This window comes from Actinoplanes sp. NPDC049681 (genome assembly GCF_044465265.1).
GTDB lineage: Bacteria > Actinomycetota > Actinomycetes > Mycobacteriales > Micromonosporaceae > Actinoplanes.
Genome location: NZ_JBITLP010000008.1, coordinates 67,405 through 125,075, shown reverse-complemented (window position 1 = coordinate 125,075; position 57,671 = coordinate 67,405). Strand labels below are relative to the sequence as shown.

Here is a 57,671-nt window from a genome sequence, read left to right as displayed (position 1 = left end):
ATGACCGGGGTGCGGGGATGCGCGGCGCGACGGGCGCGGGCGGCCGGACCGCGACCGGAGGCCGGGCCGCGACCGGAGGCCGGGCGGCGTGGCGCGGCCGGGTCATGGCGCCGACCGCGAGCACGACCAGTCCGGCGGCGGCGCCGATCAGCGCACCGCCGGAGTTGTAGAGCCAGTCCGCCGCGGTGGCGACGCGTACGCCGCTGACGGCCTGCCACCCCTCGATGCCGAAGGACAAAGCCGCCCCCGCCAGCGCCGTCCACACCGGCCGCCGCGTGGCGAGCGCCCCGAAGAGCCCGAACGGCACGAACAGCAGCAGGTTGGCCATCTGCTCGTCCGGGGAGGTCGGCTGGTGCAGCTCGGCACGGAACGTGGCCACGTGCAGGAACGTGCGCACGTATCCGCCGACCCGGTACACCGCGCCGTCCTGCCAGCCCGGCGCCTCCAGCGGCGCGGTGAAGACGAGGATGGGTGCGAGGGACAGCAGCGCGAGCAGGGTCCATCCGGGCCGCCAGCCGAACAGGCGGGACACCGGGACGAACAGCACGGCGGCGGCCAGGGCGCAGCAGACGAGCAGCGGCACGGCGCCGGGGCGGTCCAGGGCCAGGTCGAGCTGATAGCGCATGGGGACGATCGTGCCCGCCGATGCGTAACGCGCGAATAAAGGCTCAGGGCTTGCGGCCCACGCCGCCGTAGAGGGCCGCCTGGGAGTCGGTGAAGGGCTCGGCACCGTCGGGCCGCCAGCGCAGGATCGGCACCACGCCCGGCTCGGCGAGCTCCAGGCCGGTGAAGAAGCGGGCCACCTCCGGCTGGTTGCGCAGCCGGGTGGTGATGCCCTGGCGCCGCATGATCTCGGTGAAGCGCGCCCAGGAGGCGGGGTCGTAGTCCGCAGTGATGTGCGAGACCACCAGGTAGCTGCCGCGGGGCAGGGCGCCCATGAGCTTGCCCACGATCGCGTACGGGTCGGCGTCGTCGTCGAGGAAGTGCAGGATCGCGAGCAGCAGCACCGCCACCGGCCGGTCCAGGTCCAGCGTCGCGGCCAGTTCCGGGGCGCCGAGGATCTCGTCGACGTTGCGCAGGTCGGCGTCGACGTACGCGGTCCGCCCCTGCGGCGAGCTGGTGAGCAGGGCCCGCGCATGAGTCAGCACGATCGGGTCGTTGTCCACGTACACGACGCGCGCGGAGGGGTCGGCCGCCTGTGCCACCTCGTGCACGTTGGGAGAGGTCGGCAGGCCCGTACCGATGTCGAGGAACTGCCGCACGCCCGCCTCGGCGGCCAGGAAGCGCACCGCCCGCCGCAGGAAGGCCCGGTTCTGCAGCGGCGCGGTGGCGGCGTCGGGGTTGACCTTGAGGCCCTGCTCGGCGGCGGCCCGGTCCGCGGCGAAGTTGTCCTTGCCGCCGAGCAGGTAGTCGTACACGCGCGCGGGGTGGGCTCGCCCGGTGTCCAGCGGCTCGGCCATGGTTCCTCCCGGGGTCGGCGAGCGTCCGCGTGCATCATAGATGCGAGCTGATCAGCGCGGCGAACCGAAGTCCTGGGTCCACCATGGTGCGCCGCTGCCGTCGCGGGCCACGCCCACGCCGACCTCGGTGTAGCCGCAGCGCAGGATGTTGGCGCGGTGCCCCTCGCTCTCCATGAAGCCGGTGAAGTCGGTCGTCGCGTCGTGCTTGCCGTACATGGCGATCTCGGGCGTCGCGAAGGCACCCGGGGCGACGTTCTCCGCGATGCCCGACCACCGGTAGCCGGCCGCCGTGATCCGGTCGCCGAGGCCGGCCTCCCCGGCCAGGCGATGGCTCATCTCCCCTTTCTGGGCCATCAACCGGGAATGGGTACGGGCGGCAGCCGTCAGCGTGCCGCTGCGCGTCACGGGACCGCAGCCGGCCCGCGCCCGCTCGATGTTGATCAGCTCGATCATCCGGTCCTCCACCTGGTCCTCGCCGGCCGGCGGCCCGTCCGGCGCCGGAGGCGTCGCCGGCTCGGAAGCGGGCACGGACGGGGGCGAGGACCGGGGAGTGGACGGCGGCGTGGCGGGATCCGAAGGCGGTGTCGTCCCGGGTACGCCGCCGAGCGCGGCACCGTAGGCACCCGCGTACCCGGCGGCGGTGGGATGGAACGTCTCCGTCAGCCGCCGCGGGTCAGCGGCCCGCAGCCACGGATCGGAGCTGCACGACTCGTGGCCCCGGAAGGCGTCACGCACGTCGGCGAAGCGGAAGCCCGCACGGCGCCCGGCCGCGGCGAGCGCCTCCGCGACCGCGTCCGCGTTGTCGTCGAGGCCGCGCAGCCCGGCCTCCTCGAGGTGCAGACCCGGGCAGATGCCGTCCGCCCCCACCGGACGCGGATAGCCGAGGACGGTCACCTCGGCGTGCGGCGCCCGGCGCCGGATCTCGGTGAAGAGCCCGGTCAGACGGCCGGCCAGCCGGTGCCGGGCGTACCACGTACCGATCTGGGTGGAGCGCCGGCACATCCGGTCGCTGCCGGCCAGGCAGGTCCGGACGGTCCCGGCGAAACCGGCGTCCTCGCCGCCGACCGTGACGGTCACCATGGCCGTCCGCTCGTCCAGCGCACCGAGCTGGGTGTCCTCGACGTCGGCGATCGTCGCGCCGCCGCACGACATGTCGGTGAGGGCGTACGCCGGGTGCGCCGCGGCCCACACCCGCGGATAGCCGAGCGGACTGCGCCGGCACTGCCCGCTCGCCGGGTCGTAGGGGTCCGCGCCGACTCCCGCGGCGTAGGAGTCGCCCAGGGCGACGTAGCGGGCCGGTTCCGCGCCCGGGGTTTGCGCCCCGGCATCGGCCGCGATGACGAATGCCGAGCCGGCCGCGAGCAGCATCGCCGCGGCGGTGACCGTACGTTTGAGCACCTGAACCTCCGGAAGGGATCGACGTCGTCGCCGCCCAGGCAACGGCCCGCCGGAGGTGCAGGTTCACGGGCGGCCGGGCGAATCCCGGTTCAGGAGCGAGTGGTGACGGCCGTAGAGCAGGTACACCAGCAGCCCCAGCGCGAACCAGATCACGAAGCGCAGCCAGGTGACCGGGCTCAGGAACGTGATCAGCCAGAGCGAGAAGAGCACGCCGACCGCCGGGATCACCGGCATCCCCGGCAGGCGGAAGGTGCGGGGCAGCTCGGGGCGGCGGTAGCGCAGCACGATCACGGCGACGCAGACGACGACGAAGGCGAGCAGGATGCCGATGTTGGTCAGCTCGGCCGCCTCGCGGATGGGCAGGAAGCCGGCGATGACGGCGGAGACCGCCCCGGCGATCCAGGTGACCCGGCTCGGCACCCGGCGCACCGGGTGCAGCTTGGCGAACCAGGCCGGGAGCAGGCCGTCGCGGCTCATCGCGTACCAGACCCGGGTCACGCCGAGCATGAAGGTGAACATCACGGTGAGGATGCCGATGATCGCGCCGACCGCGATGACGTCGGCGAGCCCGGAGAGGCCGACGGAGGCGAAGGCCGAGGAGAAGCCGCTCTCCGGGTCGATCTCGCGGTAGTTCTGCATGCCGGTGAGCACCAGCGTGGCCGCCACGTACAGCACCATCGAGAAGATCAGCGAGTAGACGATCGCGCGGGGCAGGTGCCGGCGGGCGTCGCGGGACTCCTCGGCGGCGGTGCTCATGGCGTCGTAGCCGAACACCGCGAAGAAGACCGTGGCCGCGCCGGTGATGGCCCCGCCCACCCCGAACGGGAAGAACGGCCGGTAGTTCGCCGTACGGATGTGGAAGACGCCGACCGCCACGACCAGCAGGACCACCAGGACCTTGATCCCGACCACGACGGTCTCGGTCCGGGCCGCCGCCCGGATGCCCAGGTTCAGCAGGTACGCGATCAGCAGGCACAGCAGCACGGCGAACAGGTCCACGACGTGCCCGTCACCGGTGCCCGGCGCGCCCAGCGTCCAGGCCGGCAGGTGGATGCCGAGCTCGCCCACGAGGAACGCGAAGTAGCCCGAGATGCCGATCGCCACCACGGACACGATCGCGGTGTACTCCAGCAGCAGGTCCCAGCCGATGAACCAGCCGACGATCTCGCCCAGCACCACGTAGCCGTACGTGTAGGCGGAGCCGGCCTTGGGGATCATCCCGGCGAACTCCGCATAGGACAGGGCGGCCGCGGCGCTGGCCACGCCGGCGATCAGGAACGAGATCAGCACGGCCGGGCCGGCGGTCTCGTGGGCCACCGCGCCGGCCAGGGCGAAGATGCCGGCGCCGATGATGCCGCCGACACCGATGGCGGTGAGCTGCCACAGCCCGAGCGTGCGGGACAGGTCCGCCTCCCGCTCGTCGGAGACGTCCTCCACCGGCTTGCGCCGGAAGATCCCCTTCCCGGATCCGAACCGCTCCGGTGTCGTGGTCATGACGTCCTCCCCTGTTCGTACGCACGCGCCTGTCAACGGCGTACCACGTCAAGCCCGAGGATGCATCTACAGGCGTGGATTGGTGCGCCGCCGCGACGGGTCGGCGACCGGGTGACACGCATGGAAAAGGGCCGCCGCACCCCTAAGATCGTGCAGGTGGCTCTGCATTGTCGAAGGAAGCTGCACGTTTGGATGCACGTGCATCAGGTTATGGAGTTCCCCGAGAGGACCGAGGGCTGATCGGGGTGAGCGGATTGATCGCGGCTCGTCAGGATGCCGGCACCGGGCCCGCCGCGCTGCGCATCCGGCTGGGCACCAAACTCCGCCGGCTGCGCAAGGACCGGGAGATCACCCGTGAGGCGGCCGGCTGGGAGATCCGCGCCTCCGAGTCGAAGATCAGCCGGATGGAGCTGGGCCGGGTCCCGTTCAAGGAGCGCGACGTCGCCGACCTGCTGGCCTTCTACGGTGTACCGGAGTCCGAACGCGACGACCTGCTGGCCCTGGCCCGCCAGGCCAACGCGCCCGGCTGGTGGCAGGAGTTCGCCGACATCGCGCCGCCCTGGTTCCTGTCCTATCTGGGCCTGGAGGAGGCGGCGTCGCTGGTCCGGGCGTACGAGGTCCACTTCGTCCCCGGCCTGCTGCAGACCGGCGACTACGCCCGCGCGGTGATCACGCACGGGCACGCCGACGCGCCGCCCGAGGAGATCGAGCGCCGGGTCGCGCTGCGGCTGGGCCGGCAGCGGGTGCTGCACCGGCCGGATCCGCCGCAGGTATGGGCGGTCCTCGACGAGGCGGTGCTGCGCCGGCAGTTCGGCGGCCCCGAGGTGATGCGGGGACAGATCGAGGCGCTCGTCGACGCGGCCGAGCTGCCGCACGTGCACATCCAGATCGTGCCTTTCCACGCGACGGCGCACGCGGCCGCCGGCCTGCCCTTCGCCATCCTGCGCTTCGCCGAGACCGAGCTGCCCGACGTGGTCTACGTCGAGCAGCTCACCACCGCCCTCTACCTCGACAAGCCGGGCGATGTGGACCTCTACGCCGAGACGATGGAGCGCGCCTGCCTCGAGGCGGAGCCGCCGGACCGGACCTCGGCGATCCTCCACAAGATCCTCGACGAGCTCGGCACCGCGGAGCTCTGATCAGTCGGTCGGGCTCCTCCGAACGGTGCACTTCAGACATCCGTTCCTGTTGTCTTGTGAGCCAATGTGCATATGCACGTGCAGGAGTACTTGCATCGTCGCTGGCATATGGCCATGCTTGGGCACGTGCGCCGCTCGCGCGCACCCGCCGGCGATCCCGGCGGCGTCCCGGCCCGGTCGCGGGCCCCGGCGGACCAGGAGTGGGTGGATGGACAGGAATCGCGGCCCCGCCGCTCCGGTGAGCCTCTTCCCGGAGGCGGACTACCGGTTCGGTGCCGGGCCGCTGCGGATGCGCGTCGAGCGGGTGGACTGGAACAGGCCGGTGCATTACGACAACGACAGCTGGTACGAGGTGGACGGCGTCGAGGTGACCGCGGACGGCCGCGAGATCGGCCGCCGGCAGGCCCTGGTCCGGGGACGCAGCCTCACCTCGCTGCCGCGCAACAGCCGTCCATGACCTGCTGACCCCGCTCCTCGAACACCACCTCCGTCGTCCCGGGTCGTTGTTCCCGATACGTCCGGATAACGGACGATCCAGTCGGACGGCAGGAGGGCGAGCGGTGGCCACGCGGGACACAACACCGGTGGGCGAGGTTCCCGTCTTCGTGGACGGCACCGGCCGGCGCAGGCGCCGGCTGGTGGTGGGCGGCCGGCTGGTCATCGCCGTCCTGGCCGCGATGACCGCGGTGACCGTCGCCGGCCTGGTCGGTGGGGCGCGCCTGCCCTTCCTGGCGCTGCCGGCTCCCCTGGCACCCCGCACCACGCACAAGGCGCAGCCTCCCTCGGCGGCCGGCGCGGTGCCGCCGGTCCAGCGGCTCCCCCGGCGCGAGGCAGCCACGGCGGCCCGGCCGGTCCTGGAGACCGCGGGAATCCGGGCGGCTGCGGTGATCGGCCCTACTGCCGTGGCCGGCCCGGCTACCGTGGCCGGCCCGGGTCCCGTCGCTGGCCCGGGTGCCGTCGCCGGCCCGGGTGCCGTCGCCGGCCCGGCTCCCGACGGCCGCCCGGCGGGAGCGCCGGCAACGGCCGTGACCGGCGCACCACCGCCTCTCCCCTCGCCGAGCGCCCGCGACGCGGCCACGCCCGGCACCACACCGTCGGCGTCGGCCACCACCGGGCACACGCCGAAGCCGTGCCGGACCACCGGCAGGAAGCCGCCGCGGTCCGACGCCGCCTGCCGCGCCCGTCCCGGGCACAAGAGGTGACCGGCGCCCGTCCCCTGTCCCGCTGGGTCGGCCTCGGCATCGCCCTGGTCCTGCTGCTGATCGCGCTCTGCGTCAACGGGTACGTCCGGCACGTCGGCGGGGAGGGCACCGGCGTGCCGCGGCACACCGGCCGGCCGATCGCGGCGGACCCGGCGATCCGTGCCGGCGGGCCGGTCCTGCGCGTGGCTCCCGGGCAGCCGATCCGCAGCCTGCGCCCGCCGTCGCGGGTCCTGGCGCTGACCTTCGACGACGGGCCGGATCCGGTCTGGACCCCGCGGATTCTCGACGTGCTGCGCCGCCACGGCGCCCACGCGACGTTCTTCGTCGTCGGCGCCAAGGTGGCCGAGCACCCCGAGCTGGCCCGCCGGATCGTCGCGGAGGGTCATGAGCTGGGCGTGCACACGTACACCCACGCCGAGCCGGCCGCGATCCCCGGCTGGCGGCAGCGCGCCGAGCTGGCCGCGACGCAGGCCGTCATCGCCTCGGCCACCGGCACCCGGACCCGGCTGCTGCGGCCGCCGTACGCTTCCACCCCCGCCGCGGTCACCCGGGCCGACGCCGAGGCGATGAACCGGGCCGGGGCGGCCGGCTACCTCACCGTGCTGGCCGATCGTGACAGCCAGGACTGGCGTCGCCCGGGCACCGCGGCGATCGTCCGCGCGGCGACGCCGCCCGCCGGGAACGGCGCGGTGGTGATGTTCCACGACAGCGGCGGCGACCGTGCCCAGACCGTCGCCGCCCTCGACCGGCTGCTCGGGGCCACGCGGGGCTATCGCTTCGCGACGGTGTCCCAGGCCGTACGGCTGGACCCGGCACCGCCCGCCCCCACCACCCTGCGCCTGCGCGGGTACGCGCTGACCGGGGTGCAGCGGGCCGGAGCCGTCGCGGCCTCGGCGATGTCGGTGCTGCTGGGTGCGGCGGTCCTGCTCGGCGTCGGGCGGCTGCTGACGCAGCTGTACTACTCGCGGCGCCACGTCCGGCGAACCCGGCGGCAGACGCACCGGCAGGCCCGCTTCGGTACGGTCAGCGTCATCGTGCCGGCGTACAACGAGGCCGCCAACATCGCCGCGACGGTACGGTCCCTCGCCGCCTCGGACTACCGGCCGCTCGAGATCGTCGTCGTGGACGACGGCTCCACCGACGACACCGCGGGCATCGTCACCCGGCTGGGGCTGCCCGGCGTCCGGGTCGTCCGGCAGGAGAACGCCGGCAAGCCCGCCGCCCTCAACACCGGCATCGCGGCGGCCACCGGCGACCTGCTGGTTCTCGTCGACGGCGACACGGTGTTCGCCCCGGACGCGATCAGCCGGCTCGTGCAGCCGTTCGCCGACGTCTCGGTGGGCGCGGTGTCGGGGAACACCAAGGTCGCCAACCGCGGCGGGCTGCTCGGCCGCTGGCAGCACCTCGAGTACGTGATCGGGTTCAATCTGGACCGCCGCATGTTCGACCTGGCGCGGTGCATGCCGACCGTGCCGGGCGCGATCGGAGGGTTCCGGCGAACGGCGCTGGCCGACGTGGGCGGGGTGTCGCAGGCCACCCTGGCGGAGGACACGGACCTCACCATGGCGGTCATCCGGGCCGGCTGGCGCGTCGTCTACGAGCCGCACGCCGTCGCCTGGACCGAGGTGCCGGCGAGCCTCGGGCAGCTGTGGCGTCAGCGGTACCGGTGGTGCTACGGCACGATGCAGGCGATGTGGAAGCACCGCCGGTCCCTGGCCGAGCGCGGCCCGGGCGGCAGGCTCGGCCGGCGCGGGCTGGCCTACCTGCTGCTGTTCCAGGTACTGCTGCCGCTGACCGCCCCGGCCGTGGACGTGGCGGCGGTCTACGGAATCTTCTTCCTGCCCTGGCCGCAGATCGTCGCGACCTGGGCGTCCTTCCAGGCGCTGCAGATGATCACGGCGGCGTACGCACTGCGCCTCGACGGCGAGCGGTTCGGGCCGCTGTGGAGCCTGCCGCTGCAGCAGCTCGTCTACCGGCAGCTGATGTACCTGGTGGTGGTGCACGCGACCGTGGCGGCGCTGCTGGGCGACCGCCAGCGCTGGCAGCGGATGCACCGTACGGGTCAGGCGGAGCTGGCTCTGGCCGCCCGCCGGACGTGAGCGGGCCCGCCCTGCGGCACAGGACGGGCCCGGAAGGCACGGCAGGGCTCAGGCGACGGAGGCGGGGAACCGCTCCCACACCCGGTGCGCCGCCAGCAGCTGCTGCACGGCGGTGAGGGCGTCCTCACCGGACTCGGCCGTCACGACGCCCGGCGTACCGGCCACGCCGGCCTCCTGGAGCACGGTGCGGCCGTTGCCCCAGGCGCCGATCGCCTTGGCGTGCCGCCACGCCTCGCCGACCAGCAGCAGCACCCGCGGGTCCACCGCGATCGAGCCGGCCGCGCCCGCCTTGGCGTCGCGGGCGGGCAGCGCGTCCGGGGCCGGGGCCGGGGCGCCGGCCACCAGGATCGCGTCGAACTCGACGGAACGCGCGGTGGCGAAGGTGCGCTGCACCGGCATGCCGTCCACCATGCCGCCGTACGGCGCGATCAGCAACGGCACCATGCCGGCGGCGAACACCGCCCGGCGCACCGAGCCCACGTCGTCGAGGTCCACGGCCGGGTCGACCACGATGCCGATCAGGCGGCCGTCGGTCGGCCAGGTGCGGCCGACCTGCGACAGCGCCGGGCTCGCCTGAACATCGGCGAGCGGCACGGTCGGCTCCGGCACGGGCAGCCCCAGGCCCTTGGCGACCTCCGCGCACAGCACCGGGTCGATGTTCGCCAGGCACTGCACCTGGCGCTCCTTGATCGCCTGCTCGTAGCACTTGCCGAGCTCGAAGGTGTACGCCCGGATGATGTGTTCCTTCTCCACCGGCGACATGCTCTGCCAGAAGAGCCGGACCTGGCTGTAGTGGTCGTCGAAGGTGGCCGGGTTAGCGCGGACCTTCGGCGCCTCGGCCACCACCACCGGCAGGTCCAGGAAGGCGTTCTCGTCGGTGGTGAACGGGTTGCCGCCGTCCAGCGAGTTCGGCCGGTACGGCGCCACCCCCGCGTGCACGGCGTGCTGGTGGAAGCCGTCGCGGAGCATGTCGTTGACCGGCGCGTGCGGACGGTTGATCGGGATCTGCGAGAAGTTCGGGCCGCCGAGCCGGGTGAGCTGCGTGTCCACGTACGAGAACAGCCGGCCCTGCAGCAGCGGGTCGTTGGTGACGTCGATGCCCGGCGGCAGGTGGCCCAGGTGGAACGCCACCTGCTCGACCTCGGCGAAGAAGTTGCGCGGGGTGCGGTCGAGCACCATCTTGCCGACCGGCTGCACCGGGGCGAGCTCCTCCGGGACGATCTTCGTCGGGTCGAGCAGGTCGATGCCGGCGAAGGTCTCCTCGGGGGTGTCGGGGAAGACCTGGATGCCGAGCTCCCACTCCGGGAAGGCGCCGGCCTCGATGGCGTCGTACAGGTCCCGCCGGTGGAAGTCGGGGTCCACGCCCGCGGCGATCTGCGCCTCCTCCCAGTCCAGGGAGTGCACGCCCAGCTTGGGCTTCCAGTGGAACTTGGCCAGCACCGTCTTGCCGGCGGCGTCGACCAGCCGGAAGGTGTGGACGCCGAAGCCCTCCATGGTCCGGTACGAGCGCGGAATGCCCCGGTCGGACATGTTCCACATGGTGTGGTGCTGAGCCTCGGTGTGCAGGGAGACGAAGTCCCAGAACGTGTCGTGCGCGCTCTGTGCCTGCGGGATCTCCCGGTCGGGGTGCGGCTTGCCGGCGTGGATCACGTCCGGGAACTTGATGGCGTCCTGGATGAAGAAGACCGGGATGTTGTTGCCGACGAGGTCGAACGTCCCCTCATCGGTGTAGAACTTCGTCGCGAAGCCGCGGGTGTCGCGCACCGTGTCCGCGGAGCCGCGGGAGCCGAGCACCGTGGAGAAGCGTACGAAGACCGGCGTCTCCTTACCCTTGGCCAGGAACCCCGCCTTGGTGACCTCCGCCGCGGTGCCGTACCCGGTGAACACGCCGTGGGCGCCGGCGCCGCGCGCATGCACGACCCGCTCCGGGATGCGCTCGTGGTCGAAGTGAGTGATCTTCTCGCGGAAGTGGTGGTCCTGCATCAGGATCGGGCCGCGCGGCCCGGCCTTCAGCGAGTGGTCGGTGTCCCGCAGGCGCGCGCCCTGCGAGGTGGTGAGGAAGGCGCCCTGCTGCCCCTTCGTCTCGGCCGGGGCGCCGGTCTCGGCACCGGTCGGCGTCCGGGTGTCCGGGGCGCCCTGCTCCTTCTTCGGCGGCAGCGGGCCCTTCGGGGTGGTCGGCTCCTCGACGGTGGCCGGGGCGCTGCCCGGCGCGCCGGGGACGTCGGACGTCAGGGCCTCCGTCACCTTGGCGGCGGCGGCCTCCACGACGTCCTTGACCGCCTTGACCGGCTTGCTCGAATCCATCTGACCCCGTCCTCCATGAGCGGTATGTTCCAGCGCTGCACGGCTACCCGGGGCTCGAGGGGCGAAACCTGCGCGGTCAGCGCCGTCCGTGGCGGCGGTCACCCGCCGTCCGCTCCGCCGTCTTGTACGTGACCAGCGGGACGGTCGTGACCACCGGCGTGGCGAGCCCGTGCGCGACCAGGTCGCCGACCACCTGCTCGATGCGCTTGTACGCCGTCGGAGCCTCCTCGAACAGCAGCTGCCGGTCCCCGCACACCACCAGCGATCCCACCGGCGTACGGCGCAACTCCTCCACCGTGTGCTTGGCCCGTCCCCGCTTCAGGGCGTCCGCCCGGGACATCTTGCGTCCCGCGCCGTGGGCGACGGAGAACCCGGCGTCCGGCCCGGCGTGGGCCGCGACGAGGTAGGAGTGGGTGCCCCGGGTGCCGGCGACGAGGACGTCGCGCCCGTCGCCGCGCGCGGCGCCCTTGCGGTGCAGGTAGAGCCCGTCGCGCACCTCGACGAGGTTGTGGCACTCGTCCACGATCGGCTCGGCGGGCCGAGCGCCCAGGGCCCGGGCCACCCGGTCGGCCATCAGCCGCCGGTTGAGCGATCCCCAGGCCACCGCGGCGTCGTGCGCCGCCAGGTAGGCCGCCGGGTCGGGCGCGGGCCCCGCGCCGTGCGCCTCGGTGTGCGCCCGCAGGATCCGCTCCCCCAGGCCCCGCGAGCCGCTGTGCACGATGAGCACGAGATCGCCGCCGGCGAGCCCGAGGCGGGCGGCGTGGCCCGGGTCGAGGACGGCGTCGATCCGCGCCAGCTCGACGAAGTGGTTGCCGCGGCCGACCGTACCCAGACTCTCGACGTGACCGGCGGGGATGTCGCCGTCCACGTCCGCCGGCTCCAGCGGGCGGTCGAGGTCGGGGAACCGGGCGGCGAGCCGCTCGGGCACCGGCCGCTTGAGCTTGATCGGGAACACGGCGATGCCACACCCGATGTCGGAGCCGACGAGGAACGGGTAGAGCACGGCGGAGAGCATCGCGGCGCCGATGGGCGCACCCTTGCCGGGGTGCAGGTCGGGCATGCCGGCGACGTGACGCATGCCGTCGAGGGCGGCCACCTGGTGGCACTGGGCGACGGCGTCGGACTCGATCCAGCTCGCCGGCGAGGCGAGCACGGTGACGGTGGACAAGAAACGTTCTCCCTGGACAGGGTCCGGACGGACTGCGATACAGCCGGACTGCGATACAGCCGGACTGCGACACAGCCGGACTGCGACACAGCCGGACAGCGACACAGCCGGACAGCGACACAGCCGGACAGCGGTGCGGCGGGGCGGGTGATCCGTCAGAACGTCATGCGCCCAGCTTCCCGGGGCGGCCCGGCGCCGGCAACGGATTTTCACCGGTTAGCGTGTCGGTAATGATCAAGGCGCTCTCCGGGTTCGCGCTGATCGGCGTGATCGTGCTGATCGGCTGGGTGGCCCGGCGCCGGGCCGGATTGCCGCCGGACGCGGAGGCGGTGCTGGGCCGGCTCGTCTACACCGTCATGACGCCGTGCCTGCTGTTCACCGGCGTGGCGGCGGCCGACCTCGGTGTGCTGCTCAGCGAGCCGCTGCTGGTCTCCGCCGCGGCCGCCGCCCTCTGCTTCGGCGCCCACGCGCTGGTCACCCGGCGCCGGGACCGCGGCACGCGGATCGTCGGCGCGCTGACCGCGGGCTACACGAACGCGAACTACATCGGCATTCCCGTCGCGACGTACGTGCTGGGCGACGCCGCGCTCGTGGTGCCGATCGTCGTCCTGCAGCTGCTGATCATCACGCCGGTCGCGCTGACCTTGCTGGAGGTCGCCACCACCGGGCACGCCTCACTGCGTACCACGGTGACCGCGCCGCTGCGCAACCCGCTGATCGTGGCGGTCCTCGCCGGGATCGTGTCGTCCCTGACCGGCGTGCGTCTGCCCGCGGTGCTGGCGCAGCCGGTCGCCACGGTCGGGTCCGCGGCCGTACCGGTGGTGCTGCTCGCCTTCGGCATGTCCCTGTCCGGACGCGCGGTCCTGGCGCCGGGCCCGGACCGCGTGGCGACGATCGCCGCCGTCGCCCTCAAGACCGTCGCCATGCCGGCGATCGCCTTCCTGCTCGCCGCCGCGCTCGACCTGCCCCGCGAGGCGGCCTATGCGGTCACAGTCCTGGCCGCCCTGCCCACGGCCCAGAACATCTTCCTGTACGCGCAGAGCTTCGGCACCGGCCTGATCGTGGCCCGCGACGCCATCTTCCTGTCGACCATCGCCTGCGTACCCGTGCTCCTGATGATCGCGGTGTTCTTCACCCACTGATCCACCCCCGGCATAGACTCGCCGGGGAGGTGCCATGCGCAACTGGCTCGCCGGGCTCGGCGTCGCGGTGCTGTGCCTGGTGCTGAGCTGGGGGCTGCTGCTGATCCTCGCGCGCCGCCTGCCACCGGGCATCCTGCGCGACCTCGCCGCGTTCATCCCGGACTGCGTGACCACGGTCCGCCGGCTGCGCAAGGATCCCCGCGTGCCCCGGCGCGCCCGGATCGCCATCATCGTGGCGGGCGTCTGGGTGGCCAGCCCCGTCGACCTCATCCCGGAGTTCATCCCGATCATCGGCCCGCTCGACGACATCGTCGTGGTGGCGCTCGCCCTTCGGTACGCCGGCCGCCAGGTCCCACGGGAGGTGCTGCTCGCGGCGTGGCCCGGCGAACCGCGGCTCATCGAGCGGCTCCTCGGCGACGTCCGCTGAGCCGTGCGGTTCCCGCCGCGCCCGGCGCTGGCCGCACCGTATACCGTCGGCGTCGGCATTCCTTTTTCAGCGGTCATTCCCGGGGCGAGGAACTCGGTTTCGGACCACGGCCATGAACCGAGTTCGACAATTTCGGCACCGAAAAGTATTGCGGGCCGGGAAACGGATTTGCCGCTCCGAGTCCCGGCCCGCGGCAGCCCGTCCGCTCACGGGCAGTTCAGCATCGAGTCCCCGGTGTCGCGGGTGCAGCTGTCGAAGCCCGTCCCACCGTCGAGAGAGTCGTTCGCCACGATGCCGTCAGCGGCGTTGAGGGTGTCGTTGCCCTGCTCCCCGATGAGCGTGTCGTTGCCGCTGCCGCCGGTGCTCGTGTCGTTACCCTCGTTGCCGTTCACCGTGTCGTTACCGCTGTCGCCGTTGAGGGTGTCGTTGCCGGCGCCGCCGCTGATGGTGTCGTTGCCGGCGAGGCCGGAGATGGTGTCGTTGCCCGGTCCACCGATGATCGTGTCGTTACCGGCCGTGGCCGCCATGCCCGTCTTCGCCGGGTCGTCACCGATGAGCCGGTCCGCCTGCGGGCCGCCCTCCAGCACGTCGTCCTCGTCGCCGCCGTAGACGGCCGCAGGAACGTCCACATTGGGCAGGATCCGGACCTGGTCGTCGAGGTCGCCGCTGTAGACCTCCACCGCGGTCACCGGCAGCGGGCACTGAGCCGTGTTGGCGCCCGCCTGCTGGCAGCCACGACCGGCGGACACCGGTGCGGCGCCGTCGGACACCGTGATGACGGAGCCCTGCCGCTGCACCCGCAGGTCGTTGGCCACGCCCGGCCCGGCGACGACCAGCACCACGTTGCCCGGAGTCTTGGTCACCGACGTGGGCTCGGCGAGGCGGTCCGCGCGGGCGCCGGCCGCCGCCGGCGAGCCTGCCACGAGCAATCCCATCGATGCGGCCGCCAGAGCCCTTCGTGCTCTCATCATCCGCCTCCTCGTCTCACGGGCAGCCGGCGACGTTGTCGCCGGGGTCTGCGCTACAGGTGTCCGTGCCGCTGCCACCGTCCACGTAGTCGTTGCCGAACACGCCGTCCTGCGCGTAGATCGCATCGTTGCCGGCGTCGCCGCCGACGTAGTCGTTGCCTGTGCCGGCGTACAGCTGGTCGTTGCCGGAGGCGCCGTTGATCACGTCGTTGCCCGCACCGCCGTCGGCCACGTCGTTCTGCGGTCCGCCGTCGATGGAGTCGTTGCCCGCGCCGCCGGACAGGCCGTTGGCCCCCGTGCCGCCGCTGAGGGTGTCGTTACCGTTGCCGCCGGAGAGGAAGTCCCCGCCGTCGTCACCCTCGAGCGTGTCGTTGGCGGAGCCGCCGAAGAGCGCGTCGTCACCCGCTCCCCCGATCAGGGTCACCCCGGGGGTCGCCAGGTAGGAGTGGACCTCGTCGTTCTGGTCGCCCGCGTACACGACGAACTCCGTGAGCCCGGCTGCCGGGCAGCTGATCTCGCCGGGCGAGACGGACGTGCATCCCCCGTACGGGACGAGGCCGTCCCCGGTGTCATCGATGTGGATGGTGGTCCCGGACTGCCAGGCGGAGATGGTGTTCGCACGCCCGACGCCCGCGGTGACCGTGATGACGGTTCCCGACTTGACGACCAGGGTGGAAGCCAGCCGCGCGGGCCCGGCGGCCGCGGCGGCACCGGATACGCCGAAGACCGTGACGAGCACCGTGCCCAGCGGCACGGCGACCCGTGGCAATACCTTTCCCATCGTGCGCTCCTCTCGATTGAGAGCTCACCGGCAAACTCGGATGCCGAATAGGGGAAAGATCCTGAGCGCGCGCGCCGCAAAGGACCGTGACGCGAGAAGTATGCCAACTCTTCCAAGACCCATATAAGGGCCCGGAACAGATCCAAAGTGAACTTTTGTTTTCGAAATTTGCCGCTCCGAAATAGGAACGCCCTCAGCCGTGTCCCGGTCCACAGTGACCCTCGCCATAAACAGGAGTCCCAGAGTCTTCTTTTCCGTAGGGTCGTCCACATGCGACTCAGCCGCGCCACGGATATCGGGCTGCGCATCCTGATGGTGAGTGCCACCCGCGACGACCGGCTGACCGTCGACGAGCTGGCCGAGTCCCTGGCCGTGCCTCGCCACCACCTCGCCAAGGTGGTGCAACGGCTGCAGCGGCTCGGCCTGCTCGACACCGTGCGCGGCCGCGCCGGCGGCGTCCGCCTGGCACCGGCCGCCCTGGCCGCTTCGGTCGGCCGCGTCGTCCGCGACCTCGAGGGCGACGCCGAGGTGGTCGACTGTGACGGCGAGCCCGGGTGCCCGCTCAGCGGCGGCTGCCGGCTGCGCGGGGCGTTGCGTCGCGCCCAGGAGGCGTTCTACGCCGCCCTGGACCCCATCACGGTCGGCGACCTCGCCGCACCACCGGCCCGGCAGATTCTGCTCAGCCTCGGCCGTCGCTGACCTCCACCACCTCTCCCCTGGAGGAACCATGCTGTCCGCAACCAGCGCCCCGGTGATCGAAGCGACGCTGCCGGTCGTCGGCGAACACCTCGACGCGATAACCGGGGTCTTCTACGACACCATGCTGGGCGAGAACCCCGGCCTGCTCGACCTGTTCAGCCGCAGCGGGCAGGCGACCGGCGAGCAGCGCGGCGCGCTCGCCGGGGCGGTGGCCGCGTTCGCGTCCCACCTCGTCGGCGCCGGCCCGGACCCGGCCGTGTTCGGCCACATCGTCGAGCGCATCGCCCAGCGCCACTGCGCCCTCGGCGTACGGCCGGAGCAGTACGCGATGGTCGGCCGGTACCTGCTCGGCGCGGTCCGCATGGTGCTCGGCGACGCCGTCACCCCGGCCGTCGCGGCCGCCTGGGACGAGGTGTACTGGCTGTTCGCCGCCCGGCTGATCGGTCGCGAGGCCCGCCTCTACGCCGAAGCCGGAGTCAACGACGACCCTTGGCTCGAGGTCGCGGTAGTGAGCCGGGTCACCGAGGCATGCGACACGGTGTCGTTCGTGCTGGTTCCGACGGACGGCGGGCCGGCGCCGGTCTTCCGGCCCGGGCAGTACGTCACCGTCGCCGCCGACCTGCCCGGCCAGGGCCGCCAGCTGCGCCAGTACTCGCTGTCACAGGCCCCGGCGGGCGGCACGCTGCGCATCACCGTACGGCGGGTGCGGGGCTCCGGCGGGGCACCGGACGGCGTGGTCTCCGGCTTCCTGCACGACCACGTGCACGCCGGGGACCAGCTGCGGATCAGCCGGCCGTACGGCGACCTGGTGCTCCGCGACACCGACGCCCCGCTCGTCCTGATCAGCGCCGGGGTGGGGATCACGCCGATGGTGGCGATGCTGGAACACGTCGCGCGCACCCGGCCGACCCGCGAGGTCACCGCCGTGCACGCCGATCGCAGCCCGGACCGGCACCCGCTGCGCGCCGACGTCCGCATCCACGGCTCGCGCCTGCGCACCTTCCACGACCTCGTCTGGTACGAGCAGCCGGCCGGCGCGGCGGACGCGTACGCGGGCCGGCCCGACCCGGATCTCATCCCGCTGCACCCGGACGCCGAGGCGTACCTCTGCGGGCCGGTCCCGTTCATGCAGATGATCCGTGCCGGCCTGCAGCGCCGGGGCCTGCCCGACGAGCGGATCCGCTACGAGGTGTTCGGCTCCGAGCAGTGGCGCCCCGCCCCGCGGCCCGTACCCGCCTGATCCGCCCGGCTCAGGGCTCCGGCGTGGCGGCCACTCGATGCTCCCAGTCGCGCCGGGCGGCGGCCGTCGCGACCATGGACTGCAGAAGCGGCACCGCCTGCTCGGCTGCCGCCCGGCCCGCGTCCTCGAACTCGGTGATGCGCGACAGCTCCCAGAACGCGTACTCGTCCACCGTCGGCGTCAGCGTGAGGTCGGCGTCGTCACCCAGCCGCCCCGCGCCGCCGGGCTGCAGGGTGCTGACGGCGACCATGATGTGCAGCAGCGTCGTGGGCGGCCGGCGGGGCAGCGGGCCCGAGACGTCCACCGCCACGACGATGTCGGCGCCCAGCTCGCGGGCGAGGCGGGCGGGCACCATGTCGACCAGACTGCCGTCGACCAGCAGCCGGCCGTCGCGCTCCACCGGCGGGAAGACGCCCGGGATGGCCGCGCTGGCCAGCACGGCGGTGGACACCGGCCCGTCGCGCAGCACCACCCGGTCGCCGGTGCACAGCTCGCAGGCGACCGCGGCGAAGGGCCGGTCGAGCGCGTCGAAGTCCCGGCCGCCGAGCAGCCCGTCGAGGAAGGTGCCGAGGCGGGCGGTGTCGAACAGGGCCTTGCGGGTACGCGCCGGCCGCACGAGCCGGGACCACCGCAGCGCCTGAGCCACCTTGCTGATCTCGGACGGGCTGGTGCCCGCGGCGTAGAGCGCGCCGATCAGGGCACCGGCGCTGGTCCCGGTGATCACGGCGGGTTCCAGGCCGGCCCGGTCCAGCACGTCGAGCACCCCGACGTGGGCGGCTCCCCGCACCGCACCGCCGCCGAGGGCGAGCCCGATGCGTACCGGCACGTCGTCAGAGGGCTGCGCAGACATCCCGCCAGGATGCCAGCGGCGCGCCCGCACGACCAGCCGGCCCCGGTTGCGCTGCTCTTGCTGCCGCCCCGCAACGCAACGGCACCCGGGCTCCCGTACACCTGGACCAATGACCCGACAGACGTCTCCTCGGCCGTGGCGGGCCGCGCACCGCTGCTACCTCCTCGTCGGGACGCTGGTCCTGGTGGGTGGCGCGCTGCTCGACCCGATCATCCGGAACTGGCTGTACGTCGGGGTCGCCGCCTCGGTCATCGTCGCGGTGGTCGCCGGCGTACGCCGGCACCGGCCGGTCTGGCCGCTGCCGTGGTGGCTGGTGATCGCCGCCATCGCCATGTCGCTGCTGGCCAACTTCTTCTGGGCCATGGCGATGACCCCCACGGGTGCGCCCCGGTTCCCGTCGATGGGCGACGTCTGCTACGCGACCATGCTGCCGTTGGTGGCCTGGAGCAACTACCGGTGGGTGCGGCCCCAGGAACGCCGCAGCGCCGCGGTCGACATGGGGATCGTGGCGCTGGGCGGTGGCGCCGTGCTCTGGACGCTCGTGGTGGCGCCGATGCTGTTCGACGGTCGGTTCTCGGGCCTCCGTCTCGGCAGCTACCTCTGCTACGTGGCGGTCGACCTGGTGATCCTGGTGTCCACCGCACGCGTGGTCGTGGTCTCGCGGGTACGGACCCCGGCGTACCGGCTGATGGTCGGCGCGGCCGGGCTGCTCGTGCTCACCGACACCGTCAACTACACCCTGCTCGTGAACGGCGCGTCCGCGGACCGGCTGACCGCGCTCGGCTGGCTCGGGTCGTACCTGCTGATCGGCGCCGCCGCGCTGCACCCCTCGATGGCCCGCAGCACCGGTACGGTCCCCGGCAACCCCTCCCCCGCCTCCCGTCGGCGGCTCGCCACATACGTGTCCCTGACGGCGGCCATCACCGGACTGGGTGTGGCCAGCCTCCTCGCCGTCGTGCCCGGCACCGATGCCGTGCGCCTGCTGGTGCTGGAGGTGCTGGGCGGCACGATGTCGGTGTTCCTGGTGGTCCGGCTCTCCCAGCTGGCCGGCCTGCTCAACCGCCGGGCCCGCGTCGACGAGCTCACCGGGCTCGGCAACCGGGTCGTGCTGCAGGAGCAGCTGTGCCGCGCGGGTGCCCGGGACCGCACCCTGCTCGTGGCCGACCTGGACGGCTTCCGCGACTTCAACGACACCTTCGGGCACCAGGCCGGCGACGCCGTCCTGATCGAGACCGGCCAGCGGATCCGCGCGGCGGTCCCCAGCGGCGCGACGGTGGTGCGGCTGGGCGCCGACGAGTTCGCCGTGCTGGCCGACGAGGCCGACGGCGAGCGCCTCGGCCGGCTGATCCTCGACGCCGTGCGGGAGCCGTACCGGCTGCGCGGTCTCAGCACCCCGCGGTTCACCGCCGGGATCGGGGTGATGACGCTCGAGGCCGGGCGCGCCCACCCGCACGGCCTGCGCGACGCCGACCTGGCGCTCAGCGGTGCCCGGGCGCAGGGCGGCGGCATGGTCGCCGTCTTCGACCCGGCCGTGCACGCGGAGCGGCTGGCGAACACCGCGCTGGTCGCGCAGCTGCCGGAGGCTCTGGCCGCGGGCGAGTTCAGCATGCACTACCAGCCCATCGTCGACCTGGCCGGCGGCCGGGTCGCCGCCGCGGAGGCGCTGCTGCGCTGGACCCGCCCGGACGGTACCCGCATCGGCCCCGACCGGTTCATCCCCCTCGCCGAGCAGAGCGGCTCCATCGTCGCCCTCGGGGACTGGGTCCTCGCCACGGTCTGCGCCGACCTGCGCCGGCTGTGGACCGAGCACCAGGTTCCCGTGACGGTCAACGTCTCCGCGCACCAGCTGCGCGACCCGCTGTTCTCCGCCCGCCTGCTGGCCCTGCTCGACCGCCACGGCGTGCCGGGCCGCGCGCTCATCGTCGAGATCACCGAGACCGTGCTGATGACCTCGATCACCGACGCGGCCAGTGCGGTCGCGCAGCTGCAGGAACTGCGCGCGAGCGGCGTACGGATCGCGATCGACGACTTCGGCACCGGCTACTCGTCCCTGGCGTACCTGCGGGAGCTGCCCGTGGACATCCTGAAGATGGACGGCTCGTTCACGGCCCGGCAGATCGAGAGCGGCACACCGCGCGACGTGGCCTTCGTCCGGACGATCCTGGACCTGAGCCGGAGCCTGGAGCTGCGCACCGTGGCCGAGGCGGTGGAGACCGCCACCCAGGCGGAACGGCTGCGCGCGCTCGGGTGCGACCTCGCACAGGGCTACCACTTCGCCCGGCCCGCGCCGGTCGCGGAGTTGCACGCGATGCTGCGGGAGCAGGGTCGGGCCGAGGCCGGCCGGTCGAAGAAGGCCGACTTGCGGATCTCGTAGTCGCCGCCGGCCCCGGGCTTCACCATCCTGCCTCGCGTACGCTGGCCGGCGTGGATCAAGAAGAGCGGATCGCCCTGTTCCTCGACTACGAGAATCTGGCGATCGGCGCCCGTGAGCACCTCGGCGGCATGACGTTCGACCTGCGCCCGGTCACCGATGCGCTCGCCGAGCGGGGCCGGGTCGTGGTGCGGCGGGCGTACGCGGACTGGTCGTACTTCGACGAGGACCGCCGGATGCTGACCCGCTCGCACGTGGAGCTCATCGACATGCCGCAGCGCATGGGCGCCTCCCGCAAGAACGCCGCCGACATCAAGATGGTCGTGGACGCGCTGGTGCTCGCGTTCGAGCGGGACTACATCTCCACGTTCGTGCTCTGCACCGGCGACAGCGACTTCACGCCCCTGGTCCACAAGCTGCGGGAGCTCAACAAGCGCGTGATCGGCGTCGGGGTCGAGCGGACCACGTCCGCGATGCTGCCCCCGGCCTGCGACGAGTTCCTCTACTACGACCGCCTCGACGGCGTCGAGGCACCGCCGGAGCGGGCCCGGCGCGGCCGCACCGTCCCTTCGCCGGAGCCGGCCGCGCCGCCGGTCGTGCCGGAGCCGGAGGCCGAGCCGCAGCCCGCCGCGGAGGCGCCCGCCCGGGACATGGACGCCCTCACCGCTCTGGTGGCGCAGACCGTGGCGGGTCTGCAGCGCAGCTCCGGCGGCGCGGTGACCTCCTCCACGCTCAAGCGGACCCTGCTGCGCAAGGACCCCACCTTCAACGAGGCCGACTGGGGGTTCCGCGCCTTCGGCGAGCTGCTGCGCCACCTCGCCGAGCACAACGTGGTGGAGCTCAGCGACCGCACGGCCAAGGGCGACCCCGAGGTGACGCTCCCGGAGCACGGCGACCGGGAGACGGCCTTCGCCCTGCTGCGCGCGGTCGTCGTCGACCTGGCCGGGCGCGACGGGCCGGTGCCGCTGTCCGGCCTCAAGAACCAGCTCCGCAAGGTGGCGCCAGACTTCAGCGAGCGCAAACTCGGCTACCGCAGCTTCCTGCAGTTCTGCAAGGCGGCGGCGACCGGCGGCGCGGTGGCCCTCGCGTGGAGCCCGGACGCCGACGACTACCTGATCAGCGCCCCGGTGGAAAGCTGAGGGGATGACCGATCCCCTCGCCGAGCGGGACCTGGCGGCCGACGCTCTGCGCCGGGTGACCGCGGCCGCCGGCCCCTATCTCGACTCCCTGGCCGATCGCAAGGTCTACGACGACGGGGCAGCGGAGCTGCTCACCGCGCTCGGCGGTGCCCTTCCGGAGCACGGCCTGGGCACCGTCGCGGCCGTCGAGCGGCTGATCGCCACCGGCACCGCCGCCGCAACGGCCTCGTCCGGTCCCCGGTTCTTCCACTTCGTCACCGGCGGAGCCACCCCAGCGGCGCTCGCCGCGGACTGGACGGCGTCGCTGCTGGACCAGAACAGCTTCGCGCGGGCGTCGTCGGCCTTCGGCACCGAGGTCGAGGCGGTCGTGCTGGACTGGCTCCGGGCGCTGGCCGGGCTGCCGGCCGGCTGGGGCGGTGCCCTGGTGGCCGGCGCGACCTTCGCCAACTTCACCTCGCTCGGGTGCGCCACGCACTGGTGGGGCGAGCGGCTCGGCGCCGATCCCGTACGGGACGGGCTCGCCGGCCTGCCCCGGATGCCGGTGCTGTCCGGGGGTTACGTGCACGCCAGCGCCCGTAAGGCGCTGCAGATGCTCGGCCACGGCCGCGACGCGGTGGAGGTGTTCGCCGCGGACGGGGTCGGGCGCGTCGACCTGGACGCCATGGCGCGACGGCTGGACGCGCTCGGCGACGCCCCGGCAGTGATCATCGCGAACGCCGGGGAGGTCAACGCCGGCGACTTCGACCCGCTCGAGGCGCTCGCCGACCTGGCCCGCGACCACGGGGCCTGGCTGCACGTGGACGGCGCGTTCGGGCTCTTCGCGGCGCTGTCGCCGCGCTCGTCGCACCTGACGCGGGGCATCGAGCGGGCGGACTCGATCGCCGCGGACGCCCACAAGTGGCTCAACGTCCCGTACGAAAGCGGGTTCGCGCTCATCCGCGAGCCCCAGCGGCTCGGTTCGGCCTTCGGCATGCCGGGCGCCGCCTATCTGCCCGGGCCGCAGGACCCCGGTGGCGGCTACGGACTGTACGGGCCGGAGTCGTCGCGCCGAGCCCGCGCGCTGCCGATCTGGGCCACGCTGGCCGCCTACGGGCGCGACGGATACCGGGCGATGGTGGAGCGCCACCTCGACCTCGCGCGGCACCTGGCCCGGCGGGTGGACGAGGCCGATGACCTGGAACGGCTGGCGGACGTCCCGCTCTGCATCGTGTGTTTCCGCGTACGCCCGCCCGGCGTGCCGGAGAGCGAGCTCGACGGCCTGAACCGCCGGGTCGGCGCGGCGCTGCTGGCGGACGGCCGGGTCTTCGCCGGCACCACCGTGTACGACGGGCGCGTCGCGCTGCGCCCGGCGATCGTGAACTGGCGTACCACCGAGGCCGATATCGACCTTTTCGTCCGGGTCGTCCGGGAGCTGGCCGCCGCATGACCGGTTTCCTGCACGGTGCAGGCTCCTCATGTTCCGCGCCAGGGCGCCGATAGCAGATCGTGCGGCATGGGCGGTGGTGGTGGCTGTGGCTGGCGGCGGGAGCGCTGGCCACGGGCGGCTACTACCTGCTGCCCGCCGACAGCTTCGCCCGCAATCTGAGCTACAACGTCGTCGGACTCCTCTCCGGTCTGCTCATCCTGGGCGCCGTACGGGTGCACCGGCCCGAGCGCCCGGCCATGTGGTACTGGTTCGCCGGCGGGCAGCTGGTGTGGGTCGCCGGCGACGTCGTCTACGAGTACTACGAGTACGTGCTGCACCAGGAGCCGTACCCGTCGCCGGCGGACGCGTTCTACCTGAGCGCGTACCCGATGCTCCTGGTGGGTTTGATCCTGCTCGTGCGCAGCGGCGGCGGGCGCGACAAGGCCGCCCTGGTCGACGCCGCCACCGTGGCCGTCGGGCTCGGCCTGGTCTTCTGGATCTTCGTCATCGAGCCGGTCGCCGGGGACTCCAGCGTTTCGGCGCTGGAACGGTTCGTCAGCGTGGCCTATCCGGCAGCCGACGCGGCCCTGCTGGCCCTGCTCGCCCGCCTCTACTTCGGTGCCGCCGAGCGTACGGCCGGCACCCGCCTGCTCCTGACCGCCGTGATCCTGCTCCTCGTCGGGGACGTGGGCTTCTCGGTGGTGAGCCTCTACTCCGACGCCGACGGCACCGCGTTCGACGCCGCATTCCTGATGTCGTACGTCTCCTGGGCCGCCGCCGCGCTGCACCCGTCGATGCGATCTGCCGGCACCGGCACCGCCGACCGGGCCGCCGTGCGCGTCGGCGCCCCGCGCGTCGTGCTGCTGCTGGTCAGCTCGCTGCTCGGGCCGGCGCTGCTGCTCGTGCCCGCGATCGGCGGCAACGTCCTGGACCGCGCCCTCATCGCCATCGGCGCGATCATCCTGTTCCTGCTGGTGCTGCTGCGCATGCTCGGCTTCGTCGGGCAGGTGCAGCAGCAGGCCGGTCAGCTCGAGCACCTGGCCATGCACGACGACCTGACCCGGCTCGCCAACCGGCGCCGTTTCGAGCAGGTCCTCGGCGCCGAGCTGGCCCGCGGGCGGCCGTACGTGGCGTTGCTCGACCTCGACGGGTTCAAGCGCGTCAACGACCAGCTCGGACCCTCCGTCGGCGACCAGCTGCTCATCGCCGTGGCCGACCGCCTGACCGCCACCGTCGGCCGTGACACCCTGGTGGCGCGCATGGGCGGCGACGAGTTCGCGGTGCTGATCACCGACGCCGACGCGGGGGCCGCGAGCGACGTCGTGCGCCGCATCACGACCGCCCTGCACGAGCCCCTGCGCAGCGGCGGCCACGAGCTGCTGGTCAGCGCCGGCATCGGCCTCACCGACGGCGCCGGCGGCGCCGACGCGATGGAGATGCTGCGCCGCGCCGACCTCGCCATGTACGCGGCCAAGGACGGCCGTGAGCCGTTCCGCTGGTACGTGCCCGAGCTCGACCGCCAGGCGGGCGAGGAGGCGCAGCTCGGCGCCGAGCTGCGCACCGCCCTGGACACCGGGCAGTTCCGGCTCGTCTACCAGCCCATCGTCGAGCTGCCGCAGGGGCGGATCGTCGCCGTCGAGACCCTGGTCCGCTGGGAGCACCCCGAGCGCGGCGTGGTCGGGCCGGTGGACTTCATCCCGGCCGCCGAACGCAACGGGCTGATCGTCGAGCTGGGTGCCTGGATCCTGCGCGAGGCCTGCCGGCAGGCGGCCCGCTGGAGCGCCGAGCTGGGCGCCGACGCGCCGGAGCGGATCAGCGTCAACGCCTCCGCCCGCCAGCTCGCCCACCGCGGCTTCTCGGCCATGGTCGCCGAGGCGCTGCGCGACAGCGGCCTGCCCGCCGGCCGGCTCACCGTCGAGGTCACGGAGACCGCGGTGTTCGAGGGCGGCCAGGCGATCGAGGCGCTGCACGACCTGCGGGCCCTCGGCGTACGGATCGCGCTCGACGACTTCGGCACCGGCCACTCGTCGCTCGGCCTGCTGCAGACCGTGCCGGTCGACGTGCTGAAGGTGGACAAGAGCTTCGTCGACACGATCACCATGGCGGGGCGGCACGCCGTCATCGCCACCGCGCTGATCCAGGTCGCCAACGGGCTCGGACTGACCGCCGTCGCGGAGGGTGTCGAGACCCGCGAGCAGGCGGCCGAGCTGGAACGCCTGGGGTACCGGCTGGCGCAGGGCTACCACTTCGGCAGGCCGGTGGCCGAGCCGGACTTCCGCGGCTCCCGTCGGGCCCACCCCGTCGCCGGGCCCACCGCCGCCGGCGCGGTCTGACACCGCCCGGCGGTACCCCGCGCCTCGCGCGGTGCCGCGCCCGGCGGGGCAGAATCGGGTCATGGCCACCACCGCACCGGGCCGGGAAGCCGGCGACCACGACTCACGCGACCGCGACGCGGCGGGCCGTCCCCGCAACGCCCGCCCCCGCGACGGCCTGGGCCGTCCCCTGCCGCACGGCATGACCGGCGTGCCGACGACCCCCGACGACATCGCCCTGCCGCCGGCCGAGTCGCTGTGCGAGGCCCAGCGCCTGCTGGCGGCGGGACGCCCCTTCCACGCCCACGAGGTGCTGGAGGCGGCGTGGAAGGCGGCCGGCGAGCCCGAGCGCGACCTCTGGCAGGGCCTGGCTCAGCTCGCCGTGGGGCTCACCCACGCCCGGCGGGGCAATTCCGTCGGCGCGGCCCGCCTGCTGCGGCGCGCGGCCGACCGGATCGAGCCGTACGCCACCAGCCCTCCGCACGGCGTGCCGGTCGGTCGGCTCACCGCGTGGGCCCGGGCGACGGCCGACCGGGTGGCCGACGGCTCGTTGCTCACCGAGGAGGACGCGAACCCGGACCTGATCGGCCGCCCCGCGCCCGGGTCGTCGCCGCTGCAGCTGCTGCGCCGCTGGGAGGACTCCGGCGCGACCTGGCGGGTCCTCGGCCGCTCACCCGGGTCGGTCGTGGTGGCCCTGCTCAGCTGCGACGCCGGCGAGGAGGTCGACCGGCTGCACGCCACCGACCCGGAGGTGCTCGACTACATCGGCTCCCGGGACCGCAGCGACGCGACCTGACGGTTTCCACACATCTGCCCGCGATCCTGCCTCGAGGCACACGAGGCAGAGAGGCACGATGATGGTCCGGAAACGCACGGCGGGAAGCCTGCTGGTGGCGGTGGCGATGCTCGTGGCGGTGCAGGCGTGCTCGTCGACGAAGGACTCGGCCGGCGGGGAACGGCAGGTGGCGACCCTCGTCAGCACCGGCGCCACCCCCGCGGCCTCCGCGTCGGCGGCGGCGAACCGGCCCCGGGAACGCCTGGACACCACACCGGAGGAGTTCGAGGCGATGCTCGGGCCGTACAACACCTGCCTGCGCGAGCACGGCGCGAAGCCCAAAGAGGACTGGCGCGGCGATCACCGTCCGACCGGGTCCGAGGTGGACAAGCTGGAGGCGGCCGACCGGATCTGCCAGCCGCTGTACTACCCGCTGCCCCCGTGGGAGAAGGACCCGTCCAACCCCGAGGCGAAGGACTTCGCCCGGGACGTCGTCACGTGCCTCAAGGGCAAGGGTGTGAAGTACGTCGAGGTCGGCGACAACGGCACCGACATCATGCTGGGCGGGGAGCAGAACGACCGCAGGTCCATCACGAAGGGCATGGACCTCATGCCCTCCTGCGAGCAGGACGTCGCCGCGCACCGCAAATGACCCGGCGCCGGCCCGCCGAGTCGCACCGCGTGTGCGACCGGCGGGGCCGGGTGCTCACGACCCTGATCACATGGCCAGTCTGTCCACCACGTTGAAGGAGAGCTGGGCGCTCGTCGAGGACCGCCAGGACCGCGTGGCCGCTCATTTCTACGCCCGCATGTTCCTGTCCTACCCCCAGCTGCGCGACCTGTTCCCGGTGCAGATGGACATCCAGCGGCACCGCCTGCTCGGTGCCATCGTGGCGACGGTCCAGCTGGTCGACGACCCCGGGCACCTCGACGAGTACCTGCGCGCCCTCGGCCGCGACCACCGTAAGTTCCACGTCACCCCGGAGCACTACGCCCAGGTCAAGGCGGCCCTGCTCGACGCGATCCGGACCCACGCCGGCGAGGCCTGGAACAGCCTGTACGAGCAGGCGTGGAACGACGTCTACGACCTGGTCGCCGGCAAGATGATCGCCGGGGCGGCGGAGGACGACGGCCCGCCGTACTGGCACGCCGAGGTCCTCACCCACGAGCGGCGCGGTACCGACGTCGCGGTGTTCACCTGCCGCCCCCTGCACCCGCTGCGGTTCCGGGCCGGCCAGTACGTCAGCATCGAGACGGCGTACCAGCCGCGGCTGTGGCGCACGTACTCGATGGCGAACCGCCCCCGCGACGACGGCGTGCTGGAGTTCCACGTCCGCTCCACCGGCGGCTGGGTCTCCAGCGCCCTCGTCCGCCGGCTCAAGCCCGGCGACATGCTGCGCCTGGGCGCCCCGATGGGGTCGATGACGCTGGACGCCACCTCGCGCCGCGACGTCGTCCTGGTCACGGGCGGCACCGGGCTCGCCCCGGTCAAGGCGCTGCTCGACGAGCTCACCTGCTACAACCGCACCCGCTGGGTGCACCTGTTCCGCGGCGAACGCCACGGCGACGCCTTCTACGACAAGGAACCTCTCGACCGCATCGCCGAACGCCACCCGTGGCTCACCATCGTCCGCGCGGTCAGCGACGAACCCGACTACCCCGGGGAACGCGGCGCGATCCCCGACGTGCTGTCGCGGCACGGCCCGTGGCGCAACCACGACTTCTACGTGGCCGGCTCGGGGCCGATGGTCTCGGCGACCCTGCGGCGCCTCACCGAGATGCAGATCCCGTCCACCCGCATCAAGTACGACGCCTTCGCCGATGCGTGACGGGACGCGGCGTGCTCCCCGGCGACCTCGATGACGTCGGGCAGCCGCTGCATGACGTCAGTGCAGCGGACCCGGCTGCCGGAGGGAACCGTCGGCGTTCAGGCCGTACGTCCGCAAGCTCCGGACGTGCTCCTCGCCGACGGTGCCCTGGACGTGCAGCAGCTCGCACAGCCGATCGGCCGCACCCGGGGTGCCGGCGCGGACCTCCAGGCGCAGCTCCTCGGTGCGGCCCTGCTTGCCGAGCAGGGCGGCCAGCCGGTAGTGGGTGCTCCCGTCGGGCGAGGACCGGATCCGGTCGATCGCCTCGTCGACGCGGCCCTGCTCGACCAGCAGGTCGATGAGCTGGTCGCCGTCCGGCCAGCTCTTGAGCAGTAGCTCGACGGCCTCGTCCGCTCGCCCGTGAGCGGCCAGCAGACGGGCGACCTCACTGGAGGCCAGCGGGTCACCGCCCGCAGCCCTGGCCCGTTGGAGCTCGAGGAATTCTTCCACCCGCCCCTGCTTCTCGAGATCGCGCACGAGACGGCTGATGGCGTAGCCGTCGGCCGCATCCGGGCGTGCCCGCAGAACGGTCAGGACCTCCGGAATGTCGTCGTCGCGGGCGAGCAGTCCGATGAGCCGGTCCACCGCGTCCGGATGCCCTGCCGGCAACAGGCTCCACAGGTATCTCGCCGCCTGCGCAGCCGAGCCGTCTTTCATCAGCATGTCGGCGCGGACGATGGCCGCCGGGCCGTCCCCGGCGGCCGCTCGCGCCTCGAGCTCGGCCGTCCTCCCCTGGTCAGCCAGCAGACGTGCCAGCCGCTGCGCCGCCGACGGATCGCCCGCGGCTGCGCGGGCGGTGAGTTCGGTCTCCCGGCCCTGTTCGGCCAGCAGGTCGGCCAGCCGGGGCGCCGCCCATTCGTCGCCGCCGGCGGCGCGGGCGACGAGTTCGTCCTCGCGCTTCAGCTCGGCGAGCAGGTCGGCCAGGAGCTCCTGCGCCTCCGAACAGGCCCGCCTGCGGTCCGCGGCGTAATCGGAGGTGTCCCACGGCTTCAATTCCGATTCCGCGTTGGCGACCGGACGCAGCACCTGCACCGCCTCCTCGGACCTGCCGCGTTCCTGCAGGAGCTCAGCGAGGTACAGCGCTGACCAGTGGTCATCGGTGGCGATCCGACGTCGCAGAGACTCCTCCCACTCCTCGAGCCGGGCCTGTCGCCGCAGTTCTTCCTGCAGGAGGCACACTTCGTAATTGCCGATCACCTCTATGGCGCTGCGCCACAGCGGGACGAGCTCATGGAGCCTGCCTGCTTCCTCGTACCGGTAGGTCAGGTCCTCGCACGCGCTCTTGTTGCCGGCGGCCACGGCAGCGCGGAGGACTTCGAGCGCCTCCTCCGCCCGGCCGCCCTCCTCGAGGAGAAACACCAGCTCGTCGGCGGCGCCCTCGTCGCCGGCCTCCGCGGCGGGACGGAGGGCCGCGATGACCTCGTCGAGGCCGTCCTCCCTGTCGAGCAGGTGCGCGAGTCTCGTTGCCGCCTCACCGTGGGCGGCAGCCGCATGGGGCCGCAGGAGCCTCACCGCTTCTTCCGCCGGCAGGAGCCAGGCCACGGCTACGGCGGCGTCCACGTCGCCGTCGACAGCCCGCGCTCGAAGTTCGCCTATGTCGCCGTGGAGCTGGAGGTGGCTGACAAGACTGCCGGCGAAGACGCGGTCACCCGCGTCCGCCTGCTCGCGGTAGAAGGTCAGCAGGTCGCTGCGGCGGCCCTGTTCCCGCAGCAGGTTGGCGTAATCGTGGCGGGCGATCATGTCACCGTTGGCCACGAGCCAGCGATAGAGCGGTTCCGCGTAGCCGAAGAGCATCCGGTTCCGGGCGCTTCGCACCAGGCGGCTGCCGTCGCCGACGTCGCCGACGTGCTTCACGAGCGCTTCCCAGCACGCCGCCGGAACCATCGCGGTGCGCCGGCTGGTGCGGCCGTGCTGCAGCAGGTAGTCCGCGCAGAGGTAGCCCGCCACCTCGCCCATGGCGTCGCCGGCGACCGGGGTGAGGGCGGATGCGGCGCCGTGCAGCGGCGTCGTGGCGTAGGCGACGGCCCGCTCGAGCCAGTCGCCCGGCGCCGTGGCGCGCTCGATGCGATCGAGGTAACCGGGTGCGGCGTCGGCGAGGAATCGGGTGGTCAGTGTGCTCTCCATGCCCAGACGGCGTGCGTCCACGGCGGCCGTGATGACGGCCCGGGCGTACGGCTCCGGCGCCTGCTCCCACCAGCGCACGAGCTCGGGCCCGGCGGCCAGGACCTGCGTGAGCCCGGCGTCACGACTCTCCAGCGCCAGCCGGACCCGGCCGTCTGTCAGGGCGACCTGCCGGGCCCGCTCCCGCTCCGCCCGGGTAAAAGAACCGTCCACCGTGAACACGGACGCCGACGCCAGCAGCTTGGCATCAGGGGCATCTTGCCGGGCTATCCGGGCGCCGTACTCGTCGGGCCACATCGTTCCCACGACCACCTGGCCGGCGCGCATCAGCGCTCGTACGGTTCCCGGGTCCAGGCCGTCACCGCTGCGGAGGTAGCGTTGCAGCTCGTCCAGCCAGATCACCGCGGGAACGTGCGGTGACGGGGTCAGGCGGCGTATCTCGCCGGGGTCGGCGGGATGCACCAGCCACCGGTGCGGGAACTCGGCCAGCACCGCCTCGTACAGCGTCCGCGTCTTGCCGACCGAGGAGCCTCCGACCAGCAGGACGAAGGCCCCTTGATCAGCGCCGCGGCGCAGGGCGGTTCGCAGGTCGGCGTCGACGTCACGCTCGATGTACGCCGGCACCTCGCCCTCCGTCCCGGGGCATCGGATGGCGGCGTGAACGCCCAGGTCCCGCGGCCGGGCCTCGCTGACGCTCACCGCACCCGGCGGCCGGGGTGCGCAGGCCCGTTCGTGGGCGGCGAGCCATCGCTCGGCCTCGTGCGGCGGGACTTCGCACACCGCCAGGTAGGTGCGCAGCTCGGGCTCCCCCGGGAAGGAGCCCTTCTCGTTCGCGATCGGCACGCTCCATGGTGGCATCCCGCGGCGCACGCCATGGACGTCGTCGACCGGCCGGGTGACACATGATCGGGTACGTTGCCGACATGAGTGTGCGCTTCGGAGTGTTCGTGCCGCAGGGCTGGAAGATGGACCTGGTCGAGATCGCCGACCCGGTCGAGCAGTACGAGGCCATGACCGCCGTGGCCCGGGCCGCCGACGCCGGCCCCTGGGACTCGGTATGGGTCTACGACCACTTCCACACCGTTCCCGAGCCGACGCTCAACACCGTCTTCGAGTGCTGGACCGTGACGTCGACGCTGGCCCGGGACACGAGCCGGGTCAACATCGGGCAGATGGTGGGCTGCAACGGCTACCGGCAGCCCTCCCTCTACGCCAAGATCGCCTCGACCGTGGACGTGGCCAGCCACGGACGGCTCTACGCCGGGCTCGGCGCCGGCTGGTACGAGCACGAGTGGAAGGCGTACGGCTACGAGTGGAAGGACGTGCCGCAGCGGATGGGCGAGTTCCGTGAGGCCGTCGAGATCGTGCACAGGATGTGGACCGAGGAGCAGCCGGTCTTCTCCGGCCGGCACTACGCGATCGACAAGCCGATCAACGAGCCGAAGGGCGTCCGCAAGCCGCACCCGTCGTTCTGGCTCGGCGGCGGCGGCGAGAAGGTCACCCTCAAGCTCGTCGCCCAGTACGCGGACGCCTGCAACGTGGGCGGCGGCGATCCGGAGCTCATCCGCCACAAGCTGGGCGTGCTGCGCGGCCACTGCGACGCCCTGGGGCGCGACTACGACCGGATCATCAAGTCCACCGGGCTGGAGCTCGACCTGAACGCCTCGACCGCGGACACGATCGGGCGCATCGAGCGGATCGCCGAAGCGGGCGCCGACTACGTGATCGTGTACGTGCCCCGGGTCGCGTACGACCACGAGCCGATGCTGCGCTTCGCCGAGGAGGTCATCCCCCGGTTCGCCGGCTGACCGTTCAGGCGGCGGCGCCGACCCGCGGGCCGCGGTCCACCCGGTCGGGCATCCGCCCGGCGGCGTGGCGGGGCTCCCGGACCGGCCACGGGCGCAGCCGGGGCCGGCGGCGGGCCGCCAGGTCCTCGACCCAGCCGAGGCCGAGCACCGCGACGGTCAGCAGCGACAGGGCGATGCAGGTGAAGCCGAGGTAGATCAGCGCGCCCGGGCGGATGTCCCAGAGCTCGAAGCGGTCCCCGATGATGATCGCGACCGTGATCACGACGTTGTGCCAGAGGTAGATGGTCACGGCCCGGTTGTTCAGGGCGGACACCGCCCGCTGCAGCAGCGGCACCCGGGCGAGCCAGGCCATCCCGGGGTTCAGGCGCAGCAGCGCCAGCACGAAGCCCATCGAGTAGAGCGCGTGCGCCAGCGGGAAGGGCACGAGGTCGAGCCCGCCGGGTCCCGGGTGATCCACGACCCAGCCGAGCCCGAGCGCGGCACAGCCGGTGGCCACCCCGGCGACGACGACCGGGTGGATCCGGCGCAGGTCGCCGTCGCGGTGCGCGAACCCCAGCAGCCAGCACGGGAGGAACGTGAGGACGTACCCGGCGGTCTGCACCGCGTTGTTGCCGTCGGCGATGTGCCGGCTGTGCAGCAGCGCAAGGAGGACCAGCGGCAAAGCGATCGTCAGGAGCCGTTGCCGCCGGTAGAGCCGCAGCAGAAGCGGCGACAGCAGCACCAGCCACAGGTACGTGGCCAGGTACCAGAGCACGCCCGCGCCCTCCGCGCCGACGTCACCGAGCCCGTGGCTGGCCGGGGGTGTGGCCAGCGGAAGCAGCCACAGCAGGAAGGCGGGCCAGGCCGGCCGGTGCCCCCAGCCGGCCACGAGCATCAGCGGCACGAGGACGGCGGCCATCACCCACAGAGCCGGCAGCAGGCGCCGGAGCCGGCCGCGGACGACGGTCGGCACCGCGGACCGGTCGAGCGACCTCGCCATGAGGGAACCGGCCAGTGCGAACATCACGCCCATGGATGGGAAAAGTAGGGCGAGGACGGCGTAATGGAAGGCGTGGTACGCCACGACCCGGACGATGGCCAATGCACGCAGAGTGTCGAAATAACGATCCCGGGCGGGCGCTCTGGCGCTCGTCACGTCCACCACCAGCGACTCCTGCACATTCGGGACCGATACAAACGTCACACACAGTAGCGGATCATGGCGACCGGACCGTGAGCCGATCGGGTGGAAGAGCTGCCTTTCCGGCCAACCGGACGCCCACATCAGGGCTCCCACCAGGGACGCTTGCGCTCGGTGGCGACGGCGGCCACGCTAGGTGTGGCGTTGGTCATAGGCCCCGGGCGTACGCGGGAGGCCGCGATGGTGGAGGCAACAGCGGCTCGCCGCACCGGCCTGCTGCACCGGATGCTCGTGGTCCGCCGGCTGGAACAACGCCTCATGCGGGCGGTTCCGGTGGGCGACGAGGCGGTCGCCATCGGTCTGCTCAGCGTGCTCGGCCCGCAGGACGCCGTCGTCTCGGCGGGCGTCCGCCCGTGGCACGCGGTGGGTGCGGCTGCCCTGCTCTTCGGCGGCGACGTCACCAACGCCCCGGATCCGGCTGAGGCCGTCGCGGCGGCACGGCGTAAGGCCGGCGCCGGCGGGTGCCGCATCGTCGCCGTCTGCATACCCGGCGACGACCTGGCCGGTGCCACCCTCGCGCCGCCGGCATGCGCGGGGCTGCCCGTGCTGTTCTGCCGCGGCGAGCATCTCGTCGCGGCCGGCCGGTCCCCCGTCGTCAGCGTCCTGTCGGCCGACAGCGCCGACGTGGAGGCGATCGCGGGCGCCGCCGCCACGGAGGTCGGCGAGCTGCGCACCGGCGCCGGCCCTTGCCTGCTAGGGCTACGGGCCCCCGCCGCGGACGTCGATCCGGTGGAGCTGCTCGCCACCCGGATGCGCACCGACCATCAGCTCGACGACAACGCGCTGCGGGCGATCGGCCGGGCGGCGGCGGCCCGCGCCGAAGAAGTCCTCGAGCGGCTCGGCGCGACCCGGGCCCCTTGATCGGTGCCCGTATATCCGGGTTCCCCCGGATATACGCCCTGCGCCCTTCCGGCGAGGATTGCAGGCATGCGATCCCTACGCCCTTCCCTCGGTATCGCCACCGCCCTCGCCGCCGTGCTGCTCGCCGCGGCATGCGGCTCGACCACCTCCCCCGCGGAGGACCCCGGGGCCGCCGCCTCGCACGGCTCGCACGGCGCGACGTCGGCGGCACCCGCCAAGCCCCTGCGCCAGGGGGAACGCTTCGTCGACCTGGCGCTGCCGAAGCCGTACACCCCGTCGCCCCCGAACGGCGGCACGGACGAGTACAGGTGCTTCCTCGTCGACCCCGGCCTCACCAGCCCGGCGTACCTGACCGGCAGCCGCTTCCTCCCGCAGAACGCCGCCATCGTCCACCACGCGATCTTCTACCGGTTGAACCCCGAGCAGGCGAAGGCCGCCGCCCGGGTGGACGCGGGCACGCCCGGCGAGGGCTGGACCTGCTTCGGCGACAGCGGCGTGCAGGGCGAGACCGCGTGGGTCGCGCACTGGGTCCCGGGAGCCGGCGAGACGCTGATGCCCGACGGCTTCGGCTTCGCCATGCCGCCCGGCAGCAAGCTCGTCATGCAGGTGCACTACAACCTGCTGGGCGCCGGCGAGGGCACTCCCGGGTCGGACCAGTCCGGCATCCGCATGCGCATCGCGGACGGCGGGACGGCGCTGAAGCCACTGAAGACCGCGCTGGCGATGGCGCCGATCGAGCTGCCGTGCGAACCGGGCGCGAAGGGACCGCTCTGCGACCGCAAGACCGCCGTCGCCGACGTCGGCAAGCGCTTCGGCGCCGACTCCGCCGAGCTGGTCTCGGGCCTCAACGAGATGTGCCACCACGGCGCCGCCCCGGTCCCGGGCCCGACGCAGCACTGCGACCAGCCGATCCGCGAGGCCGGGACCATCTACATGGCGGCCGGCCACATGCACCTGCTGGGCCGCTCGATCAAGCTCGAGCTCAACCCGGGTACGCCGCGGGCGCAGACGATCATCGACGTGCCCCGGTACGACTTCGACAACCAGGCGCTCGTGCCGCTGGCGAAGCCGATCAGCGTTGCCGCCGGGGACGTCGTCCGGGTCACCTGCACCCACGACGCCACGCTGCGCGGGCAGCTGCCCCAGCTCAAGACGCTGCCGCCGCGCTACGTCGTGTGGGGCGACGGCACCAGCGACGAGATGTGCCTCGGCATCATGGTCTTCGCCCCGAAGTCCTGACGCCCGTCATCCGACAGAGATCTCGACCCGGCGGTTCACCGCCGGGTCGAGGGTGTTCGGGCTGGGTCTCGCCGCGTCCCGTGTGGGTGGCGCGCAGGCCCGGGTAGGTTCGCCCGAAGTAGGCGGCGACCTGAACGGCATAGCGTTGCGAGAGCGTGGCGTTCGAGCCGGCCGGGCGTGATGCGCGTCGCCACCGGCTCCGACAGCGTTCCCTCCGCAGCGACCTCGACCACCCGTACGGCGTCGCCACCGCCGAGGGGCGCCAGGTGACGACGGAGTCGACCCGGGTCGACAGGGTGCGCGAGGGCGGCCGGCTGCGTGCGGGCGCCCGGGTCAGCGAGGATGGCCCCCGTGACCGCGGTCGCCGGGGGCGGGCCGCACCGCTCGTCCACAGTGAGCGTGAGCCGGGTGCCCGCGACCGTACGCCGGATCCGCGCCCCGCGCCCGAGTCCGGCGGCCCGGAATTCCTGGCGTCGGAGGCATGACAGAGCACAGGGAACGCACCGATGGTGCCCGTACCCTGCGGTGGCTCGTGCGGGTGGTGAACGCGGCCGCCGGCGTCGACGTCTTCGTCGGCGCGGGGTTCGGCATCGTCACGCCGGCCTGTGCCACGGTCCTTCGTCGCCGGCCACTACCGGTGCCGGGCCGGGCGCGGGTAGGGTGCCGGGCGGCAGGTCGCACGGCGTGGGAGGGAGTCGAGATGGCCATGCCGCTGGGCCCCGGCGACCCGCGCCGGCTCGGCTCCTACGTGCTGCAGGCCCGGCTGGGCGAGGGTGGCATGGGGACGGTGTTCCTCGGCCGCTCCCCCGGCAACCGCCGGGTCGCCGTCAAGACGGTCCGCCCGGAGTACGCCGGCGACCCCGAGTACCGGGGCCGTTTCCGCAGCGAGGTGCACCGGGCCCAGCAGGTGCCGCCGTTCTCCACCGCGGAGGTCCTCGACGCCGACCCGGACCACGATCCGCCGTACCTCGTCGTCGAGTACGTCGACGGTCCCAGCCTCGCCGAGGTCGTCGCGCAGCGCGGCCCGCTCGGCGGCACGGCCCTGCACAGCGTCGCGGTCGGCACCGCGGCAGCTCTGACCGCCATCCACCGCACCGGCGTGATCCATCGCGACCTGAAGCCCGAGAACGTCCTGCTGCCCCGGGGCGGTGTCAAGGTCATCGACTTCGGCATCGCGCGGCCGCTCGAGGCGACCAGCCACCACACCGCCACCGATCAGATGGTCGGCACGGTCGCGTACATGGCCCCGGAGCGCTTCGGGGAGCACCCGGACGCCGGCTTCCCGGCGGATGTCTTCGCCTGGGGCGCCCTCGTCGCGTACGCCGCTACGGGCCGGACCCCGTTCCACGCCGGGAACCCGTCCGCCACCGCCGTACGGATTCTGACGCAGCCGCCGGACCTCGCCGGCGTGCCCGGACCTCTGCGCGACCTCGTGGCCCGGTGCCTCGCGAAGGATCCCGCCGACCGGCCGAGCGCCCGCCATCTCCTGGACGAGCTGGTGGTGCCCGGGTCGGACCGTGCGTACCTGCACGGCGTCGACGTCAGCGGGCCGGAGGCTCCGGAGGATCCGGAGGCGGTGAAGGACCGCGGCGGCCGGCGGCGGTTCGCCGTCGCCGCGGCCGCCGTCGTGCTCGCCGGGGCGGCGGTCCCGGCCGTCAGGACCCTGACCGCCGGTGAGCCCGATCGCGGTGCGGGCCCCGCCGCCGCGCCGGACGTCCTCGCGGGTGGACGGCGGGCGGTCATCCACTTCGCGGAGCTCGGCGAGGACATGTGGGTCTACCCGAACGGCGGCGAGGCGGAGACGACGGCCAGCGCCGACGCGGTGGGCGGTGAATCGCATTTCACGCTCGTGCCGTCCGGCAACGGTCATCAGATCAGGTGGCTGTCGGAGAAGTATCCGGGCCAGTGCCTCGGCGTGCACATCAACCCCGGCGCCGACGCGGTGCTCATGACCGCGTCCTGCCACCAGAGCCCGGCGACCGTCTTCTCGATCCGGCCCAGCGGCACCCGGGACCGTGCGGGCCGCCCGGCTTATCTGCTGGTCAATGAGGCCTACGGGGCGGTCGGAGTGTCCGGCAAGGACGACCGCGTCGTCGTGACCAGGACGACCGCCCCGCGGCGCCGCACGACGGTCAGCTTCGTCGATCGCGGCCCCGCCTGATCACCTCACGACGTGATGTAACACATAGGAAATCCGCCCTCGAATATTACAGACGGAATGGCATGTTGCGGTCCGAGAAACGATGGGAAAGTGGAATGACTTACGCGGCCGGCGAATCGCGATAGCACGGGGAACGGAGGGGCACGGCACGGCCGCGCCGACGGCCGAAGGTCGCGTACGACCCGAAAGGGCTGGCCATGGAAGCGCACCCTCCACACCTGACGGCGGCACCGATGCACGACGCAGCCATGACGATAACCGGCGATGCCGACCGCGAATCGATGGAACTGGCGGTGCACGGCCGCTGGAGTCCGCCGGTCGCCACCGAACTGCGAACCGGCATTCACAAGTGCCTGGCCGAACACCCGGCCGCTCTGCTCATCGACCTTCATGACCTCGGTGACCCACAGGGGCACAGCGCGCCGATGTGGCTCGCCGCCTACCACGCCGGCACGATCCCGGAGCCGCCCGTACGCCTGGCGCTGTGCGTACCGCCGGCGACCATGCTCGCCGGCCGGCTGCGGCGGATCGGGGTATCCCACTTCCTGCCGATGTACGCGAGCATGCCGGAGGCCCGTTCGGCGCTGGCCCGCAGCCTGCCCGTACCCGATCACCTGCAGCTGTTCCTACCCCCCGAGCCCGCGTCGGCCCGCCGCGCCGGCGTGCTGGTCGAGGAGGCCTGCGCGGCCTGGCACCTGACGCCGCTGGTGCACGCGGCCCGGACCATCATCTGCGAACTGGTCACGAATGCCGTCGAACACGCCGCCACGGGCATCCACGTGATGGTGTCGCGGCGCGGCACCGGCCTCTACGTTTCCGTCCGCGACGGCGACCCGCGGCTGCCCCGCCTGCCCGACACCCTGCCGGCCGGCACCGGGATGCCCGGAGAGGGAATGGGTCTGCGCATCGTGCACGCCGCTGCCAGCGCCTGGGGAGCCCGGTCGGTCGGCGGCGGCAAGGTCGTCTGGGCCACCGTACGCGCCTCTGCCCCGTGAGCGGCGGCCCGGGCCGCCGCGGCGTCAGGCGCGCGCCCTTGCCGTCCGCCGCGGCCCGGACCACGCCTGCGGTCCCGGGGCGGGCATCAAGCGGGCCGCCGTGGCCTTGTTGACGGCATCGATGCGCGAGACGGCGCCCAGTTTGGTGTAGACGTTCGTCAGGTGACGCTTCACCGTGCCCTCCGCGATCCGCAGCCGGGCGGCGATCTGCGCGTTGCTCAGCGCCAGCGCGGCCAGCTCCAGCACCTGCAGCTCGCGCCGGCTCAGCGGGTTGTCGGCCGGTACGGCCAGCCGCGTCGCGTTGTGGTGCGACACCACCAGCACGCTGTTCGCCTCCTGGCACACGGTATGGATCACGCCGACCAGCTCCTGGCGGCTGGCGGACCGGACCAGCACGGCGTGCGCGCCGGCCGCGAGCACCTCCTGGAGCAGGCGCAGGTCGTCGTCCATCGCCAGCACGACGATGCGGGTGTCCGGCGAGATCCGCCGGATGTGCCGCACGGTGGCGCACACGGGGTGGTCCGGCATCTTCACGTCGAGCAGGACCACCCGCGGCTGCCGGACGGCCACCGACTGGACCGCGGTCACGCTGTTGCCCGCCTGACCGACCACGCGCAGGTCCGGCTCGGCCGCGATGAACTCCACGAGCCCCTCCCGCAGCAGGGCATGGTCACCGGCGACCAGGACGTCGATCGCCGCACCGGCCGCGGGCGGGGTGGGGCGTGACGACCGCTGCCGGGGGGATCGCCGGACGCCGCCCCGGTTGCGGGCCGGTCCCGGCGAGACGAACGGGGCGTGCCCGTTCCTGTCGAGCTTGTGCATGACACCTCGCACATTCCGGTGTGGCAGCCGTCGCCGAGGGACGGCCGGGCCACCTCCCGCTGAACGACCGCGCCGCGATTCGGCACATGCCTGACACGTCGATTCTGCCGACATGCGCACGCGATTGTCCACGCATCCAGGGCTGGTTGACGTCTTTTCACATACGGCCTCGGACCGTTCAAATTCGCCGCCCGGCGGGCCTACCCCGAAAGGTGTAGTCACGGGCACTCCCTTGGTGCACGTACCCGCGCGAACACCCTGCTCGATGCCGCGCGCGGGTTCGGCGACCGCGCGGCCGGCGACCTCCCGGTGTTGACTGCGGAATGGTCTCCGTACCGCTCGTCGAGTCGCAGGAGGACTTTCGTGATCAGTTTCGCCGAGCCGCCCGTCGGGCAGCTGATCAGGCGGCACCGGCTGCGCCGCGCCATGACCCAGGCGGCCCTCGCGGAGGCGCTGGCCTCGGTCTCCGGCAACGGATCCGTCACCCGTGACCAGGTCAGCCGCTGGGAGGGCGGCGGCCGGGTGCCGGGGCCGTACTGGCGCGGCTGGCTGAGCGTGGTGCTCGGCCTGCCCCGTACCGAGCTGGATCGGGCGGCGGCCCGGACCCGGGCGGAACGCTTGCTCTCCACCGCCGCACGGGAGGCGTAAAAGCCGATTCTCCATTGACGTTCTTCAATAGCTGTGTGGCCAGAAAACGGACTCTTTCTCACCGCCTCTCCCAGGACCAGGATCGGATTCCGGAAAGACCGGACCCCGCGCCACCGGCGGGCCCACCGGAACCGTTCACGATCGCAAGGAGGACCCCGTGTCTCACACCACCCGGCGTATCGCCGCTCTCGGCTCGGCCACCCTGGCGGCGGGCGCCGCCGCCGCGCTGTCCATGTCACCCGCCAACGCCGCGCCGCTCGTGCCGCCCGCGCCCGCGTCCACCATGGTGATCAGCCAGGTCTCCACCCAGGGCCCCGGCGGCGTGACGGACGAGTTCGTCGAGATCCACAACCTCGGCGAGGAGTCGATGGACATCTCGAACTTCAGCGTCTGGTCCTGCACCAACGCCGGGCAGCAGGTCCTGCTCGCCACGGTGCCGCAGGGCACGGTGCTGAGCGGCTCCGAGGACCAGCAAGAGATCGGCCAGTTCTACCTGCTCGCCGCCCAGGGCTACGAGCGGATCACGCCGCCGGACCAGACCTACAACGGCAACATCGCGCGGACCGGCGGCGTGCTGCTGCGCGGCGCCCCGCGTACCGGCAGCCCCACGGGCGCCCGGATCGATTCGGTCGGCTTCTCGTCCGCCAACCCGTGCACCGAGACGGCCGCCGCCCCGGCCCAGAGCATCGACTTCACCGACCAGGCCGCGCTGCGCGTGAACGACCGCGACACCAACAACAACGCGTTCGACTTCCGCAGGGTCGCGCCGGCCATGCCGCGCAACAGCAGCTCGTCCTGATCCACGGTTGACCCGCTCGACGGGTACGGCCCGGTGGAAGCTCCCACCGGGCCGTACCGCGATCACGTCACCGGGTGGCGTCCGCCAGGCCGTACGCGCCCCGCACCGTCTGCTGGAGACGGTTGCCCGCGCCGTCCCATGCCTCCGCCTTCAGCCACATCCCGTCCGGTCCGGCGGTGGCGGGATTGCGTACGGTGATCCCGTAGCGTCCCGCCGCCACCTGCCGCACCGTTGCGGGACGCCAGGTCTTCCCGTCGTCCGCGGAGGACCACAGCCACAGACCGGCCAGGGCGCTGCCGTTCTCCGCCTGCTGCGGTTCGCGGGCCAGCACCTCGAAGGACAGGTCCCGCCCCGCCGGCGCCCGGTTGGCCGGATCCAGGCCCAGCCGGTAGGTCAGCTGAATCAGCGGCTGCGAGGCACATCCGCCGGCAACGGCGCCGGGGCAGGACAGGGCCGGCGACTGCGGCGGCGCCGAACGGAACGACCACTGCGACGTCGTGTGCTGCACCGGGCGCACCCCGGGTCCGGCCGGCGTGGGACCGTCGACCTCGAGGCGGTAGGTCGCCGGCTCCGCCGGCAGCCGGTAGGTCGGCATCGGCAGGCCGTTGGTCTGCTCCTGCGCCGGCACCTCGGTGTCGTCCCGGAAGAGCCGGACGGTGCTGCGGTAGTCCGGCCAGGACTGGATGGCATGCGTGTCGGACGAGTCCCGCAGATGCCACGCCGGGTAGAACACGGCACCGTCGGGACCGCCCCGGCAGAGGCCGCAGCCGTCGGTCGCGCCCTCCGGCTCGCCCTCCAGCACCGGACCCTCGTACCAGCGCTCCTCCGGCAGCGACCGGACCCCGGTGCCGAAGACGTCGCGGCTGATCAGGGACGTGGTCAGTGCCGGCGAGTTCGCCGGCTGCTCGTTCTGGGTGGTCCAGCGGATCCAGGTCACGCCCGGGTTCGCCGGTCCCACATATTCGGTACGGACGGCCGGCGCCGCGAACTGGACGCGTTCCCGGACGGCGCTGACGCTGCGGGGTCCGAAGGCGTACCAGTTCTTCTCGTACGTCATCGGGGTGCCGGCGTGGTAGCGGGTCGGGATCGTCACCAGCGCCGCGGGGGTGGCGGTGTCGCTGCGCCCCGACGGGACGCCGGCGGCGGGATAGAAGAGGTTGTAGTTGCTGTCCGCCGAGTCGTCGCCGGTCAGGGTGACCCGCACGGCCTGACCCGTCAGCCACGACCGCAGGGCGGCGCCCTCCTGCTGGCCGAGGAACAGCTGCGGCACCGGCGTCGCGGCGGGCCGGGCCAGCGGCACGGCGCCGGCGTGGTCGACGTAGAGCAGCACACCGGCGGCACCCGCGTCGGCAACCGCCCGGGTGGCCGCGGTCGCCGCCTGCGCCGCCGCGGTGACCGGATCGGCGCCGTCGTCGGAGACGGCGACCAGGGCGAGCCGGTCGTGCAGGTCCAGCCCGGCCAGGTCCGCCGGCTTCGCGCGTCCGGCCCAGACCAGGTCGGCCTGGCGGGTCCCGGTCCAGCGGGCGGGCGTGCGGTAGACGTCGTACCGCGGGTGCAGGTCCACGGCGGCGGAGCCGGTCTCGGCGCGTACCTTCAGGCCGGCGGTGGCCAGGGTGCGCTTGTCGTACGTGTCGAGCGAGCCGTGCCGCGCCGCCGGCTGCGGGGTGACGAAGAACTGCAGATCGGGATCGGTACGGACGGCGGCCAGCAGGCTCATCTGCGCCCCGGTGGTCGTCCGCACCACCTCGAGCGCGCGGGCCAGCTCGTCCGTCGGCTCACCGGTGGTCACGGTGTGCCGCTGCCCCTTGCGGGCGTCGAGCGTGATCTCCGTGTCGCCGTTGACGGTGATCTCGGGCGACACCATGACATCGGTACGCCGGCCGGTCAGCTCGGCCGAGGACAGCGAGGCCATCGCGGTGTACACGCCGCCACGGCGCACCGGCACCACCGCGGAACCCTCCTCGACGGGTACGACGATCGTCGGGGCGGCGAAGGGATCGTTCGACGTGGACGGGTCGAGGTCGGCGTCCACCAGGTACGCCGTGCCGTAGGGCGCCGGCTTGCCGTGGTGGTCGGTCAGCCGCACGGTCACCTGCGCGGTTTCCGGGCGGACATAGACGCTGACCGCCGTACGCAGCGAGACCTGGGCGCCGGTGGCCGTGACGGCCCCGCCGTACGCCCCTGCTGCCGCGGCCGGACCGATGGTGAGCGTGACGGTGGCCCGGCCACCCGCGGGCACGGCGAGCTCGCTGGCCGAGAGCCGGCCGAGGTTCGGTGCGGGGGCGCCGTTCCAGCCGGTGAAGGCCACTTCGAGGTGCAGGTTCAGCGGCTCGGTGCCGTCGTTGACGTAACTGACCGGGTATTCCGTGTCGTCGGTGCCGGGGGTGCCGCCGTCGGCCTGCAGGGAACCGGTGCCGGCGATGTCCTGCCGGACCGCGCGGGCCACGTCGACCCGTCCGGAGCCGACGGCCGACCAGCTGCCGCCGATCGGGGCGGCACTGTTGATCAGCGCGTCCTTCAGCCGGTCACCGCGCCACGCCGGACGGCGCTGGGCCAGGATCGCGGCGGCACCGGCGACGTGCGGGGTGGCCATCGAGGTGCCGGAGAGCGCGGTGTACGAGTCGTCGACCGGGTCGCCGAGCTCGGTGCCGGCCGCGCGGGCGGCGACGATGCCGACGCCCGGTGCCACGATCTCCGGCTTGATGAGGCCGTCGCCCAGGCGCGGTCCCCTGCTGGAGAAGGACGCCAGGTGGTCGTCGCCGTCCACGGCGCCGACCGTCAGTGCGGAGCGGGCGGCGCCGGGTGTGTTGACGCTGACCGGCGCGCCGTCGTTGCCGGCGGCCACGACGAACAGGGCGCCCGTCTGCCGGCTCAGCTCGTCGACCGCCGCGCTCAGCGGGTCGGTGCCGTCGGTGGGTTCGCCGCCGAGGCTCATGTTGACCACGCGGGCGCCGCCGTCGGCCGCCCACTGCATGCCGTCGATCACCATCGAGTCCAGCCCGGCCCCGTCGTCGTCGAGCACCCGGCCGATCATCAGGTCGGCACCCGGGGCCACCCCGCGGTACCGGCCGCCGGACGCCGCGCCGCTGCCGGCGATGATCGAGGCGACATGCGTGCCGTGCCCGTGACCGTCCTGAGTGGTGCCGTTGCCGGTGAAGTCGGCGGACGCGGTGATCCGGCCCTGCAGGTCGGGGTGGCCGGCGTCGACGCCGGTGTCGAGGATGGCGACCTTCACGCCGGTGCCGTCGTATCCGGCCTGCCACGCCTCCGGCGCCCCGATCTGCGGCACGCTGTGGTCCAGGGTGGCGGTCACCCGGGCGTCGAGCCAGACCTTGCCGAGGCCGCCGCGCAGGCCCGCTCGGCCGGTGCCGCCGGGCCGGATCGCCTTCCAGAAGCCCGAGCCCTTGCGCTCCACGCGCAACGCCGAGCCGCGCAGCGCCGGCAGCTCACGGGTACGGCGGCTGCCCGGCAGAGCACCGAGATCCCGGGTCCGCGGATGGCTGACGATGACCGGCAGCGTGGCGGAGCGGCTGTCGTCCAGGCCCTGCCGGCTGAGCCCCCGCACGTTGAAGAGCTCGCGGTCCAGCACGCCGGCGGTCAGCAGCGGATCGGCGTCCGAGGGGACGACGTAGAGGGCCGGGCCGCCGGCCGCCGCACGCTGCGAGGTGGTGGCGAAGGTGACACCGTCGCGGTCCGGCGTTCCGGGCTGGACGGTGACCTGTGCCCGGCCGTCCGGAAGCTCGCGGTAGCGGACCTGGTCGCCGGTGAGGAGGGTGACGGTGTGCGTCCCGTCGGCGGCCGCGTGCGTCGATGCCGCGTGGCCGGGCGCCGCCGGCCGGGCCTGGGCGCTGGTGGGCGGGAGGGCGGCGCCGGCGCAGAGGACCGCGGCGGCGACCGCGATCCAGCGCCGGGCAGAGCCGGAACGGTGACTGGAGCTCATGGGACCGTCCTTTCGTCCGGATGGCGAAAGCAGCAGCACCGCGCCATCGGGTGCACGGCGCGGTGCTGATGGGCCGCTAGGGCGGTGGATATGAACCAGCCGCTAACAACTTATGAAAAGGATGAGGTCCGGTGAGACATGGCGGAACGGTTCCGCCCTGGCGCGAACTCGCCGCTGACGGCACACCGCCAGCCCGGCGGCGGGTTTGACGGCCACGATGAGTCAGGTGTTCTCCGTCGCCGGGCTGGGACCCGAGGACGAGGCGGTCTACGAGGCGCTCGTGGACGGCCCCGCTACCGTGCCCGAGCTCGCCCGCAGCACCCGCCTGCCGGAGGAGGTGGTCCGCGTCGCCCTGGACCACCTCGAGGAGGCGGGCCTGGCCGGCCGGGGCGCGGGCCATCCGGAGCAGCACACCGCGGCGGCACCGGACGTGGCTCTCGAGGCGCTCCTGCTGCGCCAGGAGGCCCGGCTGCAACAGGCCCGCCTGCACGCGCACCAGCTGGCCGCCCGGCACCGCCGCGCCCACGCCGGTGACGACCCCGCGTCACTGGTCGAGGTGGTCACCGGGCGGATGGCCGTACTGGAACGGTTCGAGCAGGTGCAACGCGCCGCGCGTCACGAGATCCGGGCGATCGACAAGCCGCCCTACGCCGTACCGTCGGGCAACCGCAACCCGGTCGAGCACGAGATGCTGGCCAGGGGGATCCGGTACCGGGTGATCTACGACCCGCAGGGGCTGACGGACTTCCACGACCTGCGGGCGGACCTGGAACAGACCGCCGCCCGCGGCGAGGTGGGACGGGTGCTGGCCGCCGCGCCGACCAAGCTCATCCTCGCCGACGACCGGGTGGGCATGATGCCCCTGCAGGCGGCGCCGTCCTCCATCGAGAGCATCATCGTCGTCCATCCGTCGGCGCTGCTGGAGGCGCTCAGCGCGCTGTTCGAGTCGCTCTGGGCACGCGCCCTGCCCCTGGGGCTGGTCGCGGCCGGAGAGGCCACCGTGGACGCCGGACCCACCCGCGACGAACGGCGTCTGCTGGCGCTGCTGACCACCGGCATGCCGGACGTGGTGATCGCGCGGCAGCTGGGGCTGAGCTACCGCACCTTCCAGCGTCGCCTGCGGGAGCTGCTCGTCCGGCTCGACGCGGAGACCCGCTTCCAGGCCGGTGTCCGCGCCGCCCACCTCGGCTGGATCCCGTACGACGGCCCCTGACGGCGTACCCGGTCAGGGCCGGTGCCCGTGCTCCGCGTGCCCGGTGACCGTCGCCGGCAGGTAGAGGCCGCGGTCGGCGGCGCGCATCACGGCGGCGGCGGTGGTGCGGGCGCCCAGCTTGCCCTTCGCCTCCTCCAGGGTGGCGTACACGCTGAGCACGCTGACCCGCAGGCGGGCGGCGATCTGGGCGGTGGGCCAGCCGGCGATCAGCAGCCCGAGAACGGTCAGCTCCCGATGGCCGAGGTGCAGCAGGTCGTCCGGTGGGCGGAGCACCACGAGAGCGCTGACGTGGTGCGGCGGCTGGTCGGGGCACGCCAGCATCGTCGTGCGCCAGTAGCGGCCGGGGTCCTTCTCCGAGCGGGGAATGAGGAACGTGGCCTGGCTGTCGCCGTCCGCGTAGCAGGCAGCGGCCTCGGCCAGCACCGCGGAGCCGCGCGTCAGCAGTCGGTGCCCGGGCATGCCGGGCAGGGTCTCGACGGTGTCGTCCTGGGTCAGCACCACGCCGGCGACCGCGTCGGTGACCAGCCCGGTCAGCGCGCAGACCGACCGCATGGGGTCCAGGGCGTGCGCGAGCAGGGGCGCCAGCCCGGCGAGCAGGTCACGGGTGTCGTCGCCGATCGGGGTGGGACGGTACGTGTGCGCGGCCAGCACACCGAGGTACCGGCCGTCGAAGGTGTGCAGCGGGATGCCGACCCCCTCGCAGAATCCCGCGGGGGCCATGTACCGGCCCCAGGCGGACATCTCCAAGCTGGGCGCCGGAATATCCATGACCCGCAGCGGGGTCCGGTCGCGGGTCAGCCCCAGCCGCTCGGCGTTGGCCAGGAACTGGGGGGTGGCCAGGTGCTCCTCGAGCGCCTCCGGATAGCCGTACACGTACAGCGGGGGCTGCCGGCTGCGGTCCGGGCGCAGGAGCGTGACGCAGGCGGCGTCGATGATCATCACGGGACGCAGGGACTCGACCAGCGCCTCCGCGCGCGCCGCGAGGCTCGCGGCACCGGAGGCGATGGCGGAGATCTCGGCCTTCAGCGCCGCCGGGTCAGGCATGCGAACCCCCGGCGACGCCGGGACCCGGGATGCGGATGTGCCGCTCCGCATCCCGGCCCGCGACCGGTTCTGCCGGGCCGTGGCTCACCGGGTGGAAACCAGGCCGAGCGGGAACACCCAATGCATGGCGCGCTCCTTTGTACCGGTTCCACCCCGAGTATGCCGAGTCGCCGGAGACCCGCAACAGAGCAGGGCGCAGATCGATGATGAACTTCCGTTTGCAACATTTACCGTTTCCGGGGAAAGGGCGACAACCGTCAACTCTTCCACGCGGCGATCAGCATCGACGGAATCCACAGGGCGGCATACGCCCCGATCAGCACGCGGGCCGTCACCGATCCCGGCTCCGCCTGACAGGCGGCCGCATAGGCGCCCGTGAGGCACAGCAGGGTCGTCATGCTGACCACCCGGATACGCCGCGCGCCGCCGACGCGTACGTGGCCTCGCCGCCGGTTGGTCTTCGGCGTGACGAACCAGGTGTGCGCCCGGCGGCGGAAGCCCTTGACGTTCGCGACGGCGTACGTGTGCACCACGGACAGGGCGATCCAGCAGGCGGCGGGAATGTAGAGCAGATCGGCCCAGGTCCGCTTCCGCACCGCCGCGACGATCAGTGGCAGCACGCTGCCGAACAGCGTGAGCACCATCATCGGTGCCATGACCGAATCGGCCCAGCCGCGCGCGCCGCCGAACGCGGTGCACAGCGCCACCACGACGCACCACAGGGCGGACACCTCGATGCCGAGCGCGGCCGTGTAGTACGCGTTCTGGCGCAGCAGGCTCAGCTTGGTCCGCAGGTCGAGATCCGACCGCAGCACGGGGATCAGGTACTCCGCGAAGGTGCGCGCCGAGCCGATCGCCCAGCGCTCCTGCTGGCGGCGGAACGCCCGGTAGTTCGGGGGGACCTCGCCGACGTTGGCGACGCTCTCGAGGTACACGCCCCGGTATCCGGCCAGGTAGAACCGGTTGGACAGGTCGATGTCCTCGGTGAGGTGACCGGCTCGGAACCCGCCGACGGCGTACAGCGAGGGCAGGTCGAACAGGGCGCAGCAGCCGGAGAACAGGACCATGTGGCCGAGCCGCTGCCGGCCGGCGAGATCGACGACGTAGCAGGCCTCCTCGTTGATGGCGAGGCAGCGCTGGAAGTGGTCGGCGGGGCCGTGGTGGTAGAGGCGTTTCGTCTGCACGTACGCGACCCGGTCGTCCGCCTCGATCACCTCGAGGCAGCGCTCGATCGCGTCGGCCTGCGGGCGCCAGTCCGCGTCCAGCAGGTACATGTAGTCGAAACCGCGGTGCCGCAGATATCCCTCGAGCGCCTTCAGATTGCCGGCCTTGAAGCCCACGTTGTCCGCGCGGTGGAACACCACGAACCCCTCGGACTCCCAGATCTCGACGCCGTCGCCCCAGGCCACCGGCAGGCAGCCGCGCTCGGCCGCCAGCTTGCGCAGCAGGTCGATGGTCTCCGGATCCTTGGAGTCGTCGCCCACGATGATCGTCTTGCCGGGATACGAGAGGCGTTCGCAGGCGGCCACGGTGTCGGCGAGCACCTCGCGTTCGTTGAATGACACCACCACGACCGCGACCTTCGCCGCCGGGCGCGGGACGACCGTAGGAATACGCGAAGGGAACAAGGCGGCGGCAGAATAGGCGTAGTTGTACGCCGCGAAGCAGCCGAAATACAGCAGGAGCAGGACGGACACGGCGTGCAGGACAGCGGTGAGAACCATGAGGAATCCGGTTTGCCGATCGGGAGGGAATTTTCGCGTGTCGATGCTACGGCCGGTATCCCGAATATCCGCCGACGGCGAAAAAGTGTGACGAGCGTCCATCGGTAATACGCCCGCAATATCGTTCTGATATTTCCGGCCCGGTAACGGCTCAACTCCGCGGCCTTGCGGCCGACCAGACAGGTGTGCCGCGATTCAATCCGTTCCGCATGTTCCCGAGCATCCGGGCGCTGATGATCTTCCTGGCGATCTCGCTGAGCGCCAACGCCTCGTTCTTCCTGACGGTCGGGGCGGCCCTGCTCTACGAGGGGCCCGCGCCGTCGGGTTTCGTGACCCGGATGGCGCTGCTCGGCGTCGGGAACGTCGTCTTCTGCTTCCTGGTCGTCCTCTGGGCGGCCCGGGCCATCACGCTGCCGTTCGAGCAGATCCGCTCGTTCCTGGGCCGGCTGGTCGCCGGGGACCTGCGCGGCCGGATCGACGTGGGCGGCCGCGACGAGGTGGCCCAGACCGCCCACTCGCTGAACGAGCTCACGGCGCTGCTCGGCGACGCCGTCGGGGCGCTGCGCACGAACGCCGCCGAGCTCGTGCAGTCGGCCGACCGCCTCGGTACGGTCAGCACCGACCTGGACGGCGACGCCGCCCAGGCCTCGGGCCGCGCCTCGGCGATGGCCGAGTCGGCCGCCCGGGCCACGGCCAGCATCGCCTCGATCGCCGCCGGAGCGGCCCAGGTGGAGGCGAGCATCTCCGAGATCGCGCGCAGCTCCGCCACCGCCGCCGAGGTGGCCGCGCAGGGCGTGCAGACGGCGACCCAGGCCAACGAGACGGTGGCCCGGCTGGGCACGAGCACCACGGCGATCCAGGACGTGGTCCGCGCGATCACCGCGATCGCCCAGCAGACCAACCTCCTCGCGCTCAACGCCACGATCGAGGCGGCCCGGGCCGGCGAGCAGGGCAAGGGCTTCGCCATCGTCGCCGGCGAGGTCAAGGACCTGGCCCTGCAGACCGCCGCGGCCACCGAGGACATCAGCGCCCGGATCTCCGCGATCGGCACCGACAGCGCCGCGGCGGCCCAGGCGATCAGCGAGATCGGCGAGTTCATCGGCCGGGTCAGCGACCTGCAGACCACCATCGCCGGCGCCGTCGAGGAGCAGACCGCCACGTCCCGGGAGATCGGCGCGGGCGTCCGCGGCACCGCCGGGCACTGCGAGGCGATCGTGGCCGACGTCAGCGACGTGTCGCAGGCGGCCGGCAGCACCGCCACGGGTGCCTCCCAGACCCGGCAGATGGCGGGCACGCTGCGGGACACGGCCCGCAACCTGAGCGCCATCGTCGACCGGTTCTCGGTCTCCGACAGCTAGAGGTGCGGCCCGAGCAGGGTCAGATCCGCCGGGGAGAGCCGGTCGCGGGCCGTCTTCGCCTGGTGCCAGTACGGGTACAGCAGCGGCGGCGCACTCGCGGCGTCCAGCCGGGCCCGCTCCTCGTCGCTCAGCTTCAGGCCGGCGGCCGCGAGGTTGTCGGCGAGCTGCTCATCGGTGCGCGCCCCGATCACCAGTGACGTGATCGCCGGCTTGCCGAGCAGGTACGCCAGCGCCACCCGGGCCGCGGAGACGCCCCGCTCCTGACCGATGGAGACGAGCACCTCGACGGTGTCGTAGAGCCGCTCCTGATCGTGCACGGGCGGTTCGTTCCAGTCGGTGAGCTGCCGCGAGCCGGCCGGCGGCTGCTGACCCCGCCGGTACTTGCCGGACAGCAGGCCCCCGGCGAGGGGGCTCCACACCAGCACGCCGAGTCCCTGGTCCACGGCGGCCGGGATGAGCTCGTACTCGGCGTCGCGGGCCTGCAGCGAGTAGTAGATCTGCTGGCTGACGAAGCGCGGCGTGCCCGTGCGGTCGGCGGTGCCGAGGGCCTTCATCAGCTGCCAGCCGGCGTAGTTCGAGGCGCCGACGTACCGGACCTTGCCCTGGCGCACGAGCAGATCCAGGGCCTCCAGCGTCTCCTCCAGCGGGGTCCGGCCGTCCCATTCGTGCACCTGGTAGAGGTCGATGTGATCGGTCCGGAGCCGCCGCAGGCTCGCCTCGCAGCCGGCGACGACGTGGTGCCGGGACAGGCCGGCGTCGTTGGGACCGGGCCCCATCGGCATGCGGACCTTCGTCGCGACGAGGACGTCGTCGCGGCGGCCCTCGAGCACCTCACCGACGATCTCCTCGGACAACCCCTCCGAGTAGACGTCGGCGGTGTCGATGAGGTTGACCCCCGCGTCGAGACACCGGTCCACCTGCCGCCGCGCCTCGGCGACATCGGTGGCACCGACGGCGGCGAAGTTCCCCTTGCCGCCGAAGGTCATGGTGCCCATGGTCAGGACGGAGACTCTCAGGCCGGACCGGCCGAGCTGACGATATTCCATGTCCGTCAACCTATGCCCGCCCCGGCCGCGCCGCGCGGCTCAGCTGACGAGCAGCCCCAGGGCGGCGCCCCCGCTGCCCAGCGCGGCCACCACCTCGTCGGCCGTCAGCCTCGGCGGCGGCACCGCACCCAGCGGCGCCGCCGTGGCGAGCACCGTGGACGCGTGCGCGGCCGGCAGCGGGAAGAGCGGGTAGTGGCTGAGCGCCAGCGGGTCGGTGTGCGGGCGCAACCGTGCGAACGCCGCGACCGAGCGCCACTGGGCCGCGGGCGCGTACGCCTCGGACCGCGAACCGGGAGCCTGCGGCAGCACGGTCACCGTGTCGAAGCCGGCGCTCCCGGCGAGCCACCACTCGGCGGCCTCCACCGACTGGCGGGTCGCGGACTCCAGCCAGTACGGCACCAGTCCGGCCGTCAGCGTCAGCCACGGATCCACCAGCGTGCCGGAGCTCACCAGGCAGTGGTCGCCCCCGCCGCGCTCGGCCGCCAGCCAGCGGCGGTACAGGCCGGCCACGAACGCGCTGAGCGCCGACGGCCGCGCGTACCGGATCCGGAAGGGCGTGGTCGCGCACCGGCGCAGGTCCGCCCCGAAGTCGGGGTCGCCCGCCACCTCGGCGGTCCCCTGCCGCACGTCCTGGTACGGCGAGGCCCACAGCACCTCGTCGAGCGCCGCGAGGGTCCGGCGGAAGGCGGGGTTGTCCGGTGTGTAGTCGTCCGGTTCCCAGCCGCTGACCGGGCTGCCCAGCTGGAAGCTGTGCCCCGGCGCCAGCTCGAGCACCGGCCACGTCCGCACGTCGCGGATCATCAGCGCGGCCGCCCCCGGCTCGAGCCGCGAGCGCAGGAAGCCCCGGTACGCCGCCGGCAGCCGCCGCCACCGCACGTGCAGCGTGACGGTGGCGCCGCAGAGGCTGCCGCGCTGCACCGGGTCGTGCACCTGCCGCACCGAGACGTCCGGGTTGGCCGCGACGATGGAGTCGGCGATGATCGCTCCCCACTCCATCGCGCTCTCCCAGTCCCCCACCGCCCCGCCGGGCCACGGCACGGTGACGGTGAAGCCGTCGGGCAGCCACGGCGCACCCAGCGCGGCCGCGAGGTGGCACGCGGCGCCGTGCGGCGATCCGAGCAGAACCGCCGGGTACGCGTCCGCGGGGTAGTGCGCGGTGATCCAGGAAGCGACCGCGTCGGCGTCGAGCCGCGCGGCCAGGCCCACGGGCAGTGCCCCCTCGGCGGCGTCGTACGCCAGGGCCTCGAGGCGTACCTGCTCGCGCGCCGTCGGCCGCTGCCCCAGGGTCGGCACCCGGCTCAGGCTCCGGCAGTCCTGCCCCGCGACCGCCCGCGCGGTGGCCGCCAGCAGGCCGGCACCCAGGCTGTCGGCGCAGACCACGCGGGTGGCGCCGGGCACGTCCAGGTCCTTGAAGTCCGTCACGGCTGGACGGCTACCCCCGCCGTGCCGGAGTCAACCGTGCCGTTTTCGCCGTAGTCCGGCACTTCGGAAGTCACCCGGCAGGAGGACAGCCGCTGCCAGAAAGAGGCCAGCGTGGCCGCGCCGGCGATGAGGACATCGAGGCCGGTGCGTTCGTCGCTGTCGTGCCAGCGGTCCTCGGGCAGACTCGTACCGAAGAACACCAGGGGTGCGCCGACCTTGCGCACGAGCAGGTCGGCGGGCCCGCCGCCGGCGTTGCCCATCCGCCCGGCGGGCGCGCCGAATCCGTCCTCCATGGCCGCGGCGAGCATGGCCACCGCCGGATGGTCGCGGGGCGTCCGGTACGGCTCCTGCCCGTCCTCCACCGGGACGTCGAGCTTGTACTCGACCCTGTCGCTGATCGTGGCCTCGACCCAGCGCTGCAGCTGCTTGGCGACCTCCGGCATCGACTGGTCCGGCACCGTCCGGATGCTGATGGACGCGGTGGCGACGGCCGGCACGGCGGCGCGCGAGGGCCCCACCGGGTCGCCGGCGACGACGGTCAGCACCTCCACGGTCGGCCGGGCCCACAGCCGTTCCAGCACGGTGAACCCCTTCTCGCCGCCGATGCTGCGGGTGTCGGACCGGGTCAGCCAGTCCTCGTCGCTGTACGGCAGGGCCGCGAGCTCGGCCCGGGTCTGCTCCGAGGGTTCGGTGACGGCGTCGTAGAAGCCGGGCAGCGTGACGCGGCCCTCGTCGTCGTGCAGAGCGGCGATGAGAGCGGCCAGCTCGATCACGGGATTCGGTGCCGGGCCCGACACCGCGCCGCTGTGCACGTCCCGGTGAGGTCCGTAGACCTCGAGCTCGGCCAGCATGGTGCCGCGCATGCTGAGGCAGACGGCCGGGTGGTCGCGCCGCCACAGCAGCGTGTCCGAGAAGACGATCAGATCCGCCTGCGGGCGGTGCTCGTCGAGCAGGCCGGCCAGGTGCGCGGAGCCGGTCTCCTCCTCACCGTCGACCAGGATCTTGACGTTCACCGCCGGCGCGTCCCGGCCGGTGGCGGCCAGATGGGCGCGCAGTCCCCAGAGATGCGCGACGACCTGCCCCTTCGCGTCCGAGGCCCCCCGGCCGTAGACATAGCCGTCCCGCACCACCGGCTCGAACGGCGCCGTCTCCTCCCACTGTTCGTCCTTCGCGGCCCGTACGTCGTGGTGGCTGTAGATCAGGACGGTCGGTGCTCCCGGGGCGGCGCACCATTCGGCGTACACGGCCGGGGCGTCACCGGCCGGCCAGACCTCCACGGTGGGAAACCCGAGGTCACGCAGGGCACCGGCGAGCCAGTGGGCGGACCGGTTGACGTCGGCGGCGCGCTCCGGCACCCCGGCGACCGAGGGCAGTCTCACCCAGTCGCAGAGCTCGCGGGCGATGTGATCGCGGTTGCCGGTGAGGAACGAGTGGATCTCGGTGGACATCGCGCCGGGCTACCCCCACGGAAACCGGACAAACCTTCCGGCAGGGGCGGCGTGTCGTCGCGGATCAGCTGCGCTCGCCGGTGATGTAACCGCTGAGCGCCGAGGTCTGCACCTCCAGCTCGGTGATGCGCTTCTTCACCACGTCGCCGATGCTCACGATGCCGGCCAGCCGCCCCCCGGTCACGACCGGGACGTGCCGGAAGCGGTGCTCGGTCATGAGCCGCTCGACCTCGGCCACGTCGGACTCGGGTTCGACGGTGTGGACCCGCGTCGTCTGGATGGCGGAGACCGGCCGGGTGAGCACGGCGGCACCGTGCTCGGCGAGCCGGCGGACGATGTCACGCTCACTGACGATGCCCTCGACGGTCGTGCCGTCGGCGGACACGACGGCGGCACCGATGCGGTGCTCGGCGAGCGTGGCCAGCAGTTCCTGGACGGTGAGGTCGGGGGTCACGGTCACGACACGGTCGCCCTTGTCGCGCAGTACGTCGCTGATGCGCATCTGTCCTCCCGGGTCCTGCGAAAGTTCCGGCGTCTCCCACCCTAGAACGGGAGAACGCTTTCCCCCGATAGCTCCGGCACTTTGATCCTTCTTCCTCCGCGGGAGATCAACAAGCCTCCGTACGGTGACGGGGCCCCGCCGTGGCGCTAAGTTGCTTCGATGAGCGACTCCCCGAGGAGGCCGGATGAGCCGGGCCGACGGATCCACCACGGTCACGACGCGGTTCGTGTGGGTACCGCACGGGACCACGGCCGGCTGGCTCCTGCTGCACCGGACGGTCGCCGACCACGCCACGGGTGAGACGTCCGACGATTTCTGGCGCTCGGAGGAGATCTCCCCGGAGGCCGCCGCCGCCGGGGCGTTCCAGGACACCGACGACGAATGGCGGCGCATCGTCACCGGTGAGCCCGTACCGTTCCTGCTCTGGCCGTTCTTCCTGGCCGCCGTCACCGACCGCGAGCTGCCGGCGGTCCGCGAGCAGGTCCTGCGCTCGGTGGTGCGCCCCCTCGCCGACATCAGCGCCGAGCTGGTCGCCGCACCCGGCGGACCCGCCGTGATCACCCCTCGCGTCACGCTCGCCGGCGACCCGTTCGGCCCGACGGCGGCCGACCTCGACCTCGGCGAGGACTGGGAATCCGCGGCCCTCGACCCCGACGGCCGCCGCGCCGGGCTCCTCGCCGCGGTGGACAGCCGGATCAGCGCCGCCGACGTGCCGGGCCCGGCCGCGCCCGGTCCCGTGACGGTGAACAGGTTCGTGGCCCGCGCGGGGACGGCGCCGTCCGGCCTCGGCGCGGCGCTCGAGCACCAGGACGTCCGGCAGGCGGTCGCCGACCTACTCGGCGACCCCCGCGACCAGGCCGCACGGGAGACGATCTCCTCGGACCTGCGGGCCCACGGCTTCCCGGTGGCCGCGGAACCGCTGCGCCTGGCGAACCTGCCCCGGCCCGGCTTCCTCGGCCGCCTCGTCATCTTCTGCCACGAGGACACAGGATCGTTCAGGATCGCCACCCTGCCGGCGTGCGCGGATTCCCTCCGGGAACATCCCGGCCTGGCCGCGGCTCTTGCGGCGTACGTCTGCCCCCTCGACCCGGCCACCCGCGGCGACGACCATGCCCGCGAGGCGCTGCGGGCGGCCCTGGAGGAATTGCCGCCGGAGTGGGACGCACCCTGCGAACGCGGGGCCGGGCTGGCACCGCCGGCCTGGGACGAGGTCACGATCGCGGTTCGCGAGGACGGCGTACCGGCAGGGGACGGCCGCCCCCGCACGGTCGAGATCAGCCACGTCGAGCTGGTGGACAGCACCGGGGTGCAGAGCTGGCGGATCGACCTGTCGGCGCCGACGGGCTACCGTACCGACCGGGACTCGTAGCCCTTGGCGGCCACCCGGCTGCGGCGCCGCCCGTACCCGAGGTAGACGACCAGACCGAGCGCCATCCAGACGAGGAAACGCAGCCAGGTCTCCACCGACAGGTTCGTCATGAGATAGAGGCAGGCCAGTGCCGACAGCGCCGGCACCACCGGCGACAGCGGCACCCGGAACGGCCGCTCCAGCTGCGGCATCGTCCGCCGCAGAATCGGTACGGCCGCAGACACGATGACGAACGCGAACAACGTACCGATGCTGACCAGGTTCGCCAGCGAGGAGAGCGGCACGAACCCGGCGAGCAGCGCGATCCCGCCGGTGACGACGAGCGTGGTGCGGTACGGCGTGCCCCAGCGAGGATGGACGGCCCCGGCAGCCGGCGGGAGCAGCCCGTCGCGGGACATCGCGAACCCGATCCGCCCGATGGCGACGATGTCGACCAGGATGACGCTCGTGAGCCCGGCCACGGCGGCGATCGAGACGAGGGCGGAAGCCCACCCGGCACCGACCGCCGAGAACGCGGAGGCGATCGGCGCGCCCGGATCGATCTGCCGGTAGTCGACCATGCCGACCACCACGAAGGACACCAGCACGTACAGCAGGGCGGAGATCGCCAGCGTGCCGAACAGCCCCAGCGGCAGATCGCGCCGCGGCCGCCGGGTCTCCTCACCGAGGTTCGCCACCGCCTCGAACCCGGTGTACGCGAAGAACACCACAGCAGCCGCGGTGAGCACCCCGGCGACACCGAACGCCGAGGGCTCCAACCCGAACACCACCTGCGACAGCGGCCGGGTCAGTCCGGACTCCCCCGCACCGGACGGCTGCGCGGGCGGCACGAACGGCGTCAGATTCGCGGCCCTGACGAAGAAGGCCCCGGCGACGACGACGAACAGGCAGATGGCGACCTTCACGACGACCAGCGCATTGGTGACCCGCGACGACTGCCGGATCCCGAGGGTCGCCACGCCGCCGAGCACCAGGGTGATCAGTACGGCACCCAGGTTCACGGTGCTGCTCTCGCCGAACACCGAGCCCGGCAGGTGCAGCAACTCGGCGAGGTACCCGGACCATCCCCGCGCCACGACCGCCGCACCGAGCGCGAACTCGAGCACGAGATCCCAGCCGATGATCCACGCGATGATCTCACCCATGGTGGCGTACGCGTACGTGTAGGCGCTGCCCGCGGTCGGCACGCTGGAGGCCAGCTCCGCGTAGCAGAGAGCGGCGAGCAGACTCGCGACGCCGGCCAGGACGAAGGAGACGATCACGGCCGGGCCGGCGTGGTCGCGCGCCTCGATGCCGGTGAGGGTGAAGATGCCCGTACCGATGACGATGCCGATCCCGAAACCCATGAGATCGAGCGGCCCCAGCCGACGGCGCAGCCGCTGGCCGCCGCCCTCGTCGTCACCACCCTGGACGATGACGTCCGCTATGGGTTTGGTCCGCATGACCGACACGCTGGTACTCCTTCGGCAGGGGTGGTGCGCCGCGGGGTACCCGCGGGGCGGGCTCCTTAACGCGGGGCGGGCGGGGACCGCGCTCACACCGTTGGCGGTCATCGCCGCCGGGTCGGAGCTGCCTGCCAGCCGGCGGTCCGCGGATGCCTGCGGGGCCGATACCTCGGCCCGGAACAGCCGCGCCAGCCGGCGGTCCGCGGATGCCTGCGGGGCCGATACCTCGGCCCGGAACAGCCGCGCCAGCCGGCGGTCCGCGGATGCCTGCGGGGCCGATACCCG

46 protein-coding genes (1 of these 46 running past the window's edge) are annotated in these 57,671 nt (G+C 73.0%); 26 read left to right on the top strand and 20 right to left on the bottom strand.

All coding sequences use genetic code 11. The annotated features are described in order from the left end of the window. The 4 genes from ACIBO8_RS28145 to ACIBO8_RS28130 all read right to left on the bottom strand — a co-directional run. A protein-coding gene (locus ACIBO8_RS28145) for a VanZ family protein (RefSeq protein ID WP_396118340.1) crosses the window boundary here: on the bottom strand, positions 1-625 show its 5' portion. 77 nt of this gene lie to the left of the window's left edge; the window shows 625 of its 702 coding nt (coding positions 1-625); its start codon is at positions 623-625; the stop codon falls past the left edge of the window. 43 nt (positions 626-668) lie between these two features. Beyond that, complete coding sequence (locus ACIBO8_RS28140) at positions 669-1,460, bottom strand: SAM-dependent methyltransferase (RefSeq protein ID WP_396118339.1); 792 nt, start codon at positions 1,458-1,460, stop codon at positions 669-671. 51 nt (positions 1,461-1,511) lie between these two features. Continuing rightward, positions 1,512-2,858: a GDSL-type esterase/lipase family protein gene (locus ACIBO8_RS28135; RefSeq protein WP_396118337.1), complete on the bottom strand. Its 1,347-nt coding sequence runs from the start codon at positions 2,856-2,858 to the stop codon at positions 1,512-1,514. Positions 2,859-2,921: 63 nt separating this feature from the next. Beyond that, on the bottom strand, positions 2,922-4,352 hold the full coding sequence (locus ACIBO8_RS28130) for an amino acid permease (protein ID WP_396118336.1): 1,431 nt from the start codon (positions 4,350-4,352) through the stop codon (positions 2,922-2,924). A gap of 245 nt (positions 4,353-4,597) precedes the next feature. Between ACIBO8_RS28130 and ACIBO8_RS28125 the strand changes: the two genes are divergently transcribed. The 4 genes from ACIBO8_RS28125 to ACIBO8_RS28110 all read left to right on the top strand — a co-directional run bounded on the left by ACIBO8_RS28125 (position 4,598) and on the right by ACIBO8_RS28110 (position 8,792). After that, a complete protein-coding gene (locus ACIBO8_RS28125) occupies positions 4,598-5,491 on the top strand; it encodes a helix-turn-helix domain-containing protein (protein WP_396118334.1) in 894 nt (297 codons plus the stop codon). A gap of 208 nt (positions 5,492-5,699) precedes the next feature. Then, on the top strand, positions 5,700-5,948 hold the full coding sequence (locus tag ACIBO8_RS28120) for a hypothetical protein (RefSeq protein WP_396118333.1): 249 nt from the start codon (positions 5,700-5,702) through the stop codon (positions 5,946-5,948). A 103-nt stretch (positions 5,949-6,051) separates the two neighbouring features. Further along, positions 6,052-6,693 (top strand): hypothetical protein, encoded by a 642-nt coding sequence (locus tag ACIBO8_RS28115; protein ID WP_396118331.1) that lies wholly within the window; start codon positions 6,052-6,054, stop codon positions 6,691-6,693. Then, a complete protein-coding gene (locus tag ACIBO8_RS28110; protein WP_396118330.1) occupies positions 6,690-8,792 on the top strand; it encodes a bifunctional polysaccharide deacetylase/glycosyltransferase family 2 protein in 2,103 nt (700 codons plus the stop codon). The genes ACIBO8_RS28115 and ACIBO8_RS28110 overlap by 4 nt, the downstream gene beginning before the upstream one ends. A 48-nt stretch (positions 8,793-8,840) precedes the next feature. On the opposite strand, the gene ACIBO8_RS28105 is transcribed toward ACIBO8_RS28110, so the two are convergent. Both ACIBO8_RS28105 and ACIBO8_RS28100 read right to left on the bottom strand, forming a co-directional pair. Next, the gene (locus ACIBO8_RS28105; protein ID WP_396118328.1) at positions 8,841-11,096 is read right to left on the bottom strand and encodes a catalase; all 2,256 of its coding nucleotides are present in this window, start codon (positions 11,094-11,096) and stop codon (positions 8,841-8,843) included. A gap of 76 nt (positions 11,097-11,172) precedes the next feature. Further along, positions 11,173-12,303 carry an RNA ligase RtcB family protein gene (locus ACIBO8_RS28100; RefSeq protein WP_396118715.1) on the bottom strand — a complete coding sequence of 377 codons (1,131 nt, stop codon included), beginning with the start codon at positions 12,301-12,303 and terminating at the stop codon, positions 11,173-11,175. A gap of 191 nt (positions 12,304-12,494) precedes the next feature. Here ACIBO8_RS28100 and ACIBO8_RS28095 point away from each other — a divergent pair, with 191 nt between their 5' ends. Continuing rightward, positions 12,495-13,406 (top strand): AEC family transporter, encoded by a 912-nt coding sequence (locus ACIBO8_RS28095; protein WP_396118327.1) that lies wholly within the window; start codon positions 12,495-12,497, stop codon positions 13,404-13,406. 34 nt (positions 13,407-13,440) lie between these two features. After that, positions 13,441-13,833 (top strand): YkvA family protein, encoded by a 393-nt coding sequence (locus tag ACIBO8_RS28090; protein WP_396118326.1) that lies wholly within the window; start codon positions 13,441-13,443, stop codon positions 13,831-13,833. A 206-nt stretch (positions 13,834-14,039) separates the two neighbouring features. Here ACIBO8_RS28090 and ACIBO8_RS28085 read toward each other — a convergent pair whose 3' ends face one another. After that, positions 14,040-14,801 carry a calcium-binding protein gene (locus tag ACIBO8_RS28085; RefSeq protein ID WP_396118325.1) on the bottom strand — a complete coding sequence of 254 codons (762 nt, stop codon included), beginning with the start codon at positions 14,799-14,801 and terminating at the stop codon, positions 14,040-14,042. 16 nt (positions 14,802-14,817) lie between these two features. Then, the gene (locus ACIBO8_RS28080; protein WP_396118324.1) at positions 14,818-15,582 is read right to left on the bottom strand and encodes a calcium-binding protein; all 765 of its coding nucleotides are present in this window, start codon (positions 15,580-15,582) and stop codon (positions 14,818-14,820) included. Between the two features lie 270 nt (positions 15,583-15,852). On the opposite strand from ACIBO8_RS28080, the gene ACIBO8_RS28075 reads away from it, so the two are divergent. Together ACIBO8_RS28075 and ACIBO8_RS28070 are read left to right on the top strand one after the other, a co-directional pair. Next, entirely contained in the window at positions 15,853-16,281 is a 429-nt protein-coding gene (locus ACIBO8_RS28075; RefSeq protein ID WP_396118323.1) for an RrF2 family transcriptional regulator, read from the top strand. 28 nt (positions 16,282-16,309) lie between these two features. Then, the gene (locus tag ACIBO8_RS28070; protein ID WP_396118322.1) at positions 16,310-17,521 is read left to right on the top strand and encodes a globin domain-containing protein; all 1,212 of its coding nucleotides are present in this window, start codon (positions 16,310-16,312) and stop codon (positions 17,519-17,521) included. Between the two features lie 10 nt (positions 17,522-17,531). Here the strand turns inward: ACIBO8_RS28070 and ACIBO8_RS28065 are convergent, their stop codons facing one another. Next, positions 17,532-18,371 (bottom strand): patatin-like phospholipase family protein, encoded by an 840-nt coding sequence (locus ACIBO8_RS28065; RefSeq protein ID WP_396118320.1) that lies wholly within the window; start codon positions 18,369-18,371, stop codon positions 17,532-17,534. Between the two features lie 109 nt (positions 18,372-18,480). Between ACIBO8_RS28065 and ACIBO8_RS28060 the strand changes: the two genes are divergently transcribed. From ACIBO8_RS28060 to ACIBO8_RS28030, 7 genes are all read left to right on the top strand, one after another. Continuing rightward, entirely contained in the window at positions 18,481-20,745 is a 2,265-nt protein-coding gene (locus ACIBO8_RS28060; protein WP_396118319.1) for a putative bifunctional diguanylate cyclase/phosphodiesterase, read from the top strand. A 50-nt stretch (positions 20,746-20,795) separates the two neighbouring features. Next, on the top strand, positions 20,796-21,881 hold the full coding sequence (locus ACIBO8_RS28055; RefSeq protein WP_396118318.1) for an NYN domain-containing protein: 1,086 nt from the start codon (positions 20,796-20,798) through the stop codon (positions 21,879-21,881). Between the two features lie 4 nt (positions 21,882-21,885). Further along, positions 21,886-23,307, top strand: coding sequence for a pyridoxal phosphate-dependent decarboxylase family protein (locus ACIBO8_RS28050; RefSeq protein ID WP_396118317.1), 1,422 nt, complete (start codon positions 21,886-21,888; stop codon positions 23,305-23,307). A gap of 59 nt (positions 23,308-23,366) precedes the next feature. Beyond that, the gene (locus tag ACIBO8_RS28045; RefSeq protein WP_396118316.1) at positions 23,367-25,619 is read left to right on the top strand and encodes a putative bifunctional diguanylate cyclase/phosphodiesterase; all 2,253 of its coding nucleotides are present in this window, start codon (positions 23,367-23,369) and stop codon (positions 25,617-25,619) included. Between the two features lie 61 nt (positions 25,620-25,680). Further along, positions 25,681-26,394 carry a DUF309 domain-containing protein gene (locus ACIBO8_RS28040; protein WP_396118315.1) on the top strand — a complete coding sequence of 238 codons (714 nt, stop codon included), beginning with the start codon at positions 25,681-25,683 and terminating at the stop codon, positions 26,392-26,394. 58 nt (positions 26,395-26,452) lie between these two features. Continuing rightward, positions 26,453-27,025 (top strand): hypothetical protein, encoded by a 573-nt coding sequence (locus ACIBO8_RS28035; RefSeq protein ID WP_396118314.1) that lies wholly within the window; start codon positions 26,453-26,455, stop codon positions 27,023-27,025. Positions 27,026-27,095: 70 nt separating this feature from the next. Next, positions 27,096-28,202: a globin domain-containing protein gene (locus ACIBO8_RS28030; RefSeq protein ID WP_396118313.1), complete on the top strand. Its 1,107-nt coding sequence runs from the start codon at positions 27,096-27,098 to the stop codon at positions 28,200-28,202. A gap of 57 nt (positions 28,203-28,259) precedes the next feature. On the opposite strand, the gene ACIBO8_RS28025 is transcribed toward ACIBO8_RS28030, so the two are convergent. After that, positions 28,260-31,205 (bottom strand): hypothetical protein, encoded by a 2,946-nt coding sequence (locus ACIBO8_RS28025; protein ID WP_396118312.1) that lies wholly within the window; start codon positions 31,203-31,205, stop codon positions 28,260-28,262. Between the two features lie 80 nt (positions 31,206-31,285). On the opposite strand from ACIBO8_RS28025, the gene ACIBO8_RS28020 reads away from it, so the two are divergent. Then, on the top strand, positions 31,286-32,170 hold the full coding sequence (locus ACIBO8_RS28020) for an LLM class F420-dependent oxidoreductase (RefSeq protein ID WP_396118311.1): 885 nt from the start codon (positions 31,286-31,288) through the stop codon (positions 32,168-32,170). Positions 32,171-32,174: 4 nt separating this feature from the next. Here ACIBO8_RS28020 and ACIBO8_RS28015 read toward each other — a convergent pair whose 3' ends face one another. Next, positions 32,175-33,353 carry an acyltransferase gene (locus ACIBO8_RS28015; protein ID WP_396118310.1) on the bottom strand — a complete coding sequence of 393 codons (1,179 nt, stop codon included), beginning with the start codon at positions 33,351-33,353 and terminating at the stop codon, positions 32,175-32,177. Between the two features lie 177 nt (positions 33,354-33,530). Here ACIBO8_RS28015 and ACIBO8_RS28010 point away from each other — a divergent pair, with 177 nt between their 5' ends. From ACIBO8_RS28010 to ACIBO8_RS27990, 5 genes are all read left to right on the top strand, one after another. After that, positions 33,531-34,211 (top strand): hypothetical protein, encoded by a 681-nt coding sequence (locus tag ACIBO8_RS28010; RefSeq protein WP_396118309.1) that lies wholly within the window; start codon positions 33,531-33,533, stop codon positions 34,209-34,211. Positions 34,212-34,277: 66 nt separating this feature from the next. Next, on the top strand, positions 34,278-35,450 hold the full coding sequence (locus ACIBO8_RS28005) for a monooxygenase (protein ID WP_396118308.1): 1,173 nt from the start codon (positions 34,278-34,280) through the stop codon (positions 35,448-35,450). Positions 35,451-35,605: 155 nt separating this feature from the next. After that, the gene (locus tag ACIBO8_RS28000; protein WP_396118307.1) at positions 35,606-35,935 is read left to right on the top strand and encodes a hypothetical protein; all 330 of its coding nucleotides are present in this window, start codon (positions 35,606-35,608) and stop codon (positions 35,933-35,935) included. Beyond that, a complete protein-coding gene (locus tag ACIBO8_RS27995) occupies positions 35,932-37,611 on the top strand; it encodes a serine/threonine-protein kinase (RefSeq protein ID WP_396118306.1) in 1,680 nt (559 codons plus the stop codon). The genes ACIBO8_RS28000 and ACIBO8_RS27995 overlap by 4 nt, the downstream gene beginning before the upstream one ends. Before the next feature lie 248 nt (positions 37,612-37,859). After that, a complete protein-coding gene (locus ACIBO8_RS27990; RefSeq protein WP_396118305.1) occupies positions 37,860-38,606 on the top strand; it encodes an ATP-binding protein in 747 nt (248 codons plus the stop codon). A gap of 24 nt (positions 38,607-38,630) precedes the next feature. Here ACIBO8_RS27990 and ACIBO8_RS27985 read toward each other — a convergent pair whose 3' ends face one another. Further along, positions 38,631-39,428, bottom strand: a complete 798-nt coding sequence (locus tag ACIBO8_RS27985; RefSeq protein ID WP_396118304.1) for a LuxR C-terminal-related transcriptional regulator — start codon at positions 39,426-39,428, stop codon at positions 38,631-38,633. Between the two features lie 363 nt (positions 39,429-39,791). Between ACIBO8_RS27985 and ACIBO8_RS27980 the strand changes: the two genes are divergently transcribed. Together ACIBO8_RS27980 and ACIBO8_RS27975 are read left to right on the top strand one after the other, a co-directional pair. After that, a complete protein-coding gene (locus ACIBO8_RS27980; RefSeq protein WP_396118303.1) occupies positions 39,792-40,076 on the top strand; it encodes a helix-turn-helix domain-containing protein in 285 nt (94 codons plus the stop codon). Positions 40,077-40,233: 157 nt separating this feature from the next. Beyond that, on the top strand, positions 40,234-40,875 hold the full coding sequence (locus ACIBO8_RS27975; RefSeq protein WP_396118302.1) for a hypothetical protein: 642 nt from the start codon (positions 40,234-40,236) through the stop codon (positions 40,873-40,875). 67 nt (positions 40,876-40,942) lie between these two features. Here the strand turns inward: ACIBO8_RS27975 and ACIBO8_RS27970 are convergent, their stop codons facing one another. Further along, complete coding sequence (locus ACIBO8_RS27970) at positions 40,943-44,815, bottom strand: S8 family serine peptidase (RefSeq protein WP_396118301.1); 3,873 nt, start codon at positions 44,813-44,815, stop codon at positions 40,943-40,945. A gap of 226 nt (positions 44,816-45,041) precedes the next feature. Here ACIBO8_RS27970 and ACIBO8_RS27965 point away from each other — a divergent pair, with 226 nt between their 5' ends. Next, positions 45,042-46,028, top strand: coding sequence for a TrmB family transcriptional regulator (locus ACIBO8_RS27965; protein ID WP_396118300.1), 987 nt, complete (start codon positions 45,042-45,044; stop codon positions 46,026-46,028). A 12-nt stretch (positions 46,029-46,040) separates the two neighbouring features. On the opposite strand, the gene ACIBO8_RS27960 is transcribed toward ACIBO8_RS27965, so the two are convergent. Together ACIBO8_RS27960 and ACIBO8_RS27955 are read right to left on the bottom strand one after the other, a co-directional pair. Next, a complete protein-coding gene (locus ACIBO8_RS27960) occupies positions 46,041-47,072 on the bottom strand; it encodes a response regulator transcription factor (RefSeq protein ID WP_396118299.1) in 1,032 nt (343 codons plus the stop codon). Positions 47,073-47,329: 257 nt separating this feature from the next. Continuing rightward, positions 47,330-48,796, bottom strand: a complete 1,467-nt coding sequence (locus tag ACIBO8_RS27955) for a glycosyltransferase family 2 protein (RefSeq protein ID WP_396118298.1) — start codon at positions 48,794-48,796, stop codon at positions 47,330-47,332. 209 nt (positions 48,797-49,005) lie between these two features. On the opposite strand from ACIBO8_RS27955, the gene ACIBO8_RS27950 reads away from it, so the two are divergent. Next, positions 49,006-50,154 carry a methyl-accepting chemotaxis protein gene (locus ACIBO8_RS27950; protein WP_396118297.1) on the top strand — a complete coding sequence of 383 codons (1,149 nt, stop codon included), beginning with the start codon at positions 49,006-49,008 and terminating at the stop codon, positions 50,152-50,154. Here the strand turns inward: ACIBO8_RS27950 and ACIBO8_RS27945 are convergent. The 4 genes from ACIBO8_RS27945 to ACIBO8_RS27930 all read right to left on the bottom strand — a co-directional run bounded on the left by ACIBO8_RS27945 (position 50,151) and on the right by ACIBO8_RS27930 (position 54,572). Then, positions 50,151-51,200 (bottom strand): aldo/keto reductase, encoded by a 1,050-nt coding sequence (locus ACIBO8_RS27945; RefSeq protein WP_396118296.1) that lies wholly within the window; start codon positions 51,198-51,200, stop codon positions 50,151-50,153. The two genes, ACIBO8_RS27950 and ACIBO8_RS27945, sit on opposite strands and share 4 nt — an antisense overlap. Positions 51,201-51,239: 39 nt before the next feature. After that, positions 51,240-52,622, bottom strand: a complete 1,383-nt coding sequence (locus ACIBO8_RS27940) for a hypothetical protein (RefSeq protein WP_396118295.1) — start codon at positions 52,620-52,622, stop codon at positions 51,240-51,242. Continuing rightward, positions 52,619-54,070, bottom strand: a complete 1,452-nt coding sequence (locus ACIBO8_RS27935) for a M20/M25/M40 family metallo-hydrolase (protein WP_396118294.1) — start codon at positions 54,068-54,070, stop codon at positions 52,619-52,621. The genes ACIBO8_RS27940 and ACIBO8_RS27935 overlap by 4 nt, the downstream gene beginning before the upstream one ends. A gap of 64 nt (positions 54,071-54,134) precedes the next feature. After that, positions 54,135-54,572, bottom strand: coding sequence for a CBS domain-containing protein (locus tag ACIBO8_RS27930; protein WP_396118293.1), 438 nt, complete (start codon positions 54,570-54,572; stop codon positions 54,135-54,137). A gap of 184 nt (positions 54,573-54,756) precedes the next feature. On the opposite strand from ACIBO8_RS27930, the gene ACIBO8_RS27925 reads away from it, so the two are divergent. Beyond that, positions 54,757-55,941 (top strand): hypothetical protein, encoded by a 1,185-nt coding sequence (locus ACIBO8_RS27925; protein ID WP_396118292.1) that lies wholly within the window; start codon positions 54,757-54,759, stop codon positions 55,939-55,941. Here ACIBO8_RS27925 and ACIBO8_RS27920 read toward each other — a convergent pair. Further along, complete coding sequence (locus ACIBO8_RS27920; protein WP_396118291.1) at positions 55,917-57,383, bottom strand: amino acid permease; 1,467 nt, start codon at positions 57,381-57,383, stop codon at positions 55,917-55,919. The genes ACIBO8_RS27925 and ACIBO8_RS27920 overlap by 25 nt on opposite strands. Positions 57,384-57,671 lie beyond the last annotated feature (288 nt).

Coding starts and splice junctions, on each gene's coding strand:
- ACIBO8_RS28140 (WP_396118339.1), bottom strand. CDS start 1,460: ATGGCCGAGCCGCTGGACACCGGGCGAGCCCACCCCGCGCGCGTGTAC.
- ACIBO8_RS28130 (WP_396118336.1), bottom strand. CDS start 4,352: ATGACCACGACACCGGAGCGGTTCGGATCCGGGAAGGGGATCTTCCGG.
- ACIBO8_RS28120 (WP_396118333.1), top strand. CDS start 5,700: ATGGACAGGAATCGCGGCCCCGCCGCTCCGGTGAGCCTCTTCCCGGAG.
- ACIBO8_RS28105 (WP_396118328.1), bottom strand. CDS start 11,096: ATGGATTCGAGCAAGCCGGTCAAGGCGGTCAAGGACGTCGTGGAGGCC.
- ACIBO8_RS28095 (WP_396118327.1), top strand. CDS start 12,495: ATGATCAAGGCGCTCTCCGGGTTCGCGCTGATCGGCGTGATCGTGCTG.
- ACIBO8_RS28090 (WP_396118326.1), top strand. CDS start 13,441: ATGCGCAACTGGCTCGCCGGGCTCGGCGTCGCGGTGCTGTGCCTGGTG.
- ACIBO8_RS28085 (WP_396118325.1), bottom strand. CDS start 14,801: ATGAGAGCACGAAGGGCTCTGGCGGCCGCATCGATGGGATTGCTCGTG.
- ACIBO8_RS28080 (WP_396118324.1), bottom strand. CDS start 15,582: ATGGGAAAGGTATTGCCACGGGTCGCCGTGCCGCTGGGCACGGTGCTC.
- ACIBO8_RS28075 (WP_396118323.1), top strand. CDS start 15,853: ATGCGACTCAGCCGCGCCACGGATATCGGGCTGCGCATCCTGATGGTG.
- ACIBO8_RS28070 (WP_396118322.1), top strand. CDS start 16,310: ATGCTGTCCGCAACCAGCGCCCCGGTGATCGAAGCGACGCTGCCGGTC.
- ACIBO8_RS28065 (WP_396118320.1), bottom strand. CDS start 18,371: ATGTCTGCGCAGCCCTCTGACGACGTGCCGGTACGCATCGGGCTCGCC.
- ACIBO8_RS28060 (WP_396118319.1), top strand. CDS start 18,481: ATGACCCGACAGACGTCTCCTCGGCCGTGGCGGGCCGCGCACCGCTGC.
- ACIBO8_RS28050 (WP_396118317.1), top strand. CDS start 21,886: ATGACCGATCCCCTCGCCGAGCGGGACCTGGCGGCCGACGCTCTGCGC.
- ACIBO8_RS28040 (WP_396118315.1), top strand. CDS start 25,681: ATGGCCACCACCGCACCGGGCCGGGAAGCCGGCGACCACGACTCACGC.
- ACIBO8_RS28035 (WP_396118314.1), top strand. CDS start 26,453: ATGATGGTCCGGAAACGCACGGCGGGAAGCCTGCTGGTGGCGGTGGCG.
- ACIBO8_RS28030 (WP_396118313.1), top strand. CDS start 27,096: ATGGCCAGTCTGTCCACCACGTTGAAGGAGAGCTGGGCGCTCGTCGAG.
- ACIBO8_RS28020 (WP_396118311.1), top strand. CDS start 31,286: ATGAGTGTGCGCTTCGGAGTGTTCGTGCCGCAGGGCTGGAAGATGGAC.
- ACIBO8_RS28010 (WP_396118309.1), top strand. CDS start 33,531: ATGGTGGAGGCAACAGCGGCTCGCCGCACCGGCCTGCTGCACCGGATG.
- ACIBO8_RS28005 (WP_396118308.1), top strand. CDS start 34,278: ATGCGATCCCTACGCCCTTCCCTCGGTATCGCCACCGCCCTCGCCGCC.
- ACIBO8_RS27995 (WP_396118306.1), top strand. CDS start 35,932: ATGACAGAGCACAGGGAACGCACCGATGGTGCCCGTACCCTGCGGTGG.
- ACIBO8_RS27990 (WP_396118305.1), top strand. CDS start 37,860: ATGACGATAACCGGCGATGCCGACCGCGAATCGATGGAACTGGCGGTG.
- ACIBO8_RS27985 (WP_396118304.1), bottom strand. CDS start 39,428: ATGCACAAGCTCGACAGGAACGGGCACGCCCCGTTCGTCTCGCCGGGA.
- ACIBO8_RS27970 (WP_396118301.1), bottom strand. CDS start 44,815: ATGAGCTCCAGTCACCGTTCCGGCTCTGCCCGGCGCTGGATCGCGGTC.
- ACIBO8_RS27960 (WP_396118299.1), bottom strand. CDS start 47,072: ATGCCTGACCCGGCGGCGCTGAAGGCCGAGATCTCCGCCATCGCCTCC.
- ACIBO8_RS27955 (WP_396118298.1), bottom strand. CDS start 48,796: ATGGTTCTCACCGCTGTCCTGCACGCCGTGTCCGTCCTGCTCCTGCTG.
- ACIBO8_RS27950 (WP_396118297.1), top strand. CDS start 49,006: ATGTTCCCGAGCATCCGGGCGCTGATGATCTTCCTGGCGATCTCGCTG.
- ACIBO8_RS27945 (WP_396118296.1), bottom strand. CDS start 51,200: ATGGAATATCGTCAGCTCGGCCGGTCCGGCCTGAGAGTCTCCGTCCTG.
- ACIBO8_RS27935 (WP_396118294.1), bottom strand. CDS start 54,070: ATGTCCACCGAGATCCACTCGTTCCTCACCGGCAACCGCGATCACATC.
- ACIBO8_RS27930 (WP_396118293.1), bottom strand. CDS start 54,572: ATGCGCATCAGCGACGTACTGCGCGACAAGGGCGACCGTGTCGTGACC.
- ACIBO8_RS27925 (WP_396118292.1), top strand. CDS start 54,757: ATGAGCCGGGCCGACGGATCCACCACGGTCACGACGCGGTTCGTGTGG.
- ACIBO8_RS27920 (WP_396118291.1), bottom strand. CDS start 57,383: ATGCGGACCAAACCCATAGCGGACGTCATCGTCCAGGGTGGTGACGAC.